Origin of the sequence: Paeniglutamicibacter kerguelensis, assembly GCF_017876535.1 — a bacterium.
Taxonomy (GTDB): domain Bacteria; phylum Actinomycetota; class Actinomycetes; order Actinomycetales; family Micrococcaceae; genus Paeniglutamicibacter; species Paeniglutamicibacter kerguelensis.
The window spans coordinates 457,722-515,041 of record NZ_JAGIOF010000004.1 but is presented as its reverse complement, the minus strand read 5'-3'; the positions used below and the strand labels follow the sequence as shown (position 1 = coordinate 515,041).

The following is a 57,320-nucleotide window of genomic DNA, read 5'->3' as shown; positions in this document are numbered from 1 at the left end:
CCAGCCAATGAAGCAGAGACGTCGACAGTTCGTACGAGCCATCGGGACGAGAACGTGCGCCCCCAGGACGACCTATATCGTCATGCCAACGGTTCCTGGCTGAGCACTGCTCAGATCCCCGCGGATCAAGGCACCTATGGGTCCTTCATGGCCTTGCGCGATGACTCCGAGGCGGCGGTGCGCGCCATCATTGAAGCTGCGCAAGAGGAAACCCTTCAGAACGCCGGGGAAATCGACGGGCGCAAAGAGCGTATTGCCAATATCTACACGAGCTTCATGGACGAGGCGCGAATCGAAGCAAACGGTGTCGAGCCGATCCGTGCGGATGTCTCAGCAATCTATGAGACCACCAACATCGAGGAACTCATACGTCTGAGTGGCTCGTTTTATCGACGCGGAGTATCAGGGTTCATCCAGGCTGGCGCGAGCTCGGATGCAGGCGCCCCTGAGCGTAACCTGCTGACCTTCACACAGGGCGGCCTCGGATTGCCCGACGAGTCGTACTACCGCGAGGAGCAGTTTGCCGAACTTCGTGGAGAATATCAGGAGCACCTCGCCCGTTTGATGGCATTGGGTGAGCTGAAGGACACCGAAGCGGCAGCCCAAGCCGTCATCGACTTGGAAACCAAGCTTGCTTCGCACCACTGGGACCGCGTGAAATGCCGGGATGCACAAGCCCGATACAACTTGATGAGCAACAAGCAGCTGCTTGAACTCGTTCCTTCCCTCGAGCTTTGGCTGCAGGGCGCTGGCATCGCCGAGAAGTACTACAACGAGGTCGATGTGTGGCAACCCAGCTACCTCAGCGGCCTTGAAGAAATCTTGCGCGATGCTCCATTGGAATCCTGGCAGCACTGGCTTGCCGTCCAACTGATTCGCTCAAATGCGCCATACCTGTCGAGCGCTTTCGTCAACGAGAACTTCTCCTTCTATTCGGCAAAGCTGTCCGGTGTACAGGAGCTGCGTGAGCGTTGGAAGCGCGGTGTTGCCTTTACTGAAGGATCTGTTGGCGAAGATATTGGTCAGCTGTACGTGGCAGAGCACTTCCCGCAGCGCAGCAAGGACAAGATGGAGGCATTGGTCGCCAAGCTGATTGACGCTTATAGGATTTCCATTGCCAACCTTGAATGGATGAGCCCTGAAACCAAGGAGAAGGCCCTCGAGAAACTCTCGATGTTCCGCTCCAAGATCGGCTACCCCAATGAATGGATCGACTATTCCTCGATTGCCGCGGTTGCAGATGACGTTATTTCCAACGTTGCTGCCTCTAACGAATTCGAGTTCCTGCGCGAGCTGAAGAAGATCGATGACGGAGTCAATCGCGAACTTTGGTTCATGTACCCGCAGACCGTCAATGCCTACTACCACCCGCTGCTCAACGAGATCGCATTCCCTGCAGCCATCTTGCGCTTCCCTTTCTTTGACGCAGATCGAGACGCCGCAGCGAACTACGGGGCAATCGGCGCCGTAATTGGCCACGAGATCGGTCACGGCTTTGACGACCAAGGGTCCCAATTCGACGGGACCGGTGAACTGAAGAATTGGTGGACCGACGAGGACCGTGCGGCCTTCGACGCACTGACCGGAAAGCTTGTCGAGCAATATGATGCGCTTGTGCCGCCAGAAGCGCCCGAGCACCACGTCAATGGCAAACTGACCCTGGGCGAAAACATCGGCGATCTTGGCGGACTGGGCATCGCCTACACCGCTTACAAGATGGATCTTGCAGCAAACGGCGTGGAACTTGATGAGGTTGTCGACGGGCTCACTGGCGATCAGCGGTTCTTCTACTCTTGGGCTGAATGCTGGCGTACCTTGATGCGTCCGGAAACCATGGTCACTCGAATTACTACTGATCCGCATTCGCCGGGCGAGTTCCGCTGCAACCAGGTTCCGAAGAACATGGACGCCTTCCATGAGGCATTCGGAACCAAGCCTGGTGACGGAATGTGGCTGGATCCGGAAGACCGCGTAAAGATCTGGTAATTGGCTGGCACCATTCACAACAGAATATTTGTGGACAACGATGATTCCTTCGTTCCAAGGAGAACCTTCCTTGGAACGAAGGAATCATTCATTTCTTTCCATCCCAAAAAAGAGGCTCCGATTTCAACGAGGTGTACTTTAAAGCAGCCGGCAAAGAGTCGTGTTTTCCTCTTGGTGTGTTGATGGGGTCCTGCGCTTTGCGCTGATCTGGGTATTGCCATACGGGCTTACGACAAGAGCGCCCCGTCGCCCGTTGCCGGAATGTATTCTTCCAGGCTCCCTAGTTTCCTGGAGAGGGTTGTCAACAGGCGTTGTGGTGTCGCTGGACACCTCGCAGCCCACACTCAGCAAATGCAACGTAGAATTAACGATTGTGACTGCCGAAAAAACTTCCCCTGTAGCTAACACCACCGACACCAACGACCAGCGTCAAGTGCGCCTGGATAAGCGCGCCGCATTGTTGGCACGCGGCGAAGAAGCATACCCGGTGGGAGTCGCACGCACTCACTCGCTTCAAGAAGTCCGCGCGCTGTTCCCGGAACTTGAACCAGACACCGCCACCGGCGTCCAGGTAGGCATCGTCGGGCGTATCGTCTTCATGCGAAACACCGGAAAGCTCTGCTTCGCCACTTTGCAGGAAGGCGGTCCGGAAGGCTCCGGAACCCGCCTCCAAGCCATGCTTTCCCTGGCCAACGTAGGCGAAGAAAAACTAGCCGACTGGAAGTCGCTGGTCGATCTCGGTGACCATGTCTTGATCACCGGTGAAGTGATTTCTTCGCGCCGTGGCGAGCTTTCGGTCATGGCCACGGATTGGCAGATGGCTTCCAAGGCCCTGCGTCCGTTGCCGGTCCTGCACGCGGAGCTTAGCGAGGAAACCCGCGTACGTCAGCGCTACGCCGACCTCATTGTCCGTGATGAAGCCCGCCAAATGGTTTACAAGCGCGCCGCAATCACCCGCGCGGTCCGCGATACCTTGCACTCGCATAGCTACGTTGAAGTTGAAACCCCGATGCTTCAGCTAATTCATGGCGGCGCTTCTGCCCGTCCGTTCGAGACGCACCTGAACGCTTTTGACCAGCACATGACGCTGCGTATCGCGACCGAGCTTTACCTCAAGCGCGCAGTGGTTGGCGGAATCGACCGTGTCTTCGAATTGGGACGCATCTTCCGCAACGAGGGCGTGGACTCCACCCACTCGCCGGAATTCACCACGTTGGAATGCTACGAAGCGTACGCAGATCAGTTCGTAATGGCTGATCGCATCAAGGAAATCATCCTTAACGCGGCCGATGCCATCGGTGCCGGCCGCGTTCTCGAAACGTCCAAGGGAACTGTAAACCTTGACGGTGAATGGGCATGGCTTGGCGTCTACCCGGGCCTCTCTGAAGCGGTGGGCCAGGAAATTACTCCTGATACCGATGCTGAAACCCTGCGCGCAATCGCAGAGAAGCATGAAGTAAAGGTCAACCCTAAATGGGGATCCGAAAAAATTGTCATTGAATTGTTCGGTGAAATTGTTGAGCCGACTTTGATTAATCCGACTTTCGTCTACGATTACCCGCCCGCAGCACAGCCGCTGGCGCGCCCCCACCGTAGCAAGCCGGGTGTCATTGAAGCCTGGGACTTGGTCATAGGCGGCATGGAACGCGGCACTGCCTTCTCGGAGCTTATCGACCCGGTGGTTCAGCGCGAACGCCTGACCCAGCAGTCGCGTATGGCCGCGGATGGCGATGACGAAGCCATGCAGTTGGACGAAGACTTCCTCCGAGCCCTTGAATATGGGGCCCCGCCCATGGGTGGCATTGGATTGGGTATTGATCGACTGGTCATGCTCTTTGCCGACACCGGAATTCGCGAAACCATTCTATTCCCCTTGCTCAAGCCGGAGGCCTAAAATGCCTTATATCGAGGCACTGCTCCCCACGGTAGTTGTGGCGCTGATTTTTTGGTTTGTTATTCGAGCCGTATCAAATGTCGATCGCACTGAACGCTTGGCTGAAGCTGAAGTCGACGAACAAATGAAATCGAACTTAGGTGAAACAGGCAAAAATAGTTCTCAGTCTGAGAATTAGCTGAATGCCATAATTTCTACTTGTTAGATGATGCTTACTTGTGTTTATGATAAGGGTGAGCGCATGGATTGAAACCGTTATTAGGTTCATGCGTATTCCCATCAACACAAGGAGTAGCTAATGGCACGTCAGGTTCAGATTGCATTGATTGACGATATTGACGGTTCTGAGGCAAGCGAATCCATCGTTTTTGGCATTGGTGGGCAACACTATGAAATTGATCTAAACGAAGCGAATGCTGAAGCATTCCGCGAAGCCTTGAAGCCGTACATCAAGGTTGCGCGTGCATCGAAGCAGTTCACTCCCAAGGAAGCCCCGGCCATTCGTGCCTGGGCCAAGGAGAACAACGTTAAGGTCAACGCCCGTGGTCGTCTGCAGGCAGATGTAATTGCCGCTTACCATGCTGCGATGGCTAAGAAGTCTCGTTCGAAGTCGAAGTAGTCATGCCCGGAGGACTGCCACGTTGCTATTAGTGGGAGCCCGATTGGGGAAATGATTGTCCGCGGGGGATTGGGTCCGAACAGGCCCGATCCCCTTGCGCGTTTAATGCTTATGGAAAACGCCGAGGGTGAACAAGGTTATCCCTTGGGCGAACATTTCACACGAGCGGGAAATTGATGCGTAGCATCGAAATACGTGTTAGCTAGGAGTGTGCCGCATGTTTGAGAGATTTACCGACCGTGCCCGTCGCGTTGTCGTGCTTGCCCAAGAAGAGGCGCGCATGCTCAACCACAACTACATCGGAACCGAGCACGTTTTGCTCGGCCTCATCCATGAGGGCGAGGGAGTCGCGGCCAAAGCCCTTGAGTCGCTGAATATCTCGCTTGGTGCAGTCCGCGAGCAGGTTCAAGAGATTATCGGACAGGGCCAGCAGGCTCCTTCCGGTCACATCCCCTTCACCCCGCGCGCCAAGAAGGTCCTGGAACTTTCCCTGCGTGAAGCCTTGCAGCTGGGCCACAACTACATCGGAACCGAGCACATCCTGCTCGGCCTGATTCGCGAAGGCGAGGGCGTCGCCGCCCAGGTCCTCGTGAAGCTCGGTGCAGACCTGTCCCGCGTACGCCAGCAGGTCATCCAGCTGCTCTCCGGATACCAGGGCGGCAAGGAAACCGCAGGTGCCGGCGTAAGCTCCGGTGGCCAGAGCGAAGGCACCCCGGCCGGTTCCGCGGTGCTGGACCAGTTCGGCCGGAACCTCACCGCTGCCGCCCGTGAAGGCAAGCTGGACCCGGTCATCGGGCGCGAGTTCGAGATGGAACGCGTCATGCAGGTCCTCTCCCGCCGCACCAAGAACAACCCGGTGCTCATCGGCGAACCCGGTGTGGGCAAGACCGCTGTCGTGGAGGGCCTGGCCCAGTCGATCGTGCGTGGCGATGTCCCCGAAACGATCAAGGACAAGCAGCTCTACACGCTGGACCTTGGTTCGTTGGTTGCCGGCTCCCGCTACCGCGGCGACTTTGAGGAACGCCTGAAGAAGGTCCTCAAGGAAATCCGCACCCGCGGTGACATCATCCTGTTCATCGACGAGATCCACACCTTGGTTGGTGCCGGTGCCGCCGAGGGCGCAATCGATGCAGCATCGATCCTCAAGCCCATGCTGGCCCGTGGCGAACTGCAGACCATCGGTGCCACCACGCTGGACGAGTACCGCAAGCACATCGAAAAGGACGCAGCGCTCGAGCGACGCTTCCAGCCAATCCAGGTCAAGGAACCCTCCGTGGAGCACACCACGCAGATCCTGCGCGGCCTGCGAGACCGCTACGAGGCGCACCACCGCGTCTCGATCACCGATGGCGCCTTGGTTGCAGCTGCCCAGCTGGCCCACCGCTACATTTCCGATCGCTTCCTGCCTGACAAGGCGATCGACCTGATCGACGAAGCCGGTGCGCGCCTGCGTATCCGCCGTATGACCGCCCCTCCGGCTCTGAAGATGATGGACGAGGAAATCTCCACCGTTCGACTGGAGAAGGAAGCGGCGATCGACGCCCAGGACTTCGAGGGTGCTGCAGCCTTGCGTGACAAGGAAGGCAAGCTCCAGGAGGCCCGCGCCGAGAAGGAAAAGGCCTGGAAGAACGGTGAACTCGATGAGATCGCCGAGGTCGACGCCGAACTCATTGCCGAGGTCCTTGCCAACTCCACCGGCATCCCGGTCATCAAGCTGACCGAGGAAGAGTCCACGCGACTGCTGAACATGGAAGACGAGCTGCACAAGCGGGTCATCGGCCAGGACCAGGCAATCAAGGCCATCAGCCAGGCCATCCGCCGAACCCGTGCCGGCCTGAAGGATCCGAACCGCCCCGGCGGCTCGTTCATCTTCGCCGGCCCGACGGGCGTCGGCAAGACCGAGCTGGCCAAGGCCCTCGCAGAATTCCTCTTCGGTGAGGAAGATGCGCTGATCACCTTGGACATGTCCGAATACTCGGAGAAGCACACGGTTTCGCGCCTCTTCGGTGCCCCCCCGGGATACGTCGGTTATGAAGAAGGCGGCCAGCTCACCGAGAAGGTCCGCCGTCGTCCGTTCTCCGTAGTGCTGTTCGACGAGGTCGAGAAGGCACACGCCGACCTGTTCAACTCGTTGCTGCAGATCCTGGAAGACGGTCGCCTGACCGACAGCCAGGGCCGCGTGGTCGACTTCAAGAACACCGTGATCATCATGACCACGAACCTCGGCACCCGGGACATCTCCAAGGGTGTGATGACCGGCTTCCAGTCGGCCACCGACACCCGCACCGGTTACAACCGCATGCAGGCCAAGGTGCAGGAAGAACTGCGCCAGCACTTCCGCCCCGAGTTCCTGAACCGTGTTGACGACGTTGTGGTCTTCCCGCAGCTGACCCAGGACGAGATCGTGGAAATCGTGGACCTGTTCCTCGCCCGCCTGCAGAAGCGTCTGGTCGACCGCAAGATGACCATCGAGCTTTCCCCGGCCGCCCGCGTGTTGCTGGCAACCCGCGGCTACGACCCGTCGATGGGTGCCCGCCCGTTGCGCCGCGTCATGCAGCGCGACATCGAGGACCAGCTCTCGGAGAAGATCCTCTTTGGGGAACTGAGGGCCGGCCAGCACATCAAGGTCGACGTCGAGGGCGAAGGCGACGACGCGACCTTCACCTTCCATGGTGAGGGTGGCACTCCGCAGCTCGAAGGCGAATCGGCTCCGGTCGCCATCGAGGGCTAACCGCCAAACGAACCACCAACTAGAAGCCCGCAATCCAGACATATGGATTGCGGGCTTCTTGGCGTCCCGGGGGCTACATAAAACGCGGGACCCGGGCCCGGTGGGCATAGGATAAAAACATGACTTCCTTTACCGTCAGGCGCGCCCGTACCAGCGATGTGAAAAGCATCCGTGCACTAGTCAAGCCGCTGGCCAACGACAGGGTGCTGCTGGAAAAGGAAGCTGTTGCCTACTATGAAAACCTGCAGGAATTCTTCGTCGCCGAGGATGAAGCCGGAGCCGTCATCGGTTGCGGCGGCCTGCACGTCATGTGGGAGGACATCGCTGAGGTGCGGACGCTGGCCACCGATGGTGCGTGGCGTGGCAAGGGGGTTGGCCACCAGATCCTGGACCGCCTGCTGGCCGAGGCTCGGGAGCTTGGCGTCGCACGGGTGTTCTGCCTGACGTTCGAGGTCGACTTCTTCTTGCGGCACGGCTTCAGCGTGATGGAAGAGCAAAGTGCCGTCGACCCGGAGGTCTACTCCGAACTGCTGCGTTCCACCGATGAGGGCGTGGCTGAGTTCCTGGATCTGGCGCGGGTTAAGCCCAATACGCTGGGCAACACCCGGATGATCGTCCGCTTCTAACTTGCCGACCCGGGCTGCTCTCAGAAGCCGGACCGCGCCTGGGCGCAGATTCCCAACAGCATTGCCGCGGGCCCTTCCGACGGGGCTGGTCCCCTCCAGATGGCCTGCAGGTTGCGCACCAGGTTTCCCTCGTGCAGGGGCACCTGGATGAAGCTGCCCATGCGCAGGGAGCCTTCCACGGCCAAACGGCTCAGCACCGCCGGTCCCATGCCGGCAGAGACCGATTGGCAGATTGCGGAGTTGCTGTTGAACTCCACGATCGGCGTTGCCCTGGCCGCGCCGACGCGCTCGTCGAGGAAGGCCCTGGTTCCCGATCCGGCTTCCCGTTCCACCAGGTGGGTTGCCGCCAATTCCCGCAGGGTGACGGGTTCCCGGCGCGTGGCCCAGGGGTGGCCGGGAGGGGCGATGAGCACGAGCTCGTCGGTCCACACCGTCGTGGAGGACAGCTGCGGGGGCACATCAGGGGTCTCGACGAACCCGAGTGCAACGTCGCGGTTGTTTACGGCGGCGATGACCTCGCGGGAATTCATCACCCGCAGCTTGGTCTTGATGCGCGGATCGACCTCATGCAGGCGGCCGATCCACGTCGGCGCCAGGTGCTCGGCGACCGTCATGCTGGCCGCGAAGGTGAACTCCCTGTCCGCCGGGGCGGCCAGGGCCTGCGCGCCGGTCCACAGGGTGTTCAGGCTCTGGAGCGCCTCGCGCGCCCATTCGACGACCAGCGTGCCCTCCTGGGTGAGCTTCGAGCCGGTGGTCGCACGGGAAAGCAGCGGGAATCCGAGGCGCCGCTCCAGGGTCTTCACGGCCCGCGTCGCGTTGGATTGGGCCATGCCCACGGAGCGTGCGCCGGCGCTGAGGCTGCCGTGGTCGGCGATGCCGACCAGCAGGGCGAGCGAAGACATTTGTATCCAGTGTTCTATGCCGGGCATTCGTCCCGCAGCGCTATCCATATCAACATCATATGTCCGTGATGGCCAGCCTGTGCCTACCTGTGACGGCCCGGGCGTGAAAACGTCGTAGTATGCGAAAAGAAGACATATCACTCGAATCCCGGAGGAGCATTCCGGCGCCGAAAGCCGTGGAGCCGACCCCGGCACCGGGCCCCGATTCGGGGTTTCGCCGCCTGCTGCCGGGCCTGGTGGCCTGCATCATCGGCGGGGCGATCGCACTGGCGGCCGCCAAGCTGCTGCCCGGGGCCAGCCCGCTGCTGATTGCCATCCTGCTCGGCGCGATATGGCGCAACACTATGAATGTCCCCGCGATCCTGATGCCCGGGGTGACGGTGTCCTCCAAGAAGCTGCTGCGCACCGGCATCGTGCTGCTGGGGCTGCAGCTTTCGCTCTCCCAGATCCTCGGCCTCGGCCCGGGGGTGCTGCTGGTGGTGTTGTTCAGCGTCGGCGTGACCTTTGGCGCCTCGCTGGTCATCGGCAAGTGGCTGGGCATCGAACTGCCGCAGCGCCTGCTGATCGCCGCCGGCTTCTCCATCTGCGGCGCGGCGGCCGTGGCTGCCACCGAAGGCGCGACCAAGGCCAAGCAGGACCAGGTGGCCACGGCCATCGGCCTGGTGGTGCTCTTCGGCACCCTGATGATCCCGATCGTCCCCGCGCTCGGCGCTCTCATGGGCATGAACGAGGAGGCCATCGGCATGTTCATCGGAGCCTCCACCCACGAGGTGGCCCAGGTGGTCGCCGCCGGCGGCGCGGTCAGCTCAAGCGCCCTGGCCGTGGCCGTGACGGTCAAGCTGGCCCGCGTGGTCACCCTGGCCCCGATCGTGGCCGGCGTGAGCATCTACATGCGCAAGAAGCATGACGTGACGGATGCCAAGAAGCCGCCGCTCGTGCCACTGTTCGTCCTCGGATTCATTGCCATGATGCTGCTGCGCACCACCGGCGTGGTGCCGGAGGGGCTGCTGGATGCCGCCAAGGTGGCCCAGACCTTCCTGCTGGCCGCCGCCATGTTCGGGCTCGGACTCGGCGTCCACATCAAGGGCCTGATGCGTTCGGGCAGCCGCTCGCTGGTGCTCGCAGCCCTGGCAACGCTGGTGATCCTGGTGGTTGCGGCCGCCGGAACGATGCTCTTCCCGCCGTTGTCCTAGCCGGGGCGGCTGCCGGCAGCTGCCTCCACCAGATCCAAGGCCTGGATACAAATCCCGGCACGCACCCCCGAAGCGGGGCGCGTGCCGGGATTTTGCGTTACCCGGGAAACCCGGCCGGGATGACGGAGCGTTCGCCGCCCCGCCCCGCCGCGACCGGGCGGAGACCATGCCTGTGGGCCCGGAGTCGCCTGAGGCGAGCGTGGGGCTTGTAGCCAGCGGTGTGGCCGCCCGGCGGGCCCCTGGGCCAGAACCGCCCCGCAATGCCCTGCCCGCGGGCGCCGGGACAGGCGATTCGCCCCCCCCAGCGCCGGCCAAGGCGCCGGAAGCCCACTGGGTGCGGCACGCCTCATGCCGAATGCCTCGTGCAGGGCGCAGGGGCCGAGTGCCTCGTGCACCCATGCCGCGCCCCGGAGCATGAGGGGCATGGGCGGACGTCTCACGGCACGCAAAAAACCGCCGGCCCAAACCCCGTGAGGGGTGCGGGCCGGCGGCCTGAGATGGAAGCGGGGATCAGCGGCGGATCGAGCCGCCGTCGACGACCAGCGTCTGTCCGGTGACAAACCCTGCGCCCTCCGAGAGGAAGAAGCGGGTCGGCCCCACGTAGTCCTCGACCACCGAGGCGCGCTTGATGGCGCGGGTCTCGATATTCTTGGCCTCGCCACCGGCGAGCTTGGCGGCCAGCGGCGTCATGACCAGCCCGGGGGCGATCACGTTGACGGTGATGTTGCGTTCGCCCATCTCCACGGCGAAGCTACGGGCAAAACCGATGATGCCGGCCTTGGACGCGGCGTAGGCGGCAGTGCCACCCGGAGCCTTGAACACGGTGCCCGAGGAGTACAGCACGATGCGTCCGCCGTCCTCCACCAGGTCGGCGGTTCCCTGGATGAAGTTCAGCGTGCCGTGCAGGTTCAGCAGCAGCGCGCGCTCCCAGTCGGCCTTGGAGGTATCCAGGAACTTGCCGAACAGGCCAACACCGGCACAGTGGATCAGCGAGTGGACGCTGGTGCGGCCCTGTGCAGCCAGCGACTCGCGCACGGCCTCCGGTGCGTTTCCGGCGACGTCGCCCGCTACGTAGTTGACCCCGTCCAGCGGGTTGCTCGGCAGGGAGCGGGAGACCGAGGTGACATCCCAGTCATTGCGCAGGTCATTGACCAGGCCCTCGCCGATTCCCGAGGAACCGCCCGAAATAACCAGTGCCGGCGCGCTCATGCGTTGTCACCCTTCGTGATCTCTGCCAGGAACCCATTGATGAGTTCCCAGGTCTGCGTTGGCTGGCTGATGTTCGGGCTGTGCTTGGAATCCATGACCTCGGCCTTGGCCTGCGGCAGGAATTCCTGCAGCTTGGCGCTCCAGCCGCTTTCGAACAGGGTGTCGTCCTTGCCCTCGATCAGCAGGGCCGGGGTGGTGACCCCTGCCAGGTTGCCCGGGTACGGGTCCGCCGGACGCTGGACCGCCATGGCCCCGGGCACCGCGGTGTGCGGGGCCTTCATGGACGCGAAGTGCCCCGGTGCGACAGCCCACCGCATGCGGGCCTCGAGCTGGGCGTCCTTGTTGTCGAAGGGCTCGCACAGGTAGCCGACGATTTCTTCCATGCGCTCGGGAGTGCCGTCGAAGTCGCCGATCTTGGCCAGGTCGGCCCCCCGCCAGGCACCGCCGGTGCCGGCGATGGTGGTCACCGAGGCGATCCGCTCGCGCAGCGCCGGGTTTGTCAGTGCGCGCAGGGTCAGCGAACCGCCGAAGGAGTTGCCGACCAGGTGCACCGGTTCGGTGATTCCCAGGTGGTCCAGCAGCGAGAACAGGTGGGTCAGGCGGAATGCGAAGGGCGAGACGTCCAACCGGATCGACTTGGCTGACCCGCCGTAGCCGAGCAGGTCCGGTGCGATCACACGGAACTTCTCGGCGGCCAGCGGCAGCATGTCACCCCAGGTCACATCCGAAGCGCCACCCCAGGCGCCGTCGTGCAGGAACACAACGACGGGAACCCCGTCGGTCGGGCCGCCGGACAGGTAGCGGGTTTCAAGGTTGGCGACGACGTCGGTCGTCTCGGTGATCAGGGGTGTCTCGGTGAGCAAGGTGGCCTCCGTTGAAGTGGATCGAATGGTGGAAGTCATGGCGGGATTAGCCGAGCTTGTAGTCTTCGGTGCGGACCTGGGTGGTGCGCTCGAAGTAGTTGCGGGCCGGCAACGGCCACATGATGGTGGAGCGGCCCTCGGCGTTCATGTACCAGGAGTGGGTCTTGGACCAGCCCCAGGTGCGCTTGGCGCTTTCGGCCACGATTTCCTTGTCGTACTCGGCGAATACGTCGTCGCGCAGGTTCATCGACTTGTAGCCGCCGGTCGCCAGGGTCTTGATCGCATCGATCATGTAGACGGCCTGGCACTCCAGGAAGAACACCAGGTTGCCGTGGATGACGGTGTTGGTGTTCGGCCCGTACATGCAGAAGAAGTTCGGGAAGCCCGGAAGTGTGGAGCCCAGGTAAGCGCTGGCGTCGATGCCCCAGGTCTCGTGCAGGTCCTTGCCGCCGATGCCCGCAACGGACATGGGAAGCAGGAAGTCGGAGGCCTTGAAGCCGGTGCCCAGCAAGATCACGTCGGCCTCGATGTGCTCGTCGCCGAGCCACACGCCGGTCTCGTCGATGCGGTTCACGCCCTGCGACACCAGGCGCACGTTCTCGCGCTTGAGGGTCTTGACCCAGGTGCCGTCGTCGCAGATGATGCGCTTGGCGGCCGGCGGGTAGTTCGGGATGATCTGCTTGGCCAGCTCGGCGTCGTCGCCCGCCTGCTCCAGCAGGTACTCGGTGAGCTCCTTGCGCAGCGCCTCGTTGGCCGCGGAGACCGATACCTCGGTCGGCGGGAAGCTCGGATCGACGGTGGCGGCCGGCAGGTTGCCGACGACGCGGGGCAGGAAGATCGAGAAGCGGTAGTAGGCGCGGTACTGGTTCAGGTTGTTCAGCAGCCAGCGCTCGCCGTCCGCGATCTCCTGGCGGAGCACCGGGGTGGAACGCAGCCACGGGGCGCTGCGCTGGAAGATGGTGACCTGTTCGGCGACCTTCGCCACTGCCGGCGCGAATTGCAGGGCGCTGGCGCCGGTGCCGACGACGACGACCTTCTTGCCGGTGAAGTCGATGCTGTGGTCCCACTGCGCGGAGTGCACGATGGGGCCCTTGAAGGAGTCGATGCCTTCCAAGTTCGGGATCGAGGGGCGGTTGAGCTGGCCCACGGCACTGACCACGACCGTGGCTTCGATGGTTTCCCCGACGCCCTGCGCGGTCTTGGTTTCCAGCGTCCAGCTGTTGGTGTCCTCGTTCCAGCGGGTTGCGGTGACCTCGGTGCCGTAGACCATGTGCTCGAGCAGCCCGTTGTCGGCGGCGAACTGGTGCAGGTAGCCGTGGATCTTGTCCTGGCGCCCGAAGTGCGTCTCCCAGTCGTGCTGGGTGAAGGAGTAGGTGTAGATGTGGCTGCGCACGTCTGTGCGGCAGTCGGGGTAGGTGTTTTCCCACCAGGTGCCGCCGACGTCGTGGCTCTTCTCGATGATCTTGAACGGCACGCCCGCCTGCTTCAGGCGCAGGCCGGCGAGCAGTCCGGAGAACCCGGCGCCGATGACGACGGCGTTCAGGGCGGTGTCCGGGGCAATCTCGTCGAGCTTCCACTCGGGCTGGCGCGGGTCGGTGTTGTTCGGGATGAACGCGACCTCGGACATGGCCAGGGCGTCCTCGACGGGCGCGCCCATCAGCCAGGTGCTCATGGCCAGGCGGAGTTCCTCGCTGGGTACGGAGTCCCAGGTGTTCTGGGTCGGCAGGAACGGTGCCAGCAGCTCGAAGCAGCGGGCGCGCGCCGCCGCCTCGGTTTCCGCATCCAGGCCGCTGCTCGGCAGGGCCCGGAGGTTCGGGCGCCAGTCGTCGCGCAGCACGCTGGCGTCGCCGGTGACGTGGGCTGTCAGCATGATCAGCGCGGGGACCTGGGCCGACTCAAGGTGGGCGGCAAGTTCTTCTTCGCTGACCTGCGTCGTGGTGCGATCCAGGGTCTTGTTCATTTCTTCTCCGTAAGGCAGTTATAAAGGGTGCGGCGGGCTCGAAGGCCCGTTAGCGTGTCCAGCAATCAAGGCTGTCGAGGAAGGGCCGCACGGTTACGGCGACCTCCTGGGGGTTCTCGAAGGCGACGAGGTGTCCGCCCTTGGCGAAGAGCAGCTCTGCGCCGGCGATCGAGGCGGCAAGCTGCTCGACGACCGGGCGGGGGATGCTTCGGTCGTCGTCGCCGCCGACGACGAGGGTTGGCGGCGGCGAGTCCAGCTGGAAGTCGCCGACCAGGGTCATGGCCTCGAAGTACTCGGCGATCGTGTTGCCGCCGGCCCCGAGGAACTGTGCGCGGGCCTGCTGGACCATGGGGTTGGATGCATCGGTCGAGTTCTCGCCGAACCAGCGGTGCATGGTCACGTCTTCGACGTCCTCGAGCCCGTTCGGGACCCGGACCTCGGCTGCTCGGGCCAAGGTGCCGCGGGCTGCCGCCTCGTCGTAAGCGCCCCGCGTTGCCATCAGGATCTGTGCGTCGACGCGCTCGGGGAAGCTACCGGTGAGGGCCTGGGCGACCATGCCGCCCAGCGAGATTCCCAGGGTGACCGAGCTCTCGACATTTTCAGCGTCCCACATGGCGGCGATGTCGCGGGCAACGAGGCCCAGTGTGGGGGCGGTTTCACCGCGCGCGGTTTCCCCGTGGCCGCGGAAGTCCGGCGCGAGCAGTCGGTATTCTTCACCGAGCGCCTCGGCCAGGGGTTCGTACCAGGACCCGTCCAGCGCCAGCGAGTGCAGGACGGTGATCAGGCGCGGGCCTTGGCCGTACTGGCGGTAGGCGACGGTGGCGCCCTCGGCGCCGGCAACTTTTTGCAGGGTCTTAGCCATTCTTGCTCTCCTCCCGGATGCGCTGTTCGGCGAGATCGACTTCGCTGCGAAGCCGATCGGACATGTCGTGGAAATAGGACTTGAAGAGGTCGGAATCCCGGCGCATTTCCTGGCGTCGCGGGCGCTCGAGCTCGATCTTCATGTCGACGACCATGCGCCCTGGGCGGCTGGCCATCAGAATCACACGGTCGCTCAGCAGGATGGCTTCCTCCAAATCGTGTGTCACGAAGATGACGGTGGGACGCTCGGCCTCCCACAGGCCGGTGAACTCCTCCTGCTGGATCGCACGGGTCTGTGCGTCGAGGGCCGCGAACGGTTCGTCCATCAGCAAGACCTTGGGGTTCTGCACCAGAGTGCGTGCGATGGCCACGCGCTGGCGCATGCCCTGCGAGAGGTGCAGGACGTCGGAATCGGCAAACTCGTGCAGGCGGACCTTGCGCAACCATTCCTCGGCGCGCACACGGCGCTCTTCCTTGGGCACCCCGCGGATCTCCATGCCGAGTTCCACGTTGCTGCGGACACGGCGCCAGGGGAGTAGTGCGTCGCGGGCGAAGAGGAAGGCGGCGTCGTTGCTTCCGGGACGCACCGGCTTGCCGTCGATCAGGACCTTGCCCGCGCGTGGCTTCAGGAGGTTGCCGACCATGCCAAGGGCCGTCGTCTTGCCGCAGCCGGACGGGCCGACAATGCTGACGAACTCCGAAGGCTCGATGCGGAGATTGAAGTTGTCCAACACCCGCACCGGCCGATCGCCATGGAGGAAGCTGTGGTTCACGTTCTCGAACTCGACCGAGACCCCGCTGGCTGTGGACGGCTTGGCCGTCGATTCCGTTGCAAGAGTGTCGCTATCGCCGTTTGAGCGGAGGGTTGTATTGGGCATTGTCGCTCCAGTCATTAGTTTGCGGGGCCGACCCGTTTGGCAGTCTGCTGTGGTTCACGATTGCTGAGCCGGCACCGTCATTGGTCACGCTGGAACAGCCTTGAACAAGAGGAAACCGGGGTGGTTTGAGTTGTGGTGCACGTCACCAACCTGTCCATGAATCGTTGAACACCTTGGCGACAGAGTCAAGAAAAAGTCGGCCGATCCGGGGCTATCGCCTCGATAGCGATTAGTTCATTGCCCCCGGGCCCGAATGGAAGGAAGCTTTCTCAAAACGCACCATTGCCATGAGGGCCCGCCGTGCGTGAGTCAGCCGCACACACCGGGCGCGCATCAATTCAGGAGGACGTCAGATGACGAACACAGCCATCACCGCCAGCAAGAAGGTTGGCCAGACCACATTCGATTTCACCAGCCAGGTCGTCATCGTGACGGGCGCATCCGGTGGCATCGGACAGGCGCTCGCCGACAAGTTCGCCGCAGCCGGCGCGGACCTGGTCCTGCACGGCCGCAAGGCCGAGACGCTGGAAGCCAAGGCCGAGCAGATCCGTGCGCTCGGACGCAAGGCCGTGGTGGTCACCGGCAACATCAAGGAACCGGAAACCGCCGACAAGCTGGTCCGCGCCGCCCTCGAGGAATTCGGCCGCATCGACATCCTGATCAACAACGCCGGCGGCAACTTCGCCGCACGCCTGGAGGACCTCTCCGCAAATGCGTGGAACGCGACGATCGGCACCAACCTCACCGGTGCGTTCCACACGGCGGTCGCCTGCCTCCCGGTCTTCGAGAAACAGGGCGGCGGCAACATCGTCAACGTCGGCTCGGGCTCGGCGAACTACGCCCACCCGATGCGCGGCGCCTACGCCGCCGCCAAGGCGGGGCTTGCCTCGCTGACGAAGACCATGTCCTGGGAATGGGCCGACCGCGGCGTGCGCGCCAACTGCGTCGAGCCCGGCGCCACCCTGACGCCGTCCTCGCGTTTCGCCTCGGAAGAGGTCGAGAAGTCCTTCGGCGAGTTCCTGGCCCTCGGCCGCGTGGGCCTGCCGGAGGAAGTCGCCGACGCCTGCCTGTACCTGTGCTCGGGCGCCTCCAGCTTCATCACCGGAACCGTACTGCAGGTCACCGGTGGACCGCACACCTCGTCGCCCCTGGACTCGAAGCTCGTCCGAGCTCCGCGCGACGCCTAATTCATCCAGCACCACCGAATACCGTAAGGGAAAGGTTTGACATGGAAACGATCTCCACGGCCGAGAAGTTGGTCGCCACCTCTGGCGCCCCGGCCTACAGCGACAGCACGATCCTCGCGGAACGTCGCCGATCGCGCATCAACCGACAGCTGAGCGTCTGGGGCCTGAGGGTCGGCGTGCTCGCCGCATTCGTCTTCACCTGGGCCTTTGTGACCGGCCAGGGAATCATGGACCCGACGCTGATTTCAACCCCCGGCGATGTCGGGACGTCGTTCATCAAGCAGCTGGGCGACGGGACATTCTGGGTCGACGTCTCGGCGACGTTCAGTGGTGCCATGGCCGGGCTGGTCTCCGGTGCGATCCTCGGCATCCTAGCGGGCGTCACCTTCGCCCGCGTCGAGGTCCTCCACGTCGCGGCTAGGCCCTTCCTGACCCTGATGAACAGCCTTCCGCGTCCGGCGTTGGCACCGATCTTCATCCTCTGGTTCGGCTTGGGCTTCGGACCGAAGGCACTGGTTGCCTTCAGCGTCGTGTTCTTCGTGCTGATGACCAGCACCATGGGCGCACTGCAGAGCATCGACCACGACATCAAGCAGTTGACCCAGTCGCTGGGCATGACGCGCAGGCAGCGCTTCTTCAAGATCGAGCTGCCCTCGGCGCTGCCGTCGATCATCGGCGGTCTGCGCCTGGGTGCCGTCTACTCGGTGCTTGGCGCCGTGGTTTCTGAAATGGTCGGCGCCTACACCGGCCTGGGTCAGCGCCTGGTCGTGGTGACAAACAACTTCCAGGTTTCGGAGACCTTCGCAATCCTGCTGGCCATGGGCTTGCTGTCCATGGTCCTGGACCTTTCCATCTCGGGCGTGCAAAAAGCAGTTACCAAGTGGACGCGCTAATTCGCTAACGATTCAAAAACAATGGTCCGAACGAAACCGGCCGGGGCACATTCAATGCGTCCCCGGCCGGTTTCGTGCAACGAGAGGAACCCCATGGAAATCAGCAATCCTGCACGACCGCTTCCCGCCACCGGCATCGTCCACACAAACCTGTTCAGGCTCGATGGCAAGTCATATGTCATCCTCGGCGGCGGCAGCGGCCTGGGCGAGCACGTTGCACGCACGATCGTCGGCCTGGGTGGACGCGTGCTCGGCGTGGACATCAACACCGAACCCCTCCGGTCGCTGGCCGAGGAACTGGGCATGCCGTTCCTGGTTGCCGACGCCACCAGCGAGGAGGGTGCGGCCGCCATCGCGGAGGCTGTCGTCGCGGAATTCGGGCAGATCAACGGCTATGTCGATGTGATCGGGCAGATGCACCGCAACGAGATCTCCGGGTACTCGCTGGACGCCTGGGAACAGGACTTCAAGACGAACCTCGGCCACGCGTTCCTGGCCGCGCGGGCGCTGGCGCCCCTGGTTTCCAACGGGTCGATTGCGTACGTCTCCAGCACCGTCGCCTCACGCGGCGGCTTGCTGGCGCCGGGTTACGGCCCGGCCAAGGCCGCGCTGGAAATCTGGGTCAAGCAGATGGCCGCGGAGCACGGCCCCCGCGGCGTGCGCATCAACGCAGTAGCACCCGGCCTTTTCCTGTCGCCGCGCATGGCCGCCAAGGAGCGCAGCAGCCGTGATGCACAGGTACTGTCTTCGCGGTCGGTGCTCGGCCGGCTCGGGCAGCCGTTTGAAATCGCTGCCGCGCTTGTTTTCCTGCTTTCACCTGCGGCGGGTTACATCACCGGAACCACGATCCCCGTTGAGGGCGGTGCTTTGTCCCGGGATTCCACGGGTCTCGACGAGCTCTAGGGGGTGGCGCATTCGGGCGGGGCAGCCCGCCCGAATGCTACGCCAACGAGTCCTCCGGTTTCGGCCGCAAAGTTGTGAGCGGGGTAACATTGGCCTCCGGTGGCCATGGGCCACGAGAGACAAGAGGAGAAAATGCCATGAGATTCGCGCAATTGCGATACCTGGAGGCGGCGCTGCGGACGGGTTCATTCCGCCAGGCAGCCAAGGAGCTCGATATCTCCCAACCAACAATCACCAACCAGGTGCAGCGCCTCGAAGAAGATCTCGGTGTCATTCTGGTAACCCGCGGGGCCAAGGGCGTGCGCCCGACCTATGCCGCGGAAAGGATCCTGCCGCATGTGGTTGCGGCGGTCCAAGCCGAGAGGATGCTGCGCGAGGAAGCCAGTGCCATCGGCGGACTGAAGCTTGGCACCGTCCGGCTCGGCACGGTGCCGGCCGCGTCCCAGACCATCCTTCCCAGGGTGGTCAAGCGCCTGCTGACGGAGTTTCCGAACGTCCGGTTTGAGGTGGATGAGGGGCCGTCGAAAATGGTTGTCAGCGGCGTCATCAGCGGCCAGCTGGACGTGGGACTAGTGACCCGGCTGCCGGGCATCGAACTGGCCCCGGCCGAAGACACCCTGATCCACCACATCGACCTGAGTTCCGGCCGGTTGGTCCTGTGCGTTCCCGAAGGGCACAGGCTCGCCGACAAGGACGACTTCGTCCCTTCGGACCTGGAGGGGGAGGCGCTGATCTTCCCCGCGGACTCAAGCATCTTCTGTAAGGCGTGGGAGCGCTTGCTCGAGGGGGTCGAGGCCAAGATCGTCTACACCACTCCCAACTCCGAGGCGTCGCAGGCCATGGTGCGTGCGGGTGTCGGCATTTGCATGGCGAACACGCTGCTGGACTCGACCGTCAGCGGCAACGGCGTTTCACTCGTCCCGCTTCCCTTCGAGTGGGCGCATGCCAGCACCGCGGCCATCGTGCGGAAGGATGAGGCCAGGTCCTCGGCAGTGCAGGCGTTCCTGCGCCTCCTGCGGGAGAGCGCCAAAGCCATCTAGGGGCCAGCCTCGATACGAACGTCTTGACGGCTCGAGAAGGCCCAGGCGGGCCCGGCCCCCGGCAACGAGCAACCCACGAATGCCCGGCAGGAAACTGCCGGGCATTCCGCATTCCTGCGGCGTGCGGGCGACCCGGGCAGGGGTGGACCAAGGCGGCGAAAAGGGCGGTTCGAGGGTGGCAGCCGGGGTTCGAAAAGTGTCCCGCTGAAGGGTACGATTCGCGTTTTCGCTGCATGCAGGGCCGGAAAAATGCCGGCGATAAAGGCCTCCGATAGCTCAGGCATATCACCGTGCCAGCGCCAGAATGCTTCCCAGAATTGGCTTGACTCAGGAGACTGAAGTCACACCGGGCGCGAGTTCTTGCCGTCCGATCCAACGTTCAGTGAGGTGCCCCCAGTTGTTAGTCGATACAGCCAAGCCTAGTAGCTCCGCCACCATCGTTGAGTTCATTGCGCAGGCCAAGACCCGAGAGTCGGCCATGTTCACCGAGGCAGAAGGAAAATCCCTGCTTTCGGCATTCGGAATCGATACCCCCCAGGGCGTTGAAATCGCCGTGGGTGAGGAACTTCCCAGCCACCTTCGCGAACCGCTCGTCGTCAAGGCGATCTCCACGACTCTCGTCCACAAGTCAGATGCGGGCGGTGTCCGCGTCGGAGTGACCCGCGCCGAAATCAACGAGGTCGCTTCGCAGATGCGCGACAGCCTTGCCGATTTCGGGCACAAGCTCGACGGCCTGCTGGTCGAGGAAATGGTCCCGGCCGGCCACGAAATCATTGTCGGCGCGGTCCGCGCGCCGGGACTGGGCTGGACCGTCATGGTCGGCTTGGGCGGCGTCCTGGTCGAGGTCTTCGAAGACGTGGCCTTCGGCCTGGCGCCCCTGTCCGAAAACCAGATCCGCGACATGCTCGCCGAACTGCGCGGCATGAAGGTGCTCAACGGCGCCCGCGGTGGCGTCAAAGCCGACATCGACGCACTGGTCGCCCTGATCTCCCGCCTCGCCGGCCCCGCCGGGCTGCTGGCCTCGTTGCCGGAAGACGTCACGGAAATCGACCTGAACCCGGTCATCGTTTCAGACACTCGCGCCGTGGCAGTTGACGCCCGCTTCGTCGTCGGAGAGGTCGAGGCAAAGCCGGCCGCCGCGATCGAGGCCAAGTCCACCGACTTCGCCCCGCTGTTCGCCCCGCGCCGCATCGCAGTCCTCGGTGCCAGCGGCAAGCGCCCGAACCTGGCCAACCGCTTCATTCGCAACCTCGTGGCCGGCGGCTTCGACGGGACCATCATCCCGGTCAACCCCACCACCCCCGTCATCGAGGGCCTCCCGGCCGTCGCTTCGCTGGCAGAGGTCATCGAGCCGATCGACTACGCCTTCGTCGCCCTTCCGGCGGCACGCGTCGCCGAGGCGCTGGGCGCCGGCGCCGGCCGCGTGCGCTTCGCACAGGTCGTATCCAGCGGCTTCAGCGAAATCGAAGAGGGCATCGAACTCGAGGCACAGCTTGTCTCGACGGTCCGCGATGCAGGCATCCGCCTGATCGGCCCGAACTGCCTGGGCACCCACGCCTCGGCCGGAAAGCTCTCCTTCGTTCCAGAGGCGCCGCTGACCCCGGGCACCACTGCTGTGGTCTCGCAGAGCGGCGGCCTGTCGGTCGACATCCTGCGCGTCGGCGCCTCGAGCGGCATCGACTTCCACTCGGTCGTCAGCATCGGCAACAGCGCCGATGTCAGCGCCGCCGAACTCGTCTCGTCCCACTTGGTCAACGACGAGATCCGCGTCATCGGCCTGTACCTGGAATCCCTCAGCATCGCCCGCGAGGTACTGGACGTGCTCGACGCGGCCGAAACCCGCAAGCCGGTCGTGCTGCTTGCCGGCGGACGCACCAGCGGCGGATCGCGCGCCGCCACCAGCCACACCGGCGCCCTGGCAGGCAACCACCGGCTGTGGCCGGCCATCGCCCGCCAGGCCGGGATCACCCTGGTGGATTCGCTCGCCGACTTCGCCACAGCCCTCCACGCCCTCTCGACCGTCGACCTCGGCGTCAAGCCGAACGGCAACGAGGCGGTCCTGTTCGGCAACGGCGGCGGGGCCAGCGTGCTCGGCGCCGACGCACTTGACCGCCAGGGCATCTCCACCACGCCGCTTCCGGAATCGGTCATTGCCGAACTGGAATCCCTCGAGGTTCCGCCGGGCAACGGGTTCCACAACCCGATCGATGTTCCGGCCGGCACGCTGGCCGTCAAGAGCGGCGGCGTGGCAGGGGACATTCTCAAGGTCGTCCTGGCCGGCAGCGAACCCGCCGTGCTGATCACCCACCTGAACGTGGGCATCATCCAGCGCAACCTCGGGGCCACCCACGGCGACGTGACGGGAACCATCATCGACTCGATCGCCGCGGCCCGCGACGAATCACAATCAAACACCCACCAGCTCTTGGTGCTGAAGTCCGACGGCAGCGCCGGAACCGGCGACATGGTCAAGGCCTACGCCCAGCGCGCACGGGCCATCGGCATCCCGGTCTTCGGGGCCTTCGAAGACGCGGCACTGGCCTCACGGGCAGTGCTCGAACAGAGCAAGCAGATCCACCAGGCGTCGCTTGGCGCAGACGGAAGGCAGTAGAAATGACAACCGAAGCAGTCAAGACCGACGTGGTCGACATCGAGGAAGCCAAGCTGACCCGCGAGCAGGAGCACGAGAAGAAGCGTGCCGCTGCGCTGGCCATGGGCGGTTCCAGGAAGCTTGAGGCGCGCCGTGCCAAGGGCGAACTGAACGCACGGGAGCGCATCGCGCTGCTGCTGGACCCGGGAACCTTCCGCGAGAGCGGCCTGTTCGTGACCTCCGCAGTGCCGGCGGACCGCGACAAGACCCCTGCCGACGGCAAGATCACCGGAACCGGAGAGGTCGACGGCCGCCGCGCGAGCGTTGTCGCCTACGACTTCACCGTCAAAGGATCGTCCTCGTCCCCGATCAGCAACAAGAAGATGTCCCACTTCAAGGAACTGGTCGTCAAGACCGGCCAGCCGCTGGTCTACCTCTCCGAATCCACGGGCGTGCGCATGCCCGACGCCATGGGCGGCACCGGCATGGGGTCCGCCAGCGGCAAGACCCGCTTCCTGCGCCAGCGTGAAAGCCCGTGGGTATCCGCGGCCTTCGGCTACTGCTTCGGTTCGGCCGCCTGGCACACCATGGCCTCCGACTTCGCGGTCTTCCGCAAGGGCGCAGTGCTCGCGGTGTCCAGCCCCAACCTGGTCGCCCGCGCCACCGGCCAGCAGGTCGACGCGCAGGAGCTCGGCGGCTGGAAGATGCACGCAGAGGTCACCGGCTTCGCCGACGCCGTTGCCGACAGCGACGAGGAAGCGATCGAACTGATCCGCCGCTTCCTCTCCTACCTGCCCTCGCACAACGGCGAGACCCCGCCGCTCGCGCCGATCCCGCACGGATCCGGCGAACGTGCCGAGGAAATCAAGAACATCGTCCCCGAGTCGCGCACCCAGACCTACGACGTGCGCAAGGTCATCGACATCGTCGCCGACACCGGCTCGGTGTTCCCGATCAAGGCTCGCTACGGCAAGTCCCTGGTCACCTCGCTGGCCCGCATCGGCGGCCAGTCCGTGGGCATCATCGCCAACAACCCGATGTTCAAGGGCGGCGCGCTGGACGGTGCAGCCTGTGACAAGGCGACCAGCTTCCTGGTCCTCTGCGACTCCTACAACATCCCCGTGGTAATGCTGGTGGACCAGCCGGGCTTCCTGATCGGCCTCGAGGCCGAACGGAGCAAGGTCGCCGGCAAGATCATCAACTGGATGAACGCGCTCTCGCTGGTCACCGTGCCGAAGATCGCCGTCACCATGCGCAAGAACTACGGCCAGGCCCTGATCAACATGGGTGGCGGCGGCACCGCCGACGCCACCGCCGGCTGGTGGTCCTCCGAGGTCAGCTTCATGGATCCGACCTCCGCGGTCTCCGTGGTCCACGGCATCGACAAGGAAACCGACCCTGAAATGTACGAGCTGCGCCTCGCGGAGATGAACAAGGGCACCACGGCCTACGACGTGGCCCAGGTCTTCGGCTTCGAGCAGGTCATCGATCCGTCCGAAACGCGCGAGTTCATCCTCGGCGCCTTGAAGGACCACTACCGGGCCCGGACCAACGGTGTTGGCGAACACCTGTTGCGTACCTGGCCGACGAGCTTCTAAGGAGAGCATCATGAGTTCATTCCCAGAATCCCTGTTGATCGCCAACCGCGGCGAAATCGCGCGGCGCATCATCAAGACGGCAAACCGCCTCGGTGTCCGCACCATCGCCGTCTACCACAAGGTCGATGCGTCCCTGCCGTACGTTTCCGAGGCCTCCGTGGCCATCGAGCTCAAGGGCGACATGCCCGTGCAGTCCTACCTTGACCGCGAGCAGATCATCGCGATCGCCAAGGAATTCGGCGCCACCGCCATCCACCCGGGCTACGGGTTCCTGGCCGAAAACGCCGGTTTCGCCCGCGAGGTCGCCGACGCCGGACTGACCTGGGTCGGCCCCTCGGCCGACGTCATTGACGTCATGGGGGACAAAGTCGAGTCCCGCCGCGCCGTTGCGGCTGCAGGCGTGCCGATCAGCGGCGACGCGGGTGCGGCCTTGAAGACCGGCGACGAGGCCGTCGAGGAAGCCGCACGCGTCGGCTACCCGGTGATGGTCAAGGCCTCCGCCGGCGGCGGCGGCATCGGCATGGCCGTGGCACACGACGCCGAGGAACTGCGCAAGGCCTTCGAGAACACCAGGTCGATGTCCGAGCGCAGCTTCGGCTCCGACCGGGTCTTCGTCGAGCGCTTCGTCGAGTCCGCACGCCACGTCGAGATCCAGGTCCTGGGCCTGAACGACGGCACCATCGTGGCCCTGGGCGAGCGCGACTGCTCCACCCAGCGCCGCCACCAGAAGCTGATCGAGGAATCCCCGGCGCCGCACCTGGCCCCGGAGACCCGCGCACGGCTCATCGAATCGGCCATCGCGGCCGCAGGCTCGGTCGGCTACCGCAACGCGGGCACCGTCGAGTTCCTGCTCGACACCCGCACCGGCGACTTCGTCTTCCTCGAGATGAACACCCGCATCCAGGTCGAACACCCGATCACCGAGCTCACCCACGGCGTCGACCTGATCGAGCAGCAGCTGAGCATCGCGGCCTCGGGCACCACCACCGCGGACTTCAACCCGGTGTCCCGCGGACACGCGATCGAGCTGCGGATCTGCGCCGAGGACCCGAAGAAGTTCTTCCCGCGCCCCGGCCCGATCGACGGCTGGATCGAACCGACCGGCGAGGGAATCCGCGTGGATTCCGGCTACACTGCCGGCACCGAGGTCACCCCGCACTTCGACTCGCTGATCGCCAAGGTCTGCGCGTACGGGGAAACCCGCGAGGACGCACTGGCACGGGCCATCCAGGCCTGCGGGGAATTCCAGATCGAGGGCCTGGTCACCAACCAGCCGTTCCTCGAGGAGATCCTCGCCGATGAGGAATTCAACGATGGACGCTATGACACCGGACTGGTGGAGCGCATCCAGATACGACTTAAAGAACAGGCCAAGCTGGCCAAGAGGAGTGCATGAAAATGGCAGAGACAATTGCGGCAGACATGGGCGCCAACGTGTGGAAGATCCTCGTTGCCCCGGGCGACAAGGTCGAGGAAGACGACGTCTTCATGATCCTCGAGGCCATGAAGATGGAAATCCCGGTCACGGCCGAGGACTCCGGCACCGTGCTTTCGATTGACGTGGCAGAGGGCGACGTCGTGGCCCCCGGCCAGGCACTGATCCAGTTCGAGTCGGAGTAACCATGTCGATCCCCAGCGCCCTGAAGGCATGGAACGTCACCGAGCTCGGCGAGCCGGTTGACGCACTGCAGCTTGTTGAACGCGCAGTGCCCGAACCGGGCGAAGGCCAGCTGGTTGTGCGTGTCCTGGCCTCGGCCGCCAACTTCCCGGACGTGCTGATGTGCCGCGGGGTCTACCAGGTCAAGCCTGAACTGCCCTTCACCCCCGGTCGCGAGGTCTGCGCCGAGGTCGTCGCCACGGGCCCGGGCGTCACCCGCGCCGCGGTGGGCGACAGGGTGCTGGGCCTGACCACGTTGCCGCACGGCGGTTTCGCCGAGTACGCGCTGATGGACCAGGACAAGGTGCACCAGGCACCCGCCTCGCTCGACGACGCGCAGGCCGCAAGCCTGTTCATCGGCTACCAGACCGGATGGTTCGGCCTGCACCGGCTTGCCCGGATACAGCCCGGCGAGACGCTGCTGGTCCACGCCGCCGCGGGCGGGGTGGGCAGTGCAGCCATCCAGCTCGGCAAGGCCGCCGGCGCGAAGGTGATCGGCGTGGTCGGCGGAGAGGCCAAGGCCGAATACGCCAGGAAGCTCGGCGCCGACCTGGTCATCGACCGCCGCAAGGAGGACTTCGTCGAGCAGGTCAAGGTGTTCACCGGCGGCAAGGGCGCGGATGTCATCTACGACCCGGTCGGCGGCGAGACCTACCAGAAGTCCACCAAGTGCATCGCGTTCGAGGGCCGGATCATCGTCGTCGGTTTCGCCGGCGGGGAGATCCAGTCCGCCTCGCTGAACCACGCACTGGTGAAGAACTACTCGATCATCGGCATCCACTGGGGCTTGTACAACACCAAGAACCCTGCCGCCGTCGACGAGTGCCACAAGGAACTGGTCAGGCTGGCGGACTCCGGGGCCATCAGCCCGTTCGTCAGCGAACGGTTCACGTTGGACGGCGTGCCCGCGGGACTTCAGCGGCTCGCCGATGGCAAGACGGTGGGCCGAGTGGTTATGGAGCACGCGGGCAACACCGAATAACCAAGTTTTCAGATGCGGTGAATGAGCACAGCCCGGGCCGTCAGGCCCGGGTCAACCACACAGGAGTATGAATGTTTGAGTCACAGAATGGCGGGTCGCCTCTCGGAGGCCTGCGGGCATTGGACAACGGAGTCTCACGCCGGTCGCTGTTGAGGTATGCGGGACTGGGTGCGGCGGCCCTGGGTGCCGCCCCGTTGCTGTCGGCCTGTGGCGGCGGCGGGGCCCCCGCCAAGGCGGGCGCCACGCAGAAATTCGGTGTTGCGGCGTTCCCCGGCGATGCATACTTCCTGGACACCATCAACCTGGAAAACAAGTTCTACACATCGCACCAGCTCGAGGTTCCCAAGCACGTCACCCCGCAAAGCGGTGTCCAGGCGTTCCAGCTGATGGTTGCCGGCGCCGCCGACGGCTACGCCTCCGACACGGGGCTGTTGATGGCGACCCACGCCAACAGCTCCAAGGGGAAACGCCCGGTGCTGGTGGGCTTCCGGGCCGTCGAAACCACCTACGGGATTGTTGGCGGCCCGAACACCCAGTGGCCGTCCGCGGATGCAAGCTTCGAGGAGAAGATGCGCTCCCTGAAGGGCAAAAAGATCGGCGTCTCTGCGGTTGGAGCCGGTGGCGACCTGCAGTTGCGTTTGGCCCTGGAGCTGGCGGGCCTGAAGCCCACCGACGTCACGGTGCTTGCCGTGGGCCCCACCGCCCAGGGGATCCCGAACATCAAGGCCAAGCGCATCGATGCCTACGTGACCGTCCAGTGGACGGCAACCCGATTCATTGCAAAGGAAACCGGCGGATCGGTCTTGCTCGACTTCGCCGAAGAGGGCATGCCCGATTTGATGCGCAACCAGGCAGTTGTGGCCATCGCCGTACGTGAAGAGATGGCACAGCAGCAGCCGGAGGTTGTGCAGAACTGGTTGGCGGCGCAGGATAAAGCCAGCAGGTGGATCGGTGAGAACAAGGAAGCTGCGGCCAAGCTGCTCAACGACAACGGGCTTGGCGGCAAGGGGCTGGAGATTGCCACGGAGTACGTGGAGCACTACGTTTCCACGGTGCAGCCGAAGCTGAACCCGATGTTCAAGGCACCTCAGGAAACCGTTGAAAAAATGTCAGAACTCGCGCTGCGCTTTGGCAGCGTCAAGAAGGGCGATATCACCTATGAGCAGCTCGTACCCGAATTTGCGCGCGCATGAGTAATGCGACGGCCCAGAAGGGCACAGAGGAAATGTCAGTGGATTCCGCGTCCCCGACCGGGCTCGACCTGGAAAAGCTCACCCGGTGGCTGGCCGCCGAGCGCCCCGGCATGGTTGCCGGCGAGCTTTCGGCGACCCTGATCCAGGGCGGAAAGTCGAACCTGACCTACGAACTCACCGACGGAACCCAGCAGTGGATCGTGCGTCGCCCGCCGCTGGGCACCATCATGGCCACGGCGCATGACATGCGCCGCGAATACACCATGGCGGATGCGCTGGGCGGCACCGATGTCCCGGTGGCGAAGATGTTCGCCTACTGTGGGGACAAGGACGTCATCGGCGCCGAGTTCTACATCATGGAACGCATCGACGGCGTGCCCTACCGATACGCCGATGAACTGCGTCTGCTGGGCGAAGAGCGCACCCGCGCTATTTCGACCGAATTGGTGCGCACCCTGGCCAAGCTGCATGCAGTGGATCCCGCGACCGTCGGCTTGTCCGACTTCGGCCGTCCGGAGGGCTTCCTGGCCCGCCAGGTCAAGCGCTGGAAGACCCAGCTGGATGCCTCGTTCACCCGCGAACTTCCGGGTGCCGAGGAACTCTACGAAAAGCTCGTCGCCGCGGTTCCCTCGGTCTCGGCCTCCGGCATCGTCCACGGCGACTTCCGCCTGGACAACGTGCTGATGGGCAGCGACGACATGCCTGCCGCGGTCATCGACTGGGAAATGGCAACGCTCGGGGACCCGCTGTTGGACCTTGCGCTGATGCTCACCTACCAGCGACGCGCCAAGATCGTTGCGGACCGGGACACCACCGACCCCGCAACCTACGACGTGACCTTGGCTCCCGGGTACCTGTCGCAAGAAGAAATCATGGACCTCTACGAGCAAGAGAGCGGACGCTCGCTTGACGGATTTGGATTCCATCTGGGCCTTGCCTGCTTCAAGCTGGCAGGGATTTCCGAGGGGGTCCGTTACAGACACATCAACCGCCAGACTGTTGGCGAGGGCTTCGAGGATAGCGGCAACACTGTTCCCCTGCTGCTGGAACTCGGACTCGAATCAATGAAGGAGTACAAGTAAATGGATTTCTCGACAGACGAGCGGACTGAACTGCTCAAGAAGGAACTTGTCGACTTCATGTACGGGCATGTGTACCCGAACGAAGCCGCCTACCAGGAAGAACTGGACGGCCTCGAGAACCCTTACGCGTTCTCCGAGTCCAAGATCCTCAACGAGCTGCGCGCCGAGGCACGCAGCCGCGGGCTGTGGAACCTGTTCCTTCCCGGTGAGGGTGGTGCCGGCCTGACCAACATGCAGTACGCGCCGCTGGCCGAAATCACCGGCCGCAGCCGCACCCTTGCCCCGGCGGCACTGAACTGCGCGGCGCCTGACACCGGCAACATGGAGTTGCTTGCGGAGTTCGGCACCGAGGAGCAGAAGGAAAAGTGGCTCAAGCCACTGCTGAACGGCGAGATCCGCTCGGCCTTCGCCATGACGGAACCGGACGTTGCTTCCTCGGACGCGACGAACATCGAGACCTCGATCGTGCGCGACGGCGACGACTACGTGATCAACGGCCGCAAGTGGTTCATCACCGGTGCGATGAACCCGAACGCCAAGATCCTGATCGTCATGGGAAAGACCGACCCGACGGCCGATCGCCACCGCCAGCAGAGCCAGATCCTGGTTCCGCGCGACACCCCGGGCGTGAACATCAAGCGCGGCATGAAGATCCTCGGCTTCGAGGACACCTACAACGGCGGCCACGCCGAGATCGTGTTCGAGAACGTGCGCGTTCCCGCGACGAACCTGATCGGCGGGGAAGGCGACGGGTTCGCCATCGCCCAGGCCCGTCTGGGCCCCGGCCGAATCCACCACTGCATGCGTGCCATCGGCATGGCCGAGCGCGCCATCTCCATGATGTGCGAGCGTGCGGACAGCCGTGTTGCCTTCGGCAAGCCGCTGAGCGACCAGGGCGTGATCCGCGACTGGATCGCCGAGTCGCGCGTCCGCGTCGAGCAGCTCCGCCTGATGGTCCTCAAGACCGCCTGGCTCATGGACACCGTTGGCAACAAGGGCGCCCACACCGAGATCCAGGCCATCAAGATCGCCACCCCGTCCACCGTTGAATGGATCCTTGACAAGGCAATCCAGGTGCACGGTGCCGGCGGCCTGTCACAGGACTTCTTCCTGTCATCGGCGTTCGCCTACGCGCGCACGCTGCGTTTCGCTGACGGTCCGGACGAGGTCCACAAGAATTCGTTGGCCCGCAACGAACTCAAGCGCCAGCGCGCCCGCCGTGAGGCCCGAGCGGCCGCAGCAGCCAAGGCCTAAAGCAGAACCAAAAAGTCCCCCGTGCCGCGACTGCGGCGCGGGGGACTTTTGCGTGCCCGCAGCCCGTTCAGCACCCGATAGCCGTCTCTTATCACCCTGCGCAAGTTGCGGTACTTTCAATGCAGGCAGCCACCAAAGAGACTTGGGTCACACCGGGCGTTTAGTGCGCCGGGGAAAGGCCCGGTCTGCGAAGACGGGCCGTGGATTGGTCAAGAGTCGCTTGGCCAATGGGGGATCCACCAAGGCCTGCGCAACACCAAAAATATTGCGGCGGCCAGTCCATGCAAACAACAGCCTGGCAGCCCGGCGGGTTTCGCACCCACCTCACCTCAAAGTTTTGCCCTAACGGAAGCGGCGGGAGCAATAGCCATGGAACGCGCCCTGACCAAGGGCCGCAATATCTTGCTTCCGACGAAATCAGCTTCACCGAGCACGAATCAACCACGCAGGAGTATGAATGTTTGAGTCACAGAATGGCGGGTCGCCTCTTGGAGGTCTGCGGGCATTGGACAACGGAGTCTCGCGCCGATCGATATTGAGGTTTGCGGGACTTGGTGCTGCAGCCATTGGCGCGGCGCCATTGCTGGCGGCCTGCGGGAGCAACGCGGCACCCGCAGCGACCGGTGCCATGCGCAAGTTCAACGCTGCGGCGTTCCCGGGCGATGCGTACTTCCTTGACACCATCAACCTGGAAAACAAGTTCTACGCGCAGCACCAGCTCGAGGTTGCCAAGCACATCACCCCACAAAGCGGCGTCCAGGCGTTCCAGCTGCTCGTTGCCGGTGCCGTTGACGGCTATGCCTCCGACACGGGGCTGTTGATGGCAACCCACGCCAACAGCTCCAAGGGCAAGCGCCCGGTGCTGGTTGGTTTCCGTAACCTGGATTCCACCTACGGGATCATTGGCGGCCCGGACAGTCAGTGGCCGGCTGCGGATGCAAGCTTCGAGGAGAAGATGCACTCGTTGAAGGGCAAGAAGATCGGCGTCACGGCCGTTGGAGCCGGTGGCGACCTGCAGCTGCGGTTGGCCCTCGAACTGGCGGGCATGAAGCCCGGCGACGTCACGGTGCTTGCCGTGGGCCCCACCGCCCAGGCCATCCCGAACATCAAGGCCAAGCGCATCGACGCCTATGTCGGTGTCCAGTGGACGGCAACGCGGTTTATCAGCAAGGAAACCGGCGGGACGATCCTGCTGGACTTCGCCGAAGCCAGTGCGCCGGACCTGCTGCGCAACCAGGCGGTTGTGGCCATTGCCGTGCGTGAAGAGATGGCACAGCAGCAGCCGGAGGTTGTGCAGAACTGGTTGGCGGCGCAGGACGCCGCCAACTGGTGGATCGGCGAGAACAAGGAAGCTGCGGCCAAGCTGCTCAACGACAACGGGCTTGGCGGCAAGGGGCTGGAGATTGCCACGGAGTACGTGGAGCACTATGTTGCCGACGTGCAGCCGAAACTGAACCCGATGTTCAAGGCGACGGAGGAAACCGTGGATAAGATGGCCGAACTCGCGCTGCGTTTCGGCAGCGTCAAGAAGGGCGATATCACCTACGCGCAGCTCGTCCCCGAATTCGCGCGCGCCTAAGCGGGAACGCAAAACGCACCGAATGGTTCGCCGTCCTGCCCCGGGTAAGCCATTGGCGTGGCTCGGTGGGGGACGGTGGGGATTAGCCGCCTGAGACCGGGACGAGTTCCCCGGGAGGCGACCGGCCCGCAACGCCCCCATGCGCCAGTTCACATTCGGCGGCGCCCTTGCCGTCACCCAAGCAGGAACAGCATCCCCACGTACCGCAGCTTGCGGCACGTGGGGATGCTTTTTTGTGATGAAAACAGCCGCAGTTCGCTGTCAAGCAACCGTCCGCTGCAACGCGGCTATCACCTCGATAAGCCATGTGAGATTGCTTACAGCACCCGCCAGCACGCATGATCGAAGCATGCCTACTACAGCCGCTTCGCTCCCGGTCGATGCCTCGCCGACCCCCAAACCCGCTGTCGGCCACCCGGGAATCCAGTCCTTGAGGGTGGCGCGGAAAGATGTCCTCGCCGACGGTGTCGTGCGGCTGAGGCTCGAAGAACCAAACAACGCCCGCGTCCCCGACTGGACGCCCGGATCCCACATCGAGCTGGTGCTCCCCACCGAGGACCAGGGCGCGCTCTCGCGCCACTACTCGCTGTGCGGGGACCGTTGGGACGCACACGCCTACGAGGTCGCCGTGCTGCGCGAACCGAATTCACGCGGAGGATCGCACTACATCCACGACGTGCTGGCCGTCGGGGACATGATCACCGTGGGCACCCCGCGCAACAACTTCCTGCTCACCCAGGGCACCCGATACGAATTCATCGCCGGCGGCATCGGGATCACCCCGATCATGACGATGATCGCCGCGGCCGAGAAGCTGGGCATCGACTGGCACCTGCACTACGGCGGCCGCAGTCGCGTCTCGATGGCTTTCCTGGACGAGCTGGCCCAGTACGGTGACCGCGTCACCGTCTGGCCGCAGGACGAGCTGGGCCACCTGAACCTTTCCTTCCTCAACGAGCCGATCGAAAACGGCCGCGTGTACTGCTGCGGCCCGGAGCCGCTGCTCAACGCCGTGGCCGGGGCAGCCTCCGAGTGGCCGAAGTGGGCGGTGCGCTTCGAGCGCTTCGTGCCGGCCACCCAGCCACCACCGGTGCGCACCGAACCGTTCGAGCTTGAACTGACCCGTTCCAAGAAGTGCGTCACGGTCGGCACCAATGAGACAGTCCTTTCGGCCCTGGGAAATGCCGGTGTTCCGGTGCTTGCCTCCTGCATGGAGGGTGTCTGCGGAACCTGCGAGGTCTCCGTGTTGCGTGGCACACCCGAGCACCGCGACTCGCTGCTCAACGACGCCGAACGCGCCAAGAACGACCGGATGTTTGTCTGTGTCTCGCGTTCCATCACCGACAAACTCGTCCTGGATCTTTAGGAGATATCCCCATGACTGCCCCCACCCAATGCCCGGTGAACCACGGGACCATCCCCGTCCTTGACGATGATCCGTTCTCTCCGGAAATCCTTGAAAACCCGGTGCCGTTCCAAAAGCGCATGCGCGAGGCCGGCCCGGTGGTATTCCTTTCCAAGTACAACGTCCACGCCATGGGCGGGTACGAGGACCTCTCAAGCGCCGTGGCCAACTGGCAGGGTCTTTCCTCCGGTTCCGGTGTGGGACTCAACGAGCCGTGGCGGGCCCGCGGCCTGCTGCAGATGGATCCGCCGGAGCACGACGCCCCGCGCGAGGTGCTCCAGGAAATCCTCTCCTCGCGTGCGTTGCGTGCCATGAAGGACAACTGCCTGGAACGTGCCGGAACCCTGATCGACGAGATCCTGCAGGGAACCACATCCGGCCAGCAGATCGAGATCGACGGCCACGGCCAGATCGGCTCGGTCTTCCCGGTGAACTTCTTCCCGGACGCCTCCGGCATCGACGAGACGGACCGCGAGAACCTGGTTCCGTACGCCGACCACATCTTCAACGCACTGGGCCCGACCAACGATTTGGTCAAGAAGGGCGAATGCAAGGCCGCCGAATACCAGGAATGGGCCACCGCTAAGTGCCAGCGTGACTCGCTGAAGCCCGTGGGCTTCGGTGCGGACATCTGGGCTGCCGCCGACCGCGGCGAGATCCTGCACGAACACGCGCCGCTGCTGACCCGTTCACTGCTCTCCGCAGGCGTCGACACCACGGTCTACGGCATCTCCGGCATGCTCTACGCCTTCGCCTCGCACCCGGAACAGTGGGATGCCCTGCGCGCCAACCCGGGCCTGGCCCGCGTAGCCTTCGACGAATCGCTGCGCTGGGAATCCCCGGTCCAGCAGATCTTCCGCAAGACCACCGCGGAGGTGAACTTCGGCGGAAGCACCATCCCCGCCGAAAGCCGTGTCATGTTGTGCTTCGCCGCGGCAAACCGCGACCCGCGCCGCTGGGAAAACCCGGACAAGTTCGACCTGACACGCGACCCGTCCGGCCACCTCTCCTTCGGCATGGGAATGCACCAGTGCGTGGGCCAGCATGCGGCCCGCCTGCAGGCAGCGTCCCTGCTGGAGAAGCTGATCCCGCGCGTGAAGAGCATTGAGCTTGCCGCGCCGATCGGGCGCCAGCACAACAACACGCTGCGCGGCTTGAAGTCCGTGCCGCTGCGCCTGACGCTCGCCTAGGTAGATCCCTAAGGTGTGTGCACGCCGGCATCGGGGAGGGACCCCTCGATGCCGGCGGGGGTGTGCACCGTGATTCACATCGAACACCAAGGAGCTTGACGCATGACCGCTGCCGTTGAAACCGCCGGGCTCCACCAACTGACACTGGCGCAAGCGGGGGAGCTTATCGGTTCGCACCGGCTCTCCCCGGTCGAGTATGTCGAGGCGCTGGTTGCCCGCGCCGAGGCCGTCGACGTGCAGGTTCAGGCGTACGTCACCCGGACCTTCGAGCAGGCGCTCGACGGGGCGCGGAAGGCATCCGACGAGATCGCCGCCGGCCGCTACCGCGGTCCACTGCATGGGATCCCCTTTGCGCTTAAGGATTGTTTCAACACCGCGGGCATCCCGACCACCGGGCATTCAAGGGTGCTGGCGGACAACGTGCCGGACCGGGACGCCGTGGTGACGGGGAAGCTGCGGGACGCCGGCGCGCTGCTGATGGGCAAGCTGGCTCTTTTCGAGTTTGCCCATGGGGGACCGTCGTTCGACCTTCCCTGGCCGCCACCGCGAAACCCCTGGAACCTGACCCGCGTCACGGGAGGCTCCTCGAGCGGTTCGGCGGCGGCGATCGCCGCGGGCATGGTGCCGGCAAGCATCGGCACCGACACCGGCGGTTCGATCCGTGTGCCCGCATCCCGCTGCGGCATCACCGGCCTGATGCCAACCCCCGGGCTGGTCGGCCGCTCCGGGGTCATTCCCCATTCGCACACCTTCGACCGCAGCGGCCCCATGGCGCGCACCGCCGAGGACTGTGCGATCCTGCTCCAGTCAATCGCCGGCCACGACCCTGCCGACCCCGCCAGCGTGGCCCGCGAGATTCCCGACTACGTCGGCGCCTTGACCGGTGACCTGCGCGGTCTGCGGATCGGCGTGCTGCGTCACAACTGGGAGGAAGAGGTCTCGGTAAGCAAGGATGAGTGCCGGGCCATGGATGCAGCCCTCGGCGTGCTTGAGGAGCTGGGTGCCACACTGGAGGACTGCCGGATACGGCCGATGCAAAGCTACGGCGACATCAAGACGATCATTGCCGAAACCGAGGTGCTCAATGTGCACCAGCGTGAGCTGATCGCCCGTCCCGACCACTTCGGCGACGACATCCTGGGCCGCATGCTGCCGGCCGTGCTGTTCACGGCCAACGACCTCATCCGGGCCGGGCGCGAACACCAGCGGGCCATTGCCGAGATGCAACCCCTGTACCGTCGCTTCGACGCCTTCATCACCATCTGCTCGGGCGAGGCGCCGACCTTCTCCGCGCACGACCCGCTGGCCTTCTGGAAGAACTCCAACCACTTCACCGCGGCCAACGTCACCGGCCAGCCGGTCCTCGCGCTGCCCAACGGCTTCGGTTCCGGCGGGCTGCCGCTGGGCATGCAGATCCTCGGCAGGCCATTCGGCGAAGCGACGATCCTGCGCATCGGACACGCGTACCAGATGGCGACGGGGTGGCACTTGCGGCATCCCGAACTGGTCGCCGGCGCCATTGCGCCGCCGGTCGAAGTACCCCGGTTGTCGACGGGAACGCTGGGGGACGTCGACCCGGTGCTTCGGGGGGAGTGCCTGGCGGCAGTCGGCCGGGCCGGCCTGGATCTCGACGGGCGGATGCTCGAACAGCTGTTGGAGGGCGCACCTTACGCCCTCGCGATGGCCGACCGCATGCCGCGCGACCACGCGTACGCCGAAGCGCCGGCCAACGTGTTCTCGCTCCGCTCGCCCTGAACCCTTCCCGCACCCGCGCCAACCGCGGGGTGCACTCCAGAGCGCAAACAATTGAACACTTCCTCTTGAGCACCACCCCTTGACCTTGCCCGTTGAGCAACCAGCAACGGGCGATCCATAAAGAATGCCGCCGACGCGGGGCACTGACCTGCACCGAAGTGCCGGGACGTGTTGCCCCGCGGCCAGGGCGGCCGTCGAAAGGTAAGGCACGTGAAGGAAAACACCGAATACATGTGGCTCGTCCAGCTTGATATCCCGGAGGAGCTCGACGACGAGTTCAACCGCATCTACAACGACGAGCACGTTCCATTCATCGCGAAGGTCCCGGGCGTCCTGGGCGTCCAGCGTTACGTCCTGGAACGGCCCAACGCGGGCGTGCAGCGCTACGCAACGGTCTATCGCGTGGATTCCCCGGACCTGCCGCAGACCCCGGAATGGAAGGCCGCATCCTCACAGGGCGACTGGGCGTCGAAGATCAGGCCGCACACCTCCAACGCCTCGCTGTCCATGTTCCGGGCCATTCCCTAGCGCGTCCGCGACTTCAGAAACCCTTTTTCCGAAACCACCCGAAAGACAGGTCATGACACTCACCCTCGCACAGGCAAACCTCGTCATTGCAAGCGCCATCGACAAAGCCACGGAATTGGACATCAGGATCAGCGTCTCGGTCTGTGATGCCGGCGGCCGGCTCCTCGCCTTCGGGCGAATGGACGGCGGGCACTGGGGTGCCGGCTATGGCTCGCAGGGCAAGGCCATTACCTCCGCCGGCTTCGCCAAGCCCAGCGGCCTGCTCGCAGAGCGTGCCGCCTCGCCGATCATGTCCGGCATCGCCCAGGCCGAGGGCGGGCACATCTTCTACGCCAAGGGCGCCGTCCCGATCTTCTGCGACGGCATCCTGGTCGGTGCCTGTGGCGTGGGCGGCGGCACCGGTGAGCAGGACGAAGAATGCGCGGGCGCCGGCGTAGCAGCGCTGGACGGATTGCTGAGCCTGCGCAATTGAACCTCCGGGGGACAGGCCGCCCCGGCACCGAGAACCCGTTCGACCAACACGAGAAGGAAATGCCAATGATTTACGAAATCCGTTCCTACCAGGTGGATTCGGAGAATGTGCCGGAGTTCGAGCGGCGGTTCGGCACCGGGTATGTCGACCGTGCTGAATTCTCGTCCCTGGCCGGCTTCTGGCGCACCACGGACCAGCCGCAGAGCGAAGTAATCCACGTGTGGCCCTACCGGGACCAGGCCGAGCGCACCGAGCGGCGCGCCCTCGCCGCCCGGCACCCGAACTGGCCGCCGGCGACGGGCGAATTCGTGGACCGGATGATGGTGGAGCTGGTGATCCCGTTCGACTTCGTCGAGGAACCGGCCCCCGCAGCCGTCGGACCGGTCTTTGAGATCCGCTACGACTACTTCAAGGTCGCCGACCTTCGCGCCGCCGGCGAGGCCTGGTCGAAAGCGATCCGGGAGCGCAGCAAGCACGATTCGCTCGTGCTTGCCGGACGCCTGGAGTTCGGGCAGACCAACGGGATCGTCCAGATCTGGGCGCACCCGGACGAGGAGCACCGTGCGCGGGCGGTCGCTGTCGCAGGGGCCGGTGCCACGCGGCCGGCCGATTGCCCGGCACCGCTCTCCACGTTGGTGAAGCGGTTGGCACCGGCGGAGTTCTCTCCACTGCAGTAGCGGGTGGAAAACGCAGGCGGTTCCCCTTGGCGTGACGCCGAGGGGAACCGCCTGTACTCATTTCTGCCGCGGCCACGGCGTCCGTTGAGCGAGCGAGTGTTTAGCGCGCGACCTCAAAGAGGCCGGCGGCGCCCATGCCGCCGCCCACACACATTGAAACCACCACGAATTGCGCATCGCGGCGCCGCGCCTCGAGCAGCGCGCTGCCCACGGCCCGCGAGCCCGTCATCCCGTAGGGGTGGCCCAGGGCGATCGCGCCGCCGTTGACGTTCATCTTTTCCGGGTCGATCCCCAGGAAATCACGGCAGTAAACCGCCTGCGAGGCGAAGGCCTCGTTCAGCTCCCACAGCCCGATGTCATCCACGGTCAGGCCGTGGTTCCTCAGGAGCTTCGGGATCGCGGAAACCGGGCCGATCCCCATCTCGTCGGGCTCGCATCCGGTCACGGCGATGCCGCAGTAGTAGCCCAGGGGTGCAAGGCCCAGGGAGGCCGCGAAATCGCTGTTCATCAGGACGTTGGCGGAGGCGCCGTCGGACAGCTGCGAGGCGTTTCCGGCCGTCACGGTCGGTTGTGCCGTGAATTCCCCGGGCTGCAGGACCGTGCGAAGCCCCGCGAGGGTCTCGGCGGTGGTGCCGGCGCGCACGCCCTCGTCCTGTGAGACCAGCTGCTCGAACTCGGTGACCTCGCCGGTTTCCTTGTCGGTCTTCAGCGTGGTCACCCAGATCGGCGCGATCTCGTCATTGAACCTGCCGCTCGCCTGGGCATTTGCGGCCCGCTGCTGGGAGAGTGCGCCCATGTGGTCCTGCCGTTCGCGGCTGATGCCGTAGCGCTCGGCCACGAGTTCGGCGGTCCGCAGCATCGGCATGTAGGTGCCGGGGATGTTGGCCTCAAGCCAGGGATCGCGGCTGCGGTACTTGTTGAGGTGTTCGTTCTGCACCAGCGAGATGGACTCTACGCCGCCGCCCACGGTCACCGCCATGGAGTCGACGAGGATCTGCTTGGCGGCCGTGGCGACGGCCATCAGGCCGGAGGAACATTGCCGGTCGATGGTCTGCCCGGGAACCGTCACCGGCAGGCCCGCGCGCAGGGCGCCCTGGCGGGCGACGTTGAAGCTTTGCGTCCCTTGCTGCGCGGCGGCACCCATGATGACGTCCTCGACCAGTGACGGGTCGATTCCGGTCTTGGCCAACGCCGCGGCAATCGCGTGCCCGGCCAGCTCGGGAGCCGAGGTGTTGTTGAAGGCGCCGCGGTGCGCCTTGCCGATGGGGGTGCGGGCGGTGGCAACTATGGCTGCTCTGGACATGCGCGTGCTCCTTAATGCAGGGGGTGATGTATGTGGGGCGGCCGGGGCTGGGGACCGTGCCCCCGGGTCAGGGCTGCCCTAGACCTTGGCCTCGTAGAGCCGGGAGACGACCTCGGCGACACAGCCAGGCTTCTTCGCCTCCCCGTTGAGCTCCTGTTCGACGGTGACCTGGACCGTTGACTGCGCCCAGGTGCCCTCGCGGTCAACGGACACCAATTTGACCCGGCCACGCACGCGCGAGCCGACCAGGACCGGGGCCGGGTAGCGGACCTTGTTCGATCCGTAGTTCACGCCCATGGACAGCCCGTCGATGCGGTAGGTGTTGAACATGAACCCGGAGACCAGCGAGAGCGTCAGGTAGCCGTGCACCAGCGTGGTGCCAAACGGGCCCGAGGCCGCACGCTCGGTGTCGACATGGATCCACTGGTGGTCGTTGGTCACCTTGGCGAACGCATCGATATCTTCCTGGGTGATGGTGCGCCATTCGGTGACGCCGATTTCCTCACCCACGCACTGCGCAAAGTCGTCCACCCCGTTGAAGATCCTCATGCCTTCGGTCCACCCGCCACGTAGAGGACCTGGCCGGAGACGAAACCGGCGTTCTCGGAGGCGAAGAAGGACACGGCATTGGCGATGTCCGTTGGCTTGCCGGTGCGGCGCACCGGGATTGCCGCGGCGGCCTTCGCGGTGAAGTCCTCGAAGGTGATGCCCATGCGCTCGGCGGTGGAGGCGGTCATCTCGGTTTCGATGAAGCCCGGGGCGATCGCGTTGGCGGTGACACCGAACTGGCCAAGTTCCAGGGCGAGGGTCTTGGTGAATCCCTGCAGGCCGGCCTTGGCGGCCGAGTAGTTGGCCTGGCCGCGGTTGCCCAGTGCCGAGGTGCTCGAGAGGTTGACGATGCGCCCCCACTTGGCCTCGACCATGTGCTTCTGGGCCGCGCGGGAGACCAGGAAGGATCCGCGCAGGTGCACGTTCATGACCAGATCCCAGTCGGAGACCGACATCTTGAACAGCATGTTGTCGCGGATGATGCCCGCGTTGTTGACCACCACGACCGGGGCTCCCAGCTCGTCGGCGGTGCGGGCGACCGCCGCATCGACCGCTTCCTCGTCGGAGATGTCGGCGACGATGCCGATGGCCGAATGGCCCTGGGCGCGCAGGTCGCTGGTGAGGGCGTCGAGGCCCTTCTGGTCGAGGTCGATCGCCGCGACGTTGAATCCGTCGGAAGCGAGGCGGCGCGCAATTTCGGCGCCGATGCCGCGTCCAGCTCCGGTGACGATTGCCGTGCGCTTTTGTTCAGTCATGGTGAGACCTGTTTCCTTGTGTCGGGTGTGAAGCAAAAACTTGTTCCCTTGCCGCCCTAGCGGTAGGTGATCCAGGAGCTGGGGAGATGGCCGTGGTCGTTGAACGTCACCATGGTCTTCCCGGAGGCGCCGGAGACGATTTTGGTGACGCCGGAATTCACGGTGACCCGGTTCAGTGCGAGCCATTGCTGGAATCCGCCGTCCAACAGTCGGGCTGCCGCCCAAGCGATGACGCCGGAACTCGAGACGACGACCGCGCTCTGTCCCGATCCGAGTCCGTCCACGGCCCTGTCGAGGGCCGCGTCGACCCGGTCGGTGAATGCGGTGAACGTTTCGAGGTAGTCGGCGTCGTGGTCGCCGGAGGCCCACCGGGTGGAGGCCTTTTCGAGCAACCGCTGGAAGGCGCGTGAATCGCTCTTGGCGCTCGGGTCGTCCGTGGGATAGGCGCTGATCAGGTCGGAGGCGTTGAATTCGTCCCAACCCGGGTCGATGTCGAGCGTCGTGTCCCAGTCGGCGGCCTCGATGAGCCCTTGTGCCGTCTGGCGCTGGCGCTTCATGTCGCCGCTGGTGATGCTGGTCGGGGTTGTCCCGGCCCGCATCAGAAAGTTGCCGAGGGACTGACTCTGGTCCTTGCCGCGGGGCGACAGGCGGTCATAGTCCTCGGTGCCGAAGGATGCTTGTCCGTGCCGGACCAAATAGAGAACGCTCACGTTCTGGACGTTAGCCGACCAAGTGCCCTGCTTCACAGTATCCAGGGGTAATCACGGGTATACCGTTCCCGTGTAGCTGGCCGTTCCGTGCCGGTTGTTGCACCCCGGACATCCGTGGGCATCAGGCAAGAACGACGTCATGAAGCCCGGATCTCGGCGTGCCAGCCGCTGGCGATCGGCTATCTTGAGTGGAGCACGGGACCCGCCACGGCGTCGCCCAGCGGGCCGCCCGAAGCGGCCGCACTCGCCTCCCGGGTCCTGGAACCCGCAATTGAAACTTCCCCCTCCCGTGCCGCTGCCGCAGCATGGCGGCCGGGACGGCATCCAGCCGCAACACGAACCGATCTTGGACAGGAATCCGCAGCATGAACACCGACGTTCTCTTGGCCCGCAACGAAGGCCCGGTACTGGTACTGACCATCAACAACCCGTCCACGCGCAACTCGATAGGGCCTGAGTTCTTCCAGGCTGCCAGCAATGCGATGAGGGCGGCCGCGGAAGACCCTGGCGTGGGAGCCATCGTGTTCACGGGTGCCGGCGGCTTCTTCTGCTCCGGCGGCAACCTCCACCAGCTCGCCACCACCCGGGACCTCGACACGGAGACCCGGTATGCCCGGATCGGACTGTTGCACCGGATGATCCTTGACATCAGGGCCTGCCCCAAGCCGGTCATCACGGCCGTGGAGGGCGGTGCCGCCGGGGCTGGCCTGTCGCTGGCACTTGCCGGCGACCTGCTCGTGGCTGCCCGCAATGCGTTCTTCTCCGCCGCCTACATCAAGGCCGGGCTGACCCCAGACGGCGGGCTGACGGCCTTGCTTGCCGAATCCGTGCCGCGCCAGGCGCTGACCCACATGTGCCTCACCGGCGCACGCGTCGGCGCGGAACGATTGCACGCACTGGGTGCGGTGACTTCACTGGTGGACGCCGGGCAGGCCGAGGCCGAAGCCATTGAACTGGCAAACCAACTGGCCCGGGGCCCGGAACGAGCCACAGGACGGATCCTCGGGTTGTGCCGCACCGCGCACACGCAAAACCTGGAAGAACAGCTGGATGACGAAGCCCGATCCATGGTCGCCAGCATGGTCGACCCCGAGGCGGCCGAGGGCATCGCGGCGGTCCTGGAACGGCGTGACGCCCGGTTCGCTGCCCTGCGTTCCGGTCCGGAGCAGGAGTTCACGCGGTAATTTCCGCGGGTTGGCGATAAAGCCAAGAAAGGGGGATGGCGCCTAGCGCCATCCCCCTTTCCGAACTTCGGTGTTACCTGGTTTCGGCGCCGTTGAAGGCCGAGATCCCGGTGATCTCGCGTCCCAGGATCAGTGACTGGATGGAGTCGGTGCCCTCGTAGGTGTGGACGACCTCCATGTCTGTCATGTGGCGGGCCACGTGGTATTCCAGCAGCAGGCCGTTGCCGCCGAGGATGTCGCGTGCCTCGGCACAGATCCAGCGTGCCTTTTGTGCGGTGTGCATCTTGGCCAGCGAGGCCATCGGCCCGGTGAGCTTGCCCTGTTCCTGCAGGTTGGTGATGCGGAAGCAGATCAGCTGCATCGCGGTCAGCTCGGCGAGCATGTTGGCGAGCTTGTTCTGGACCAGCTGGAAGCTGGCGATCGCCTTGCCGAACTGGATCCGGCCCTTGGCATATTCCACGGCGCACTCGTAGGCGGCGATGGCATGGCCCAGGGATTCCCAGGAAGCGTTGCCGCGGGTGTTCATCAGCACCCGGCCGACGTCCTTGAAGCTCGAGGACTCCGCGAGCTTGTTCTCCGCCGGAACCTTCAGGTTGGTGATGGTGATGTCCGGCTGCAGGATCGCGCGCTTGCCGATCTTCCCGGTGATGACCTCGGCGTTGTACCCCTCCGGGTAGCTGCCGTCGGCATTGCGTTCGACGACGAATGCCTGGACCTTGCCGTCGGCCTCGTCGCGGGCCCAGAGCACGATGACGTCGGCGTAGCTGGCGTTGCCGATCCAGCGCTTCTTGCCGTTGAGCACCCAGTGGTCGCCTTCACGGCGGGCCGAGGTCTCCAGCGCGACGGAGTCGGAACCGTGCTCGGGTTCGGTCAGTGCGAAGGAACCGATCTTCTCGATCTTGGCCATGGCCGGGAGCCAGTGGTTTTTCTGGTCCTCGTCGCCCAGCAGTGCGATCGATCCCATGGTCAGGCCCGACTGGACACCTAGGAAGGTGTTCATGCTGCCATCGACGCGGGACATTTCCAGGGAGACCATGGCCGCGGACAACCGGTCCATGCCCGGGCAGCCGTAGCCTTCGATGAAGGTGCCCACGACGTTGAGCTTGGCCAGCTTGGGCAGCAACTCGAACGGGAAAGCGGCTCGTTCCCAGTAGTCGTTGATGACGGGCAGCACGTCTTCGCGGGCGAATTTCCGCACGCGCAGCTGGATATCGCGCTGGGTATCGTTGAGCGATTCCCCCAACAGGTAAAAGTCGGTGATGTCGTTCATGACTGCTCCGTTTCCAAGAAAAAGCGTGATGGTTCATCTCGGCAGTCCGGAACATTGGAATGGCCGCAAGGCGCACAAGGGCCCGGCTGCCGAGCGGTTCAGTACCACGCTCTCAAAGGTGGTCAGGAAACTCCAAGACCTATTTGGCTATCACCCATGCCCGAAAACGTATCAACCGGTCCCGGGCTTCGCAGCGGACCGGGAGCCGGTGAGGAACCCGTGGCAAAGAGGATGGTGACCCGCGGAAGGTTCGGGCGCGCATCAGCACCAAGGCGGGATTGGGCCGCCGGTCATCCTGAAAACCGGGCTAGTGCGGCAGTCCGATGCCTGCCGCACTTTGCTGTGCCAGCCCGTCGGCCAACAGCGAATCCAGTGCCCGCTCGCGCTGTTCGGCAAGGGCAGGTAGCGCGTGCAGGGTCACCCACGACTCATGGTCAGGGTCTCCCTGCCGGGCGGAGGCCGCGATCCGTGGCTCGCTTGCCACTGCGGCCAGATCGGGAGCCCCAAGCAAGTCTTCCCGTTTGACCGGCCCCGGCGAATGGCGCAGCACGGCCATCATCGCGCCGCGGACCTGGCGGTCGGTCCCGTGCCAGGGTTGTCCCTTGGGAACATAGTGTGGTTCCGGGCGTCCTGCCGCAATCCACGCGCATTGGTCAATGACCGGGCAGTCCTCGCAGCGCGGGGAACGCGCGGTGCACACCAAGGCGCCAAGCTCCATGACACCGATGTTCCAGGTGTTTGCCAGCGCAACCTCGCCGGCATTTTGCGGGTTTGATTTCGGCAGGAGCCGGGCGGCCAGGGCCAGTTCGGCGGCATTCTGGTTCTGCTCGGGCAAGGCCTTGCCGCTGACCAACCGCGCGTGGACCCGGCGGATGTTCGTGTCGACCACAACCGTGGGCACCCCAAAGGCAAAGCATGCGATCGCGGCAGCCGTATAGGTGCCCACTCCGGGCAATGCCAACAGTTCGGCTTCGGTCCCGGGAACCTGCCCGCCGTGCTGCTCGGAAATCACGATCGCAGCGGCATGCAGGCGCAGGGCGCGGCGCGGGTAGCCCAATCGGCCCCAGGCGCGCACGACCTCGGACACGGGTTCGGCGGCAAGATCCGCCGGTGTCGGCCAGCGCTCCATCCACGTTTCCCAGACCGGCAGGACCCGGACCACGGGGGTTTGCTGAAGCATGAATTCGGAGACCATGACAGCCCAGGGGCTGGCCGATTTTTCCCGCCAGGGAAGGGTCCTGGCATGCGTGGAGTACCAGTCTGCGATGTGCTGGTGAAGCACCGGTAATTGCGGGTGTGGCACGAAAAACCTCGGGAATGTTAAATGGGACAACATTACTCTATCGGGCGGCGTGGGAGCCGTGGCGAAACGCGATAGCTTCGTAGCCTTGAAGTATGGCAGAAAAGCAGGTCCGTTCCACTCGCCCGTCCCCAAAGGTGTATCGACGCCGTCGTCTGGCGGCGCTGATCGCCGGGCTTCTGGTGATCGTGCTTCTGGTGTGGGCGGGAATCGCCATTGCCTCGTCGCTGCGCCCGAAGGAAGCAGCCGAAAAGCCAACGCAGACCACGGCGCCGAGCGACGCCCCGGCGGCACCAGAAAGCTCCGGCCCCGTGGCGGAGCCAAGCAACGGGCCAGCTGGGTGCTTGGAAGGCGACATCAGCGTTTCGGCAACGACGGTACAGGCAACGCACGGGCCCTCGGAGAACCCGGTGCTTGTCATGACGATCAAGAACGACGGCCAGTTCGAGTGCAGCGTGAATGTCGGAACAAGCCAGCAGGAATTCACGGTCATGAGCGGCAGCGACAGGATCTTTTCAACGTCCGATTGCCTGGCGGATCCCAGCGACATTGATATCACCATGAAGCCGGGCGGCAGCGAAAGCGCACGGTTCACCTGGGAACGCGTGCGCAGCGCCCCCGGGTGCAAGGTCGTCAACGCGAAGCCGCGTCCCGGGTGGTACGGGTTCACCGCGAAACTCGGGAACATCACAAGCCAGAAGAACGGCTTCGAACTGAAATAGCTCGGAGACCGTCCGCCGGCCCGCGCCGGAAGCAGCGGCTAGATGAATCGATCCAGCAGCGAGGACTCGGCAATCCGGGAGAGCCCCTCGCGCACCGTGCGTGCGCGTTGCTCTCCGATGCCGTCAACCGCCATGAGATCTTCAATATTGGCGGCCATCAGGCGCTGCAGGCCACCGAAGCTTGTGACCAGGCGATCGGAGACGGCTCGCGGAACGGACTTGATGCCGGCGAGCAAGCGGTATCCCTTGGGGGTGACGACTGCTTCCAGGGAATCGATTCCGGGGCTGACGCCAAGAATCGAGGCAATCTTTCCCAGGTCAATGAGGTCGGTGCTGTCCAGGTTCTGCAATTTGCGCAGGGCCGCATCGATGTCGAGTTCTGCCTTGCCCAGTGACGAGTAGTCCTTCAGCAGCAGGTCGGAGCCGGGTCCGAGCCCTGCGGACAGCTCATCGAGCTGCAAGGCGAGAAGGCGTCCGTCGGCGCCGAGCTCCAACACGTATTGGGCGATTTCCTCTGAAATGCGCCGAACCATTTCCTGCCGTTGCAGCATCGCCGCAACGTCCCTGACCGTTACCACTGCCTCGATCTCGGCAGCCGAGAGCGCATTGGTGACCTGGTCAAGGCGTGAACGGTAGCGTTCGAGTGTTGCCAGGGCCTGGTTGCCGCGGGCCAGCACGGGTTCGGAACCTTCCAGGACGTATCGGATGCCCTGAACGTAGAGCGCGATGATGTGCATCGATTGGGATACCGAGACCACGGGGAATCCCGTTTGGATCGCAACGCGTTCGGCCGTGCGGTGGCGCGTGCCCGATTCCTGGGTGGGAATGCTGTGGTCGGGGACCAGCTGGACGCCTGCGCGCAGGATGTGTGAACCGTCCTTGTCGCAGACGATTGCCCCATCCATCTTGGCTAGTTCGCGAAGGCTGGTGGGGGAGAAATTGATGTTGATATCGAATCCGCCGGAACAGATCGCGTCGACGACCTTGTCGTGGCCCAAAACGATGAGCGCGCCGGTCCGGCCGCGCAGGATGCGTTCAAGGCCATCGCGCAACTCCGTGCCCGGGGCAACCCGCGCCAGGGTGGTGCGCAGTGCATCTTCGGGGCTTTTGGACATGGCCATTTCCTTCCGGGGGATCAATACAATGGTATGGCCATGTCTGTAGTGGTGAATGCGGAAATGAACGCAAATGCCCGGTATCGGTACCGCTTCGTTACCAATGTGTCCAAAAACCTAGTTTTTGACCCGTTGCTCAAAGGCGATGTTGAGGGCTTCGTGCACCGAGGAGACGGTGAATACCCTGATGGAATCCGGGAAGTTCTTGGTCGGCTGCGGCGAATCCGGAACCATCGCGTACCGGAACCCGAGGCGTTCGGCTTCCGTGATGCGCCTGCCGATCTCCGGCACCGGGCGAACCTCCCCGGCCAGGCCGACTTCGCCGAACGCAACGAACTGCGGCGGCAGCGGGTGGTTGTGCATCGAGGAAGCCAATGCCAGCGCCGTGGCAAGGTCGGTTGCCGGTTCGCTGAGCTTGACCCCGCCGACGGTTGCCACGTAGGAATCCAGACCGCTGAGCTCCATCTTTGCCCGCGATTGCAGTACGGCAATGATCATCTGGGTGCGCGCCGCATCCAGGCCGCTGGTGGCCCGGCGCGGGATCGCACTCACCGAACGGGAGAGCAAGGTCTGGACCTCGGCAACCAAGGGCCGCCGGCCCTCGAGGGTGACGGTGATGCAGGTTCCCGGAACCGGGTCCTTGGTGCGGGTGACGAACAGGCCCGAGGGATCAGCCAGTCCGTGGATGCCGGTTTCGGTCAAGTCGAAGCAGCCCACCTCGTCGGTGGGGCCGTAGCGGTTTTTCAGGGCCCGTAGCAGGCGCAGGCGGGAATGGCGCTCGCCGTCGAACTGGCACACCACATCGACCAGGTGTTCCAGCAGCCGGGGCCCGGCAATCGATCCTTCCTTGGTCACGTGGCCAACCAGCACGGTGGTCATGTTCCGGCGCTTGGCCGCGTTGATTATTGATGCCGCAACCTCGCGGACCTGGGAGATGCCTCCGGCCGTGCCGTCGACCTCGCCCGAGGCCAGTGTCTGCACGGAGTCGACGACCAGCAGTTCCGGGTCGATCTTTTCGATCTGGCCCAGGGCGATGCCAAGGTCGGTTTCGGCGGTCAGGAAAAGCGTCTCGGCGATCGCGTCGATGCGTTCGGCGCGGACCTTGACCTGGGCGGCCGATTCCTCGCCGGTGATGTATAGGACCTTGCGGTTGCCGCGGGCCGCACGGGCAGCGACATCGAGCAACAGGGTGGACTTGCCCACGCCGGGTTCGCCCGCCAGGAGGATCACGGCGCCGGGCACGAAGCCGCCGCCCAGCACCCGGTCGAGCTCGTCGACCCCGGAGGGCCGGTAGGAAGCGGCCGAGGCGTCGATGTCGCCGATGGGCTGGGCCGGGCTGGCGATGGTGCTTGCGACGGTGGTCTTGGCGCTGACGGCTCCCATTTCCTCGACGGTGCCCCACGCCTGGCATTCGCCGCAGCGGCCCACCCACTTCACCGTGCTCCAACCGCATTCCGCGCAGCGGTAGGAGGGAGTGGATTTGGTGCGTGCGCTCTTAGCCATGTGCTTGATGCTAGTGCCTTGCACCGACGGTTTGCGCAAGCGCGGTGCGCCGTTCGCTAGAGGCGGGGGAGCAGCGCCGCCGCATCCTCGTGCAGGGTTCCCGTCGCCTCGAGCAGGTCGACGACCAAGGGGCGCAGCAAGAGCACCATGCCTTCGCCCTGCAGGCCGCTGACATGCAGCGACCTGGGGTCCAGCCGGGCGGCGCAATCGGACAGCTCGCGCTTGGCCCGCGAAATGGCGCGGGAGTATCCCGATTCCGTCGGTTCGAGGACCGCGTGGCCCAGCGCATCGACGGCCTCCGCGAGTTCGGTCAGCAGGCCGGCGACCGTCTCCACGCCCCTGTCGCTCAACGCTGCGTTGTCGATCACGGTGGTGAGGCGGCGGGCCAGGACCCTGGCGTTTCTCACCGCCAAGTCGGTTTTCTCGGCGGTCACCACGAGCCTGCCGATGTCCGAACGGTGTCGACGGTGGGCCGGCGCCAGGGTGGCGACTTCCCGGGCAAGGTCAAGCGCGCCGGGCAGCGCGTCCATGAGCGGCTGCGTGGCGCGGGCGCGGATCAGGGCATGGAAGGCGAGCCTGGAATCGGAGGTGCTGACCGCGCGCCCGCAATCCTGGAGCACGCCGGAGAGCTCGTTCAGGAGCTTTCCGAGGTCGGCCATGGGGGTCCGCCGGGGATCGCGCGGCAGGATCATCAGGATCAGCAGGGCGCAGACCGAGCCCACCACGGCGTCCAGCGACCTGGCGAACGGGCCCGCCTCGCCGATGGGAAGCAGGACCACAAGCAGCGATTGCAGGCCCAGCTGTGTGGTGAAGATGGGCCCTGAGTCCAGGTAGCGGGCGATCGTCAGGGAAAGGAACAGGACGGTGGCGGCCTGCCAGAGGCCGGTTCCCAGGACGGTGAGCATCAGGTCGCCGACGGCCACGCCCAGCGTGCAGCCGATCGCCACCTCCATGGTGCGCCGCAGTGTGGTTTGGGTGCCGAAGCCCAGCGCGAGAAGGGCGCTGGTCGCGGCAAAGATGGGATCCTCGTGCCCCAGTACGCGTTCGGCAATCCAGTAGGCCAGGATCGCGCACAGGGTCATCTGGATGATTTTTGGCATGGACGTTTGTGCCCTGCGCATACCGACCCGGTTGCGACGCTTGATAAAGCCCCAGCTGGTGGCAATTGAACTCTTCACGCCCATGTTCCCAGTCTGTCACGGCCCGGACTTCCGCGGCTCGCGCGGCGAAAGTGACCCGAATCACTGAAGTATCCCGGGGTTGTTCACCGTCCGTTCACCTTCGTCGCAACCTCTGGTTACCTGCGGGGCCTAACTTCGTATTGAAGCGATGTGCCAGCGCGTGCATCGACGGGTGCGAACCACGACGATTCGGACCATCATTGACAGGTATTTGAAAGAGGAAAATTCGTGAAGCTCAATCGCATTGGCAGCGCGGCTGCTGTCCTTACCGTAGCCGCACTGGCACTGACCGCGTGTGGTTCGGACAGCCCGACCGCCACGGCAGGAACCAGCGCCTCCACCGGAGGCGCAGCCGCCGGTGCGGTTTCCGGCACGCTCACCGGTAGCGGTGCTTCCTCGCAGAAGTCGGCCATGGAAGCCTGGAAGGCCGGCTTCGAAGCCGCCAATGCCGGCACCATGGTCCAGTACTCCCCGGACGGCTCCGGCGCCGGGCGCAAGGCCTTCCTGGCCGGCGGCGCGCAGTTCGCCGGCTCGGACGCCTACCTGGCGACCGAAGAGATCGAAGCCTCCAAGAGCATCTGCGGACCCGAGGGCGCATTCGACGTTCCGGCCTACGTTTCCCCGATCGCCGTGGCCTTCAACCTGCCGGGCGTCGAATCGCTGAACATGGACGCGGCAACCATCGCCAAGATCTTCAAGCTGGAGATCACCAAGTGGAACGACCCGGCCATCGCCGCGGCCAACCCGGGCGTGGAGCTTCCGGACACCGCAATCACCGTGGTGCACCGCAATGACGAGTCCGGCACGACCGAGAACTTCGTCGACTACCTGTCGCAGGCCGCCAAGGACGTCTGGACCTATGACGTCAGCGGCGACTGGCCCACCGAGCTGGCAAGCGAAAACGCCAAGGGCACCTCCGGCGTTGTCGCAACCACCACCGGCACCGTCGGCGCCATCACCTACGCCGACCACTCGGCCGTGGGCAAGCTGGGCACCGCCAACGTGAAGGTCGGCGAGGACTACACCAAGATCTCCTCGGAGGCCGCAGCAAAGGCCGTCGAGGCCGCCACCCCGGTCACCGGCCGCGGTGCACAGGACATCGCGCTGGACCTGAAGCGCGACTCCGCCGAATCGGGCACCTACCCGATCATCCTGGTTTCGTACCACATCTTCTGCTCCAGCTACAAGGACCAGGCCACCGTGGACCTGGTCAAGAGCTTCGGCAAGTACGTCCTCTCCGACGCCGGACAGAAGGAAGCAGCAACTTCCTCGGGCAGCGCCCCGCTCTCCAGCAAGATGAGCGAAGCCGCCATCAAGTCCGTCGAATCCATCAAGGTCGGCTCCTAGCCAAGACCCCCTGTCCGCGCCTTCCCGCCCGATGCCGGCAACCGCCGCATCGGGCGGGAAGGCGCGGACCACACGGTTTCCCCCCCTCCTCATCCCACGGCAAGCGGCCACCCGATCCCCGTATCCGCTTGCACAACTTTTGAAGGCTCACCCTCATGACCACCAACGCGCTACGGCGCAAAGGATCCAACGGGCAGGCCGGAGACAAGATCTTCTCCGGCGCCACGCTCGGCGCGGGCATCCTCATCCTCCTCACTCTTTTCGCTGTGGCGTTGTTCCTGTTCATCCAGGCGCTGCCGACCTTCTCCGCCGACCCGGCGCTGATCACCGGCGGCGAAGGGTTCGCCAGCTACATCTTCCCGATCGTCATCGGCACCGTGATCGCCGCGGGCATTGCGCTGCTGATCGCCACCCCGGTGGGCATCGCGGTCGCGCTGTTCATCTCCCACTACGCGCCGCGCAAGTTGGCCGCGGGCCTGGGCTACGTGATCGACCTGCTGGCAGCGATCCCGTCGGTCATCTACGGTGCCTGGGGCTACCTGGTGCTGGCCCCGGCGCTGGTTCCCGCCTACCAGTGGCTGGCCGAGAACCTGGGATTCATCCCGATCTTCGGTGGCCCCGCCTCGCAGACGGGCAAGACCATCCTGACCGCCGGCATCGTGCTTGCCGTGATGATCCTGCCGATCATCACTTCGCTGAGCCGCGAAATCTTCCTGCAGACACCCAAGCTCCACGAGGAAGCCGCGCTCGCCTTGGGCGCGACCCGCTGGGAAATGGTCACCATGTCGGTGCTGCCCTTCGCCCGCCCCGGCATCATCTCGGCAGTCATGCTGGGCCTGGGCCGCGCACTGGGTGAAACGATGGCCGTGGCACTGGTGCTCTCCACCGGCGCGCTGATTCCCTCGATCATCAAGTCCGGCAACCAGACCATCGCCGCGGAAATCGCCCTGAACTTCCCCGAAGCCTTCGGCCTGCGACTTTCCGAACTAATCGCCGCCGGCCTGGTGCTCTTTGTCATCACCCTGGTGGTCAACATGATTGCCCGGGCCATCATCGCCCGCCACAAGGAATTCTCGGGAGCGAACTGATGAGTGCCACAACAGCCAAGCAGACCAAGAACGACGTTCCCGGCGTGCCGGACAAGACCCCCAAGACCCCCAAGGCGCCGCTGGCGCGCAGGCGCAACTCGCTGGCCAAGGGCCACCTGCCGCGCTTCGCGGTTCCGGCCATCGCCGCCGGTTCGCTGGTGCTTGGCGCCGCGGCCTCGACGCTCACCGGGTTCTCGGTGGCGTCGCTGGCGATCTACACCGCCGTCATCTTCGTTGTCGCCGCCGCCGTCACCACCACCGCGGTGGAAGGCCCGCGCCGCGGCAAGAACGCCCTGGCCACCTACCTGGTCTACGGCGCGTTCCTGCTGGCGCTGATCCCGTTGGCAAGCGTACTGTTCACGGTGCTGCAAAAGGGCCTGCCGGGCATCAACATGCACTTCCTGTTCCACTCCATGAACGGGATCACCGGCGCCGTCGACAACGCCAGCGTCGAGAACGGCACCCCGGTGCTGGGCGGCGCGTACCACGCGGTCATCGGCACCCTGCTGATCACCCTGTGGGCCACCGTCATCTCCGTGCCGGTCGGCATGCTGACGGCCATCTACCTGGTCGAATACGGCAAGAACGGCCCGCTGGCCCGCGCCATCACCTTCTTCGTTGACGTCATGACGGGCATCCCCTCGATCGTCGCCGGCCTGTTCGCCACTGCGCTCTTCGCGGTGCTCTTCGGCCCGACCGCCCGCATGGGCATCGTCGCAGCTGTCGCCCTGAGCGTGCTGATGATTCCGACGGTGGTTCGCTCCACCGAGGAAATGCTTAAGATCGTCCCGAACGAGCTGCGCGAGGCCGCCTACGCGCTGGGCGTGCGCAAATGGCGCACCGTGGTGAAGGTTGTCATCCCCACGGCGATCTCCGGCATCGCCTCCGGCGTCACCCTGGCCATCGCCCGCGTTATCGGCGAAACGGCACCGATCCTGGTGACGGCCGGCCTGGCCAACAACATCAACGTGAACGTTTTCGCCAACTGGATGGCCACCCTGCCGACCTTCATCTACTACCAGATCCTCGCGCCGACCTCCCCGACGAACGTCGACCCGTCGATCCAGCGCGCCTGGGCCGCAGCCTTGCTGCTGATCGTCATGGTCATGGTGCTGAACCTCGGCGCCCGCCTGGTCGCAAACCTGTTCGCCCCCAAGAAGGGCCGTTGAGCACCCCGCTCCGGACCCGACGCACACAAACTTTCTAAGGAATAACCAAAATGTCCAAGCGCATCGACGTCAAAGACCTCAACGTCTACTACTCCAAGTTCCTGGCCGTGGAAGACGTGAACATAGAAATCGAAGCCAAGTCCGTGACGGCCTTCATCGGCCCGTCCGGCTGCGGCAAGTCGACCTTCCTGCGCACGCTGAACCGCATGCACGAGGTCATCCCCGGCGGCCGCGTCGAGGGCGAGGTGCTGCTCGACGGCGACAACCTCTACGAAAGCGGCGTCGACCCGGTGACCGTGCGCAGCCAGATCGGCATGGTCTTCCAGCGCCCGAACCCGTTCCCGACCATGTCCATCAAGGACAACGTGCTCGCCGGGGTGAAGCTCAACGGCAAGAAGATTTCCCGTTCCGACGCCGATGACCTGGTGGAGAAGTCCCTGCGTGGCGCAAACCTCTGGAACGAGGTCAAGGACCGCCTGGACAAGCCCGGATCGGGCCTCTCCGGCGGCCAACAGCAGCGCCTGTGCATCGCCCGCACCATTGCGGTGAAGCCCCAGGTGATCCTGATGGACGAGCCGTGCTCGGCGCTGGACCCGATCTCCACCTTGGCCATTGAAGACCTGATCAACGAGCTCAAGAGCGAGTTCACCGTGGTGATCGTGACGCACAATATGCAGCAGGCCGCGCGTGTGAGCGACAAGACCGCGTTCTTCAACATCGCAGGCACCGGCAAGCCGGGCAAGCTGATCGAATACGCGGACACCGCGACGATCTTCTCCAACCCGTCGGTCAAGGCCACCGAGGACTACGTCTCGGGCCGCTTCGGATAACCCCGAAGCAACACAACAGTAGAGCTTCGCCCCGGGTCCAAGGACCGGGGGCGGTACCGGAAGGGGGATCTTCCGGGGATCCTGGAGGGGATCACAGCGGCGGGGCAGTGCGCATGAAGTCGGCGCATTGCCCCGCCGCTGCCGTGTTTAACGGGTGTGCCCGGAGGTGTCGCGGGCCGCGGCGCGACGCGCGACACGGCACAACCAACTGCCGCAATATGCGCACTACTGTGCAAAGCGTAATACTGTGGTGTGCGGAGAAGGGAGTGCCTGGTGGACACCACGCAATTGCTCAAGGGAGTGCTGGACGTCGCGGTATTGGCCGTGGTCCGCGAGGAAGACGGCTACGGCTATGACATCGTCAGGCGCCTGCGCGCCGCGGGACTCGCGGAGATCGGCGACGCCTCGGTGTACGGGACACTGCGCCGGCTCTACGCCGCGGGGGCGCTCTCAACGTACGTGGTGCCCTCCGAGGGCGGGCCCAACCGCAAGTACTACGCGATCAAGGCGGAGGGAATCGCCATGCTTGATGAGCAGCGGGAAACCTGGAACGAGTTTGCCGCGCTGTTCTCCGCATTGATCAACCAACAACCGCCATCGGCAGTCGCCGCGAGCCGGAACGGATCCAACTGATGAACACGAACCACCAGAAAACCGTCGGCGAATTCGCGCGCTCCGTACGCGCCCAGTTGTCCGACCTTCCCGCGCTCGATGTCGAGGAGCTCACCGAGGGCCTCGAGGCGGACCTCGCCGAACGCCTGGCCGAGGACGGCTCGGATCTGGGCGACCCGGTTGCCTATGCCGCCGAGCTGCGCGCGTCGGCCGGCCTCGCGGCCAAGGCTCCGCTTCCGGCTGCAGTCCCCTTGCATCGATCCCTGGCCTTCAAAGCGCGTGAAATCCTTGCTGCCCTGCGGACTCATCCGTCCACGGTCTCGCTGCTCGATTTCCTGATAGCACTGCGCCCCGTCTGGTGGGTGCTGCGCGGCTGGATCGTTTTCGGCCTGCTCATTGTTCTGCTGAAGCAGGAATGGCCGTTCTTCCCGCGCAGCTTCTTCGAGTTCATCCTGTGGGTTGCCCTGATCATCGTGAGCATTCAATGGGGTCGCGGGCGCTGGTTGGGTGCTGGGCAGATTGGCGTGGCCTTCAAGGCCACCGCGAGCGTTGTTGCGGCGCTGTTGCTGTTGCCGCTCACAGTCATCTCTCTTGACTCGGTCAATCGAGCGCTCTCCGACCAGTCGTTCAACTACGCATCCGCAGTTTCCCCGGTTCAGGAGGGCGTCTCCATCGACGGAGGAAACGTGTCGAATGTTTTCGCTTACGACTGCTCAGGCAAGCCGTTGCACAATGTGCAGCTATTCAATCAGGACGGCAGAAAACTCTCTGTCAGCCCGTTCGACGATGAGTTCTCCTCGTACTACAACCAAGAACGTGGGGAAGAGATCTACGGCGTATCAAACAGGTTCGCCTCCAGGGGCGAGGGGTGGAACATCTTCCCGCTGGACGTCACCGAGGAAAGCCCATACCAAGGCGGCGGAATCGACTTTGGACGTGTCCAGGCGCCCCTGCCATTCGACACCGTCCAGCCGCTGCTCAATGAGTGCGCTCCGGAGGCACCGAAGCAGCAGGAGGCCATCCTGCCAAGCACAATGCCAACGGCACCGACGCTCGATCCGGAGGGAATGAAGGCCACCGACGCCAAGGGTGGCGAAAGCACCAGCGCCAGCCCGTCCCCAAGTCAAATCCCGGGCACGCCGGAACCGGGGGAATCCAAGGCGCCGAAGGAATCGGCCAAGCCGTCCGCGCCCTCGGGCGAATCGTCCGGTGAACCGTCAGAGGCCCCGAAAGGCAAGTAGGGCCCGGGCCGTGGGTCGGCCGTGCGGGACCGTTCCCCGCGTCAGCCGAGCAACGGGTGCATGGCCAGGAGGAGGACCCCGGCCAGCAATGCACACACCACGGGGGTCGCCACCCAGTGCCTCAGCACCCGGTTCACGTTACGCCAAATGACGGATTCGAAACGCTGGTTGGCGCCGGCTCCAACAATGGAGCTGGTGACGGCCTGCGTGGTGGACAACGGCAGATGGAAGACCATGGCGCCAAGGAAGAGCATGGTCGCGGACACGGACTGGGCGATCATTCCGCGCAGAGGATCAAGGCTCACCAGCCGGTAGGCAATGGTGTGGGCGATGCGCCAGCCGCCAAAGAGCACGCCGGCCGACAGGAACGTGGCCCCAAGCAGCTGCGTGCCGAGCATGATCGACCCGGGTTGGGCCGCGTGGGCGGTCACCAGGGTCAAGGTGAGCATGGCTCCGGTGCGCTGTCCGTCCTGGATGCCGTGGCCCAATGCCACCGCACAGGCGGCAACTGCCTGACCGGCCCGGGAAACCCCGTTGACGTCGGCGGCGCTCGAATGCCGCACCAGCCAGGTGGCCGGAACCACCAGCAGGTAGGAAAAGGCAAAGGCAACCAGCGGGGTGAAGACCAGCGGGAGCAATACGCCGCCGAAGAGCATGCGCAAGGAATCGTGAACCCCGTCGTCGCCCAGGAAAGCCGAAGCGCCGCTGGCCCCGGCCAGCGCGGAAATCAGTGCATGTGTTGACGAAATTGGAAGGCCCCGCCACCAACACAGGATTCCCCATGCGCCGGCCGCCAGCAGCGCCGCAAGCAGAAGCGTGAGGCCGGGTGTGCCGTCGGGGACATTGAGTTCAACGGCCGAAATCAGGTACACGCCAAAGCTGGTTGAGAGCATGGTGCCGACAAACGTAAAGAACGATGCGACCAAGACGGCGTAGGTGGGGGTCAGCGCCCGGGTGCGCACCGCTGCCGCAACGGAATTCGAGGCATCTCGAAAACCGTTGAGAAAAGCAAAACCGCAGGTGCATGCCAGGACAAGGTACATCATCAGGGATAGAGCGGTCATGGGGAGGCTCAGGATTCCTTGACCAGGACGCGTCCCAAGTGGTCGGCCACCGCACGCAAGGATTGCGCCGAGGCAAGGAACTGCTCGGCCACCGAGCGGTGCCGGATGATGGTGCCAGCCTTGCTCAGCTCGCCGATTTCCCCGATCCAGGTGCGGTGCGTGCGGTGGGCGCGCTTGGAAATCCTGACCAGCTCGAGCCACAGGTCTTCGAGGTCGTCCATGCGCTGCAAATTGCCCAGTGCGTCCGTGGTGAGTTCGGCCTGGCGGCCGATGAGCTCAAGCTGCTCGGCTGCCCGGTGGGAGAGCTGCCTGCTCCCCAGATGGGCGATGAGGTCGCCGGCGCCGCTGAGCTGTTCGACGGCTTCGTGCAGCAACCGGGAAAAAGTGTAGATGTCCTCGCGCGGCAACGGGTTCACGTAGCTGGTGCGCAGGTGGGTGAGCACCGCGTAGTGGAGGTCGGTGGTTTTTACCTCGGAGGCGTTCAGTTCGTCCAGATGCTGTTGGCGGTCCTCGTCGGATCCGAGCATTTCGGAAAGAATGCCAACGCATTGGTGGACTTCGGTGGCCAGCTCGCGCAACAACTCGAGGCCACGCGTGTCCGAAGGGAAAAATCTAAACTTCACGAAGTACCACCGGGTGCGAATGTATGGAAACAGGTCGTGCCCAGTTT

51 protein-coding genes (1 of these 51 only partly in view) are annotated in these 57,320 nt (G+C 64.6%); 34 read left to right on the top strand and 17 right to left on the bottom strand.

What is annotated here, in order from left to right; all coding sequences use genetic code 11:
- From JOF47_RS21685 to JOF47_RS21660, 6 genes are all read left to right on the top strand, one after another.
- On the top strand, nucleotides 1-1,986 hold the 3' portion of the coding sequence (locus JOF47_RS21685; protein WP_245357102.1) for a M13 family metallopeptidase. It extends 24 nt beyond the left edge of the window; only the last 1,986 of its 2,010 coding nucleotides appear in the window; its start codon lies off the left edge, out of view; it ends in the stop codon at nucleotides 1,984-1,986.
- 373 nt (nucleotides 1,987-2,359) lie between these two features.
- On the top strand, nucleotides 2,360-3,880 hold the full coding sequence (gene lysS, locus JOF47_RS21680) for a lysine--tRNA ligase (protein ID WP_210002814.1): 1,521 nt from the start codon (nucleotides 2,360-2,362) through the stop codon (nucleotides 3,878-3,880).
- Nucleotide 3,881: 1 nt separating this feature from the next.
- Nucleotides 3,882-4,058, top strand: a complete 177-nt coding sequence (locus JOF47_RS21675; RefSeq protein ID WP_210002811.1) for a hypothetical protein — start codon at nucleotides 3,882-3,884, stop codon at nucleotides 4,056-4,058.
- A 120-nt stretch (nucleotides 4,059-4,178) separates the two neighbouring features.
- The gene (locus tag JOF47_RS21670) at nucleotides 4,179-4,499 is read left to right on the top strand and encodes a histone-like nucleoid-structuring protein Lsr2 (RefSeq protein ID WP_210002809.1); all 321 of its coding nucleotides are present in this window, start codon (nucleotides 4,179-4,181) and stop codon (nucleotides 4,497-4,499) included.
- A 217-nt stretch (nucleotides 4,500-4,716) separates the two neighbouring features.
- Nucleotides 4,717-7,230: an ATP-dependent Clp protease ATP-binding subunit gene (locus tag JOF47_RS21665; RefSeq protein ID WP_210002807.1), complete on the top strand. Its 2,514-nt coding sequence runs from the start codon at nucleotides 4,717-4,719 to the stop codon at nucleotides 7,228-7,230.
- A gap of 119 nt (nucleotides 7,231-7,349) precedes the next feature.
- Complete coding sequence (locus tag JOF47_RS21660) at nucleotides 7,350-7,856, top strand: amino-acid N-acetyltransferase (protein WP_210002805.1); 507 nt, start codon at nucleotides 7,350-7,352, stop codon at nucleotides 7,854-7,856.
- Nucleotides 7,857-7,876: 20 nt separating this feature from the next.
- On the opposite strand, the gene JOF47_RS21655 is transcribed toward JOF47_RS21660, so the two are convergent.
- A complete protein-coding gene (locus JOF47_RS21655; protein WP_210002803.1) occupies nucleotides 7,877-8,758 on the bottom strand; it encodes a LysR family transcriptional regulator in 882 nt (293 codons plus the stop codon).
- A gap of 119 nt (nucleotides 8,759-8,877) precedes the next feature.
- Between JOF47_RS21655 and JOF47_RS21650 the strand changes: the two genes are divergently transcribed.
- The gene (locus JOF47_RS21650) at nucleotides 8,878-9,951 is read left to right on the top strand and encodes a YeiH family protein (protein ID WP_210002801.1); all 1,074 of its coding nucleotides are present in this window, start codon (nucleotides 8,878-8,880) and stop codon (nucleotides 9,949-9,951) included.
- Nucleotides 9,952-10,461: 510 nt separating this feature from the next.
- On the opposite strand, the gene JOF47_RS21645 is transcribed toward JOF47_RS21650, so the two are convergent.
- From JOF47_RS21645 to JOF47_RS21625, 5 genes are read right to left on the bottom strand one after another with little or no spacing between them, the layout of a single operon-like run.
- Complete coding sequence (locus JOF47_RS21645) at nucleotides 10,462-11,160, bottom strand: SDR family NAD(P)-dependent oxidoreductase (protein WP_210002799.1); 699 nt, start codon at nucleotides 11,158-11,160, stop codon at nucleotides 10,462-10,464.
- On the bottom strand, nucleotides 11,157-12,062 hold the full coding sequence (locus JOF47_RS21640; protein WP_210002797.1) for an alpha/beta fold hydrolase: 906 nt from the start codon (nucleotides 12,060-12,062) through the stop codon (nucleotides 11,157-11,159). The genes JOF47_RS21645 and JOF47_RS21640 overlap by 4 nt, the downstream gene beginning before the upstream one ends.
- Before the next feature lie 7 nt (nucleotides 12,063-12,069).
- A complete protein-coding gene (locus JOF47_RS21635) occupies nucleotides 12,070-13,983 on the bottom strand; it encodes a flavin-containing monooxygenase (protein ID WP_210002796.1) in 1,914 nt (637 codons plus the stop codon).
- Nucleotides 13,984-14,032: 49 nt separating this feature from the next.
- A complete protein-coding gene (locus JOF47_RS21630) occupies nucleotides 14,033-14,845 on the bottom strand; it encodes an alpha/beta fold hydrolase (protein WP_210002794.1) in 813 nt (270 codons plus the stop codon).
- On the bottom strand, nucleotides 14,838-15,722 hold the full coding sequence (locus JOF47_RS21625; RefSeq protein ID WP_210002792.1) for an ABC transporter ATP-binding protein: 885 nt from the start codon (nucleotides 15,720-15,722) through the stop codon (nucleotides 14,838-14,840). Before JOF47_RS21625 ends, JOF47_RS21630 begins: the two co-directional genes overlap by 8 nt.
- 353 nt (nucleotides 15,723-16,075) lie before the next feature.
- Here JOF47_RS21625 and JOF47_RS21620 point away from each other — a divergent pair, with 353 nt between their 5' ends.
- From JOF47_RS21620 to JOF47_RS21530, 19 genes are all read left to right on the top strand, one after another.
- Entirely contained in the window at nucleotides 16,076-16,909 is an 834-nt protein-coding gene (locus JOF47_RS21620) for an SDR family NAD(P)-dependent oxidoreductase (RefSeq protein WP_210002790.1), read from the top strand.
- A 41-nt stretch (nucleotides 16,910-16,950) separates the two neighbouring features.
- Nucleotides 16,951-17,802, top strand: a complete 852-nt coding sequence (locus JOF47_RS21615; RefSeq protein ID WP_210002788.1) for an ABC transporter permease — start codon at nucleotides 16,951-16,953, stop codon at nucleotides 17,800-17,802.
- A 93-nt stretch (nucleotides 17,803-17,895) separates the two neighbouring features.
- Complete coding sequence (locus JOF47_RS21610; protein ID WP_210002785.1) at nucleotides 17,896-18,705, top strand: SDR family NAD(P)-dependent oxidoreductase; 810 nt, start codon at nucleotides 17,896-17,898, stop codon at nucleotides 18,703-18,705.
- A gap of 137 nt (nucleotides 18,706-18,842) precedes the next feature.
- Complete coding sequence (locus JOF47_RS21605; protein WP_210002783.1) at nucleotides 18,843-19,745, top strand: LysR family transcriptional regulator; 903 nt, start codon at nucleotides 18,843-18,845, stop codon at nucleotides 19,743-19,745.
- A gap of 397 nt (nucleotides 19,746-20,142) precedes the next feature.
- Complete coding sequence (locus tag JOF47_RS21600) at nucleotides 20,143-22,356, top strand: acetate--CoA ligase family protein (protein ID WP_210002781.1); 2,214 nt, start codon at nucleotides 20,143-20,145, stop codon at nucleotides 22,354-22,356.
- A 2-nt stretch (nucleotides 22,357-22,358) separates the two neighbouring features.
- A complete protein-coding gene (locus JOF47_RS21595) occupies nucleotides 22,359-23,933 on the top strand; it encodes an acyl-CoA carboxylase subunit beta (protein WP_210002779.1) in 1,575 nt (524 codons plus the stop codon).
- A gap of 10 nt (nucleotides 23,934-23,943) precedes the next feature.
- The gene (locus JOF47_RS21590; RefSeq protein WP_210002777.1) at nucleotides 23,944-25,329 is read left to right on the top strand and encodes an acetyl-CoA carboxylase biotin carboxylase subunit; all 1,386 of its coding nucleotides are present in this window, start codon (nucleotides 23,944-23,946) and stop codon (nucleotides 25,327-25,329) included.
- Nucleotides 25,330-25,331: 2 nt separating this feature from the next.
- Nucleotides 25,332-25,553 carry a biotin/lipoyl-binding carrier protein gene (locus JOF47_RS21585; protein WP_210002775.1) on the top strand — a complete coding sequence of 74 codons (222 nt, stop codon included), beginning with the start codon at nucleotides 25,332-25,334 and terminating at the stop codon, nucleotides 25,551-25,553.
- A 2-nt stretch (nucleotides 25,554-25,555) separates the two neighbouring features.
- Entirely contained in the window at nucleotides 25,556-26,572 is a 1,017-nt protein-coding gene (locus JOF47_RS21580) for an NADPH:quinone oxidoreductase family protein (protein ID WP_210002773.1), read from the top strand.
- Between the two features lie 71 nt (nucleotides 26,573-26,643).
- Nucleotides 26,644-27,765: an ABC transporter substrate-binding protein gene (locus JOF47_RS21575; protein ID WP_210002771.1), complete on the top strand. Its 1,122-nt coding sequence runs from the start codon at nucleotides 26,644-26,646 to the stop codon at nucleotides 27,763-27,765.
- A 38-nt stretch (nucleotides 27,766-27,803) separates the two neighbouring features.
- Nucleotides 27,804-28,847: a phosphotransferase family protein gene (locus JOF47_RS21570; protein WP_342592894.1), complete on the top strand. Its 1,044-nt coding sequence runs from the start codon at nucleotides 27,804-27,806 to the stop codon at nucleotides 28,845-28,847.
- Nucleotides 28,848-30,101, top strand: coding sequence for an acyl-CoA dehydrogenase family protein (locus JOF47_RS21565; protein ID WP_210002767.1), 1,254 nt, complete (start codon nucleotides 28,848-28,850; stop codon nucleotides 30,099-30,101). It abuts the gene before it with no gap.
- 457 nt (nucleotides 30,102-30,558) lie between these two features.
- Nucleotides 30,559-31,680 carry an ABC transporter substrate-binding protein gene (locus JOF47_RS21560; protein ID WP_210002764.1) on the top strand — a complete coding sequence of 374 codons (1,122 nt, stop codon included), beginning with the start codon at nucleotides 30,559-30,561 and terminating at the stop codon, nucleotides 31,678-31,680.
- A 349-nt stretch (nucleotides 31,681-32,029) separates the two neighbouring features.
- Nucleotides 32,030-33,046, top strand: coding sequence for a PDR/VanB family oxidoreductase (locus JOF47_RS21555; protein WP_210002762.1), 1,017 nt, complete (start codon nucleotides 32,030-32,032; stop codon nucleotides 33,044-33,046).
- 11 nt (nucleotides 33,047-33,057) lie between these two features.
- Complete coding sequence (locus tag JOF47_RS21550) at nucleotides 33,058-34,275, top strand: cytochrome P450 (protein WP_210002760.1); 1,218 nt, start codon at nucleotides 33,058-33,060, stop codon at nucleotides 34,273-34,275.
- A gap of 102 nt (nucleotides 34,276-34,377) precedes the next feature.
- Nucleotides 34,378-36,030, top strand: a complete 1,653-nt coding sequence (locus JOF47_RS21545) for an amidase (protein WP_210002758.1) — start codon at nucleotides 34,378-34,380, stop codon at nucleotides 36,028-36,030.
- A 210-nt stretch (nucleotides 36,031-36,240) separates the two neighbouring features.
- The gene (locus JOF47_RS21540; protein WP_210002755.1) at nucleotides 36,241-36,558 is read left to right on the top strand and encodes an EthD domain-containing protein; all 318 of its coding nucleotides are present in this window, start codon (nucleotides 36,241-36,243) and stop codon (nucleotides 36,556-36,558) included.
- 52 nt (nucleotides 36,559-36,610) lie between these two features.
- Nucleotides 36,611-37,030, top strand: coding sequence for a GlcG/HbpS family heme-binding protein (locus tag JOF47_RS21535; protein ID WP_210002753.1), 420 nt, complete (start codon nucleotides 36,611-36,613; stop codon nucleotides 37,028-37,030).
- A 65-nt stretch (nucleotides 37,031-37,095) separates the two neighbouring features.
- Nucleotides 37,096-37,707: an NIPSNAP family protein gene (locus JOF47_RS21530; protein WP_210002751.1), complete on the top strand. Its 612-nt coding sequence runs from the start codon at nucleotides 37,096-37,098 to the stop codon at nucleotides 37,705-37,707.
- Between the two features lie 100 nt (nucleotides 37,708-37,807).
- Here the strand turns inward: JOF47_RS21530 and JOF47_RS21525 are convergent, their stop codons facing one another.
- The 4 genes from JOF47_RS21525 to JOF47_RS21510 form a co-directional block, all read right to left on the bottom strand.
- Nucleotides 37,808-39,010, bottom strand: a complete 1,203-nt coding sequence (locus JOF47_RS21525; RefSeq protein ID WP_210002750.1) for an acetyl-CoA C-acyltransferase — start codon at nucleotides 39,008-39,010, stop codon at nucleotides 37,808-37,810.
- 78 nt (nucleotides 39,011-39,088) lie between these two features.
- The gene (locus JOF47_RS21520) at nucleotides 39,089-39,559 is read right to left on the bottom strand and encodes a MaoC family dehydratase (protein ID WP_210002748.1); all 471 of its coding nucleotides are present in this window, start codon (nucleotides 39,557-39,559) and stop codon (nucleotides 39,089-39,091) included.
- Nucleotides 39,556-40,314 carry a 3-oxoacyl-ACP reductase FabG gene (gene fabG / locus JOF47_RS21515; protein ID WP_210002746.1) on the bottom strand — a complete coding sequence of 253 codons (759 nt, stop codon included), beginning with the start codon at nucleotides 40,312-40,314 and terminating at the stop codon, nucleotides 39,556-39,558. The genes JOF47_RS21520 and fabG overlap by 4 nt, the downstream gene beginning before the upstream one ends.
- Nucleotides 40,315-40,370: 56 nt before the next feature.
- Complete coding sequence (locus JOF47_RS21510; RefSeq protein ID WP_210002744.1) at nucleotides 40,371-41,024, bottom strand: histidine phosphatase family protein; 654 nt, start codon at nucleotides 41,022-41,024, stop codon at nucleotides 40,371-40,373.
- 365 nt (nucleotides 41,025-41,389) lie between these two features.
- Here JOF47_RS21510 and JOF47_RS21505 point away from each other — a divergent pair, with 365 nt between their 5' ends.
- Nucleotides 41,390-42,208 (top strand): oxepin-CoA hydrolase, alternative type, encoded by an 819-nt coding sequence (locus tag JOF47_RS21505; protein ID WP_210002742.1) that lies wholly within the window; start codon nucleotides 41,390-41,392, stop codon nucleotides 42,206-42,208.
- Between the two features lie 73 nt (nucleotides 42,209-42,281).
- Here the strand turns inward: JOF47_RS21505 and JOF47_RS21500 are convergent, their stop codons facing one another.
- Both JOF47_RS21500 and JOF47_RS21495 read right to left on the bottom strand, forming a co-directional pair.
- Nucleotides 42,282-43,478, bottom strand: a complete 1,197-nt coding sequence (locus JOF47_RS21500; protein ID WP_210002738.1) for an acyl-CoA dehydrogenase family protein — start codon at nucleotides 43,476-43,478, stop codon at nucleotides 42,282-42,284.
- Nucleotides 43,479-43,785: 307 nt separating this feature from the next.
- Nucleotides 43,786-44,814: an HhH-GPD family protein gene (locus JOF47_RS21495; protein ID WP_210002736.1), complete on the bottom strand. Its 1,029-nt coding sequence runs from the start codon at nucleotides 44,812-44,814 to the stop codon at nucleotides 43,786-43,788.
- A 59-nt stretch (nucleotides 44,815-44,873) separates the two neighbouring features.
- Here JOF47_RS21495 and JOF47_RS21490 point away from each other — a divergent pair, with 59 nt between their 5' ends.
- On the top strand, nucleotides 44,874-45,500 hold the full coding sequence (locus JOF47_RS21490) for a hypothetical protein (RefSeq protein WP_210002734.1): 627 nt from the start codon (nucleotides 44,874-44,876) through the stop codon (nucleotides 45,498-45,500).
- 38 nt (nucleotides 45,501-45,538) lie between these two features.
- Here JOF47_RS21490 and disA read toward each other — a convergent pair whose 3' ends face one another.
- The 3 genes from disA to JOF47_RS21475 all read right to left on the bottom strand — a co-directional run bounded on the left by disA (nucleotide 45,539) and on the right by JOF47_RS21475 (nucleotide 49,302).
- Nucleotides 45,539-46,615: a DNA integrity scanning diadenylate cyclase DisA gene (gene disA, locus JOF47_RS21485; protein WP_210002732.1), complete on the bottom strand. Its 1,077-nt coding sequence runs from the start codon at nucleotides 46,613-46,615 to the stop codon at nucleotides 45,539-45,541.
- A gap of 117 nt (nucleotides 46,616-46,732) precedes the next feature.
- Complete coding sequence (gene radA / locus JOF47_RS21480; protein ID WP_210002730.1) at nucleotides 46,733-48,118, bottom strand: DNA repair protein RadA; 1,386 nt, start codon at nucleotides 48,116-48,118, stop codon at nucleotides 46,733-46,735.
- Nucleotides 48,119-48,174: 56 nt separating this feature from the next.
- A complete protein-coding gene (locus JOF47_RS21475; protein WP_210002728.1) occupies nucleotides 48,175-49,302 on the bottom strand; it encodes an FUSC family protein in 1,128 nt (375 codons plus the stop codon).
- 225 nt (nucleotides 49,303-49,527) lie between these two features.
- Between JOF47_RS21475 and pstS the strand changes: the two genes are divergently transcribed.
- The 6 genes from pstS to JOF47_RS21445 all read left to right on the top strand — a co-directional run bounded on the left by pstS (nucleotide 49,528) and on the right by JOF47_RS21445 (nucleotide 55,586).
- Nucleotides 49,528-50,646, top strand: a complete 1,119-nt coding sequence (pstS, locus tag JOF47_RS21470) for a phosphate ABC transporter substrate-binding protein PstS (protein ID WP_210002726.1) — start codon at nucleotides 49,528-49,530, stop codon at nucleotides 50,644-50,646.
- Between the two features lie 155 nt (nucleotides 50,647-50,801).
- Nucleotides 50,802-51,734: a phosphate ABC transporter permease subunit PstC gene (pstC, locus tag JOF47_RS21465; RefSeq protein WP_210002725.1), complete on the top strand. Its 933-nt coding sequence runs from the start codon at nucleotides 50,802-50,804 to the stop codon at nucleotides 51,732-51,734.
- Nucleotides 51,734-52,903 (top strand): phosphate ABC transporter permease PstA, encoded by a 1,170-nt coding sequence (gene pstA / locus JOF47_RS21460; protein WP_210002723.1) that lies wholly within the window; start codon nucleotides 51,734-51,736, stop codon nucleotides 52,901-52,903. Before pstC ends, pstA begins: the two co-directional genes overlap by 1 nt.
- Nucleotides 52,904-52,953: 50 nt before the next feature.
- Nucleotides 52,954-53,733: a phosphate ABC transporter ATP-binding protein PstB gene (gene pstB / locus JOF47_RS21455; RefSeq protein WP_210002720.1), complete on the top strand. Its 780-nt coding sequence runs from the start codon at nucleotides 52,954-52,956 to the stop codon at nucleotides 53,731-53,733.
- 273 nt (nucleotides 53,734-54,006) lie between these two features.
- On the top strand, nucleotides 54,007-54,366 hold the full coding sequence (locus JOF47_RS21450) for a PadR family transcriptional regulator (RefSeq protein ID WP_210002719.1): 360 nt from the start codon (nucleotides 54,007-54,009) through the stop codon (nucleotides 54,364-54,366).
- A complete protein-coding gene (locus JOF47_RS21445; RefSeq protein ID WP_210002717.1) occupies nucleotides 54,366-55,586 on the top strand; it encodes a hypothetical protein in 1,221 nt (406 codons plus the stop codon). Before JOF47_RS21450 ends, JOF47_RS21445 begins: the two co-directional genes overlap by 1 nt.
- Nucleotides 55,587-55,627: 41 nt before the next feature.
- Here the strand turns inward: JOF47_RS21445 and JOF47_RS21440 are convergent, their stop codons facing one another.
- Nucleotides 55,628-56,650 (bottom strand): inorganic phosphate transporter, encoded by a 1,023-nt coding sequence (locus tag JOF47_RS21440; RefSeq protein ID WP_210002715.1) that lies wholly within the window; start codon nucleotides 56,648-56,650, stop codon nucleotides 55,628-55,630.
- Nucleotides 56,651-56,658: 8 nt separating this feature from the next.
- Nucleotides 56,659-57,273: a hypothetical protein gene (locus tag JOF47_RS21435; RefSeq protein ID WP_210002713.1), complete on the bottom strand. Its 615-nt coding sequence runs from the start codon at nucleotides 57,271-57,273 to the stop codon at nucleotides 56,659-56,661.
- Nucleotides 57,274-57,320: the final 47 nt, after the last annotated feature.

Coding starts and splice junctions, on each gene's coding strand:
- JOF47_RS21675 (WP_210002811.1), top strand. CDS start 3,882: ATGCCTTATATCGAGGCACTGCTCCCCACGGTAGTTGTGGCGCTGATT.
- JOF47_RS21670 (WP_210002809.1), top strand. CDS start 4,179: ATGGCACGTCAGGTTCAGATTGCATTGATTGACGATATTGACGGTTCT.
- JOF47_RS21665 (WP_210002807.1), top strand. CDS start 4,717: ATGTTTGAGAGATTTACCGACCGTGCCCGTCGCGTTGTCGTGCTTGCC.
- JOF47_RS21660 (WP_210002805.1), top strand. CDS start 7,350: ATGACTTCCTTTACCGTCAGGCGCGCCCGTACCAGCGATGTGAAAAGC.
- JOF47_RS21655 (WP_210002803.1), bottom strand. CDS start 8,758: ATGTCTTCGCTCGCCCTGCTGGTCGGCATCGCCGACCACGGCAGCCTC.
- JOF47_RS21650 (WP_210002801.1), top strand. CDS start 8,878: ATGCGAAAAGAAGACATATCACTCGAATCCCGGAGGAGCATTCCGGCG.
- JOF47_RS21645 (WP_210002799.1), bottom strand. CDS start 11,160: ATGAGCGCGCCGGCACTGGTTATTTCGGGCGGTTCCTCGGGAATCGGC.
- JOF47_RS21640 (WP_210002797.1), bottom strand. CDS start 12,062: ATGACTTCCACCATTCGATCCACTTCAACGGAGGCCACCTTGCTCACC.
- JOF47_RS21635 (WP_210002796.1), bottom strand. CDS start 13,983: ATGAACAAGACCCTGGATCGCACCACGACGCAGGTCAGCGAAGAAGAA.
- JOF47_RS21630 (WP_210002794.1), bottom strand. CDS start 14,845: ATGGCTAAGACCCTGCAAAAAGTTGCCGGCGCCGAGGGCGCCACCGTC.
- JOF47_RS21625 (WP_210002792.1), bottom strand. CDS start 15,722: ATGCCCAATACAACCCTCCGCTCAAACGGCGATAGCGACACTCTTGCA.
- JOF47_RS21620 (WP_210002790.1), top strand. CDS start 16,076: ATGACGAACACAGCCATCACCGCCAGCAAGAAGGTTGGCCAGACCACA.
- JOF47_RS21615 (WP_210002788.1), top strand. CDS start 16,951: ATGGAAACGATCTCCACGGCCGAGAAGTTGGTCGCCACCTCTGGCGCC.
- JOF47_RS21610 (WP_210002785.1), top strand. CDS start 17,896: ATGGAAATCAGCAATCCTGCACGACCGCTTCCCGCCACCGGCATCGTC.
- JOF47_RS21605 (WP_210002783.1), top strand. CDS start 18,843: ATGAGATTCGCGCAATTGCGATACCTGGAGGCGGCGCTGCGGACGGGT.
- JOF47_RS21595 (WP_210002779.1), top strand. CDS start 22,359: ATGACAACCGAAGCAGTCAAGACCGACGTGGTCGACATCGAGGAAGCC.
- JOF47_RS21590 (WP_210002777.1), top strand. CDS start 23,944: ATGAGTTCATTCCCAGAATCCCTGTTGATCGCCAACCGCGGCGAAATC.
- JOF47_RS21585 (WP_210002775.1), top strand. CDS start 25,332: ATGGCAGAGACAATTGCGGCAGACATGGGCGCCAACGTGTGGAAGATC.
- JOF47_RS21580 (WP_210002773.1), top strand. CDS start 25,556: ATGTCGATCCCCAGCGCCCTGAAGGCATGGAACGTCACCGAGCTCGGC.
- JOF47_RS21575 (WP_210002771.1), top strand. CDS start 26,644: ATGTTTGAGTCACAGAATGGCGGGTCGCCTCTCGGAGGCCTGCGGGCA.
- JOF47_RS21565 (WP_210002767.1), top strand. CDS start 28,848: ATGGATTTCTCGACAGACGAGCGGACTGAACTGCTCAAGAAGGAACTT.
- JOF47_RS21560 (WP_210002764.1), top strand. CDS start 30,559: ATGTTTGAGTCACAGAATGGCGGGTCGCCTCTTGGAGGTCTGCGGGCA.
- JOF47_RS21555 (WP_210002762.1), top strand. CDS start 32,030: ATGCCTACTACAGCCGCTTCGCTCCCGGTCGATGCCTCGCCGACCCCC.
- JOF47_RS21550 (WP_210002760.1), top strand. CDS start 33,058: ATGACTGCCCCCACCCAATGCCCGGTGAACCACGGGACCATCCCCGTC.
- JOF47_RS21545 (WP_210002758.1), top strand. CDS start 34,378: ATGACCGCTGCCGTTGAAACCGCCGGGCTCCACCAACTGACACTGGCG.
- JOF47_RS21535 (WP_210002753.1), top strand. CDS start 36,611: ATGACACTCACCCTCGCACAGGCAAACCTCGTCATTGCAAGCGCCATC.
- JOF47_RS21530 (WP_210002751.1), top strand. CDS start 37,096: ATGATTTACGAAATCCGTTCCTACCAGGTGGATTCGGAGAATGTGCCG.
- JOF47_RS21525 (WP_210002750.1), bottom strand. CDS start 39,010: ATGTCCAGAGCAGCCATAGTTGCCACCGCCCGCACCCCCATCGGCAAG.
- JOF47_RS21520 (WP_210002748.1), bottom strand. CDS start 39,559: ATGAGGATCTTCAACGGGGTGGACGACTTTGCGCAGTGCGTGGGTGAG.
- fabG (WP_210002746.1), bottom strand. CDS start 40,314: ATGACTGAACAAAAGCGCACGGCAATCGTCACCGGAGCTGGACGCGGC.
- JOF47_RS21505 (WP_210002742.1), top strand. CDS start 41,390: ATGAACACCGACGTTCTCTTGGCCCGCAACGAAGGCCCGGTACTGGTA.
- JOF47_RS21500 (WP_210002738.1), bottom strand. CDS start 43,478: ATGAACGACATCACCGACTTTTACCTGTTGGGGGAATCGCTCAACGAT.
- JOF47_RS21495 (WP_210002736.1), bottom strand. CDS start 44,814: ATGTTGTCCCATTTAACATTCCCGAGGTTTTTCGTGCCACACCCGCAA.
- JOF47_RS21490 (WP_210002734.1), top strand. CDS start 44,874: ATGGCAGAAAAGCAGGTCCGTTCCACTCGCCCGTCCCCAAAGGTGTAT.
- disA (WP_210002732.1), bottom strand. CDS start 46,615: ATGTCCAAAAGCCCCGAAGATGCACTGCGCACCACCCTGGCGCGGGTT.
- radA (WP_210002730.1), bottom strand. CDS start 48,118: ATGGCTAAGAGCGCACGCACCAAATCCACTCCCTCCTACCGCTGCGCG.
- JOF47_RS21475 (WP_210002728.1), bottom strand. CDS start 49,302: ATGGGCGTGAAGAGTTCAATTGCCACCAGCTGGGGCTTTATCAAGCGT.
- pstC (WP_210002725.1), top strand. CDS start 50,802: ATGACCACCAACGCGCTACGGCGCAAAGGATCCAACGGGCAGGCCGGA.
- pstA (WP_210002723.1), top strand. CDS start 51,734: ATGAGTGCCACAACAGCCAAGCAGACCAAGAACGACGTTCCCGGCGTG.
- pstB (WP_210002720.1), top strand. CDS start 52,954: ATGTCCAAGCGCATCGACGTCAAAGACCTCAACGTCTACTACTCCAAG.
- JOF47_RS21445 (WP_210002717.1), top strand. CDS start 54,366: ATGAACACGAACCACCAGAAAACCGTCGGCGAATTCGCGCGCTCCGTA.
- JOF47_RS21440 (WP_210002715.1), bottom strand. CDS start 56,650: ATGACCGCTCTATCCCTGATGATGTACCTTGTCCTGGCATGCACCTGC.